Origin of the sequence: Leucobacter massiliensis, assembly GCF_002982315.1 — a bacterium.
GTDB lineage: Bacteria > Actinomycetota > Actinomycetes > Actinomycetales > Microbacteriaceae > Leucobacter > Leucobacter massiliensis.
Genome location: NZ_MWZD01000017.1, coordinates 623,702 through 680,660, shown reverse-complemented (window position 1 = coordinate 680,660; position 56,959 = coordinate 623,702). Strand labels below are relative to the sequence as shown.

The window sequence follows — 56,959 nt, the reverse complement described above, 5'->3', positions numbered from 1 at the left end:
CACCCTGGAGTCGGGCTGGATCCCCTCCCCGCTGCCGGCGATCTACTCGGGCGAGGCCGAACGCGCCTACCGGGAGTGGCTGCCGGCCACGAGCTACGAGGCGGTCAACGCGATCGCGGGCTCCTTCGTATCCGGCGACATCGAGGACTACTACCTCAACCCCTGGGAGCTCGGCTACGGCTCCTTCGTGCGCTTCGACCACGACTTCATCGGGCGCGAGGCGCTCGAGCGGATCGAGCCGGAGCGCCAGCGCCGCAAGGTCACGCTGGCGTGGAACGACGAGGATCTCGGCAGGATCCTCACCTCGGTCCTCGATCGCGACGGGGACGGGTACCAGTTCTTCGACCTGCCGAACGCGAACTACGGCTCCAGCAACTTCGACGCCGTGCTCGACGCGGACGGCCGGAACGTGGGGCTGTCGCTGTTCACGGGGGTTACCGCGAACGAGAAGCGCGGCCTGTCGCTCGCGACCGTCGACCCCGAGGTGCCGGAGGGCGCCGAGGTGCGCGTGGTGTGGGGCGAGCCGGACGGCGGTTCGGGCAAGACGACGGTGGAGCCGCACCGCCAGATCGAGGTGCGCGCGATCGTCAGCCCGGTGCCCTATTCGGCGGTCGCCCGGGAGAGCTACCAGAGCGGCTGGCGCTCGGGCGGCGCTCGCTGACGCGGGCCCCCGGCCCGGTGCGCACGGTGCGCACGGACCGGGCCGGGGCTCCCGCCGGGAACATTGACACCCCATAACTTTCTCTATAGTCTTCCGACGTAGATATTGGAGCGACGAGGCTCCGCACGGACGATCCCGTGGCTACACTGAATTTCCAACCGGACGCAATGACGCAGGAAGGTTCGAGGCGATGGCCGCACGACTCACGCTGCACGAGGTAGGCCTCCGCTTCGGCGGGGTCACGGTGCTGCACGAGGTCGGATTCGAGGTGGGCCCGGGCGAGATCCTCGGCCTCGTCGGCCCCAATGGCGCCGGCAAGACCTCGCTCTTCAACTGCATCAGCGGGCACTACCGCCCGAGCGCCGGCTCGATCCGCATCGACGGCGCCGAGGTGGCCGGCCTGCCGCCCTCGCGGCTCGCGGCTCACGGCCTCGCCCGCACCTTCCAGCATCCCGCCCTGCAGCTGCGCGCGACCGTGCTCGAGAACGTACTGCTCGGCGGGCACACCCGTCTCGGCGGCGGGCCGCTGACCTGGTCGCTGCGGCTGCCCCCCGTGGGGCGACGCGAACGCGAGCTCCGCGAGGAGGCGCTCGAGCTGCTCGACGCCCACGGGCTCGGCTGGGCCGCCCACCAGCCGGCGGACGAGCTCTCGCACGGCCTGCACAAGGGCATCGAGCTGTGCCGCGCGCTGATGATGCGCCCGAGCCTGCTGCTGCTCGACGAGCCGGCGGCCGGGCTCTCGCACGGCGAGGTGGAGCGCTTCATCGAGACCGTCCGCGATCTGCGGGCGCACGCCGACGTCACCATCGTGATCGTGGAGCACCACATGGGCCTCATCTCGGCGCTCACCGACCGCGTCGTGGTGCTCGATCACGGCAGCAAGCTCATGGAGGGCACGGCGGCCGAAGCACAGGCGGATCCGCGGGTCATCGAGGCCTACATCGGAAAGGAGGCCGCCGATGACGCTGCTTGAGCTCAGCGACGTCACCGCCTCATACGGCCCCGTGCAGGTGCTGGAGGGCGTCTCGCTCAGCGTGCCCGACGGCGGTGCGGTGGGGATCCTCGGCGCGAACGGCGCCGGCAAGACCACGACGCTGCGCGCGATCAGCGGCGTCGTGCGCACGGGCGGGCGCATCGTCTTCGATGGCCAGGACATTCGCGGCCTCCGCCCCGAGCAGGTCGCCGCGCGAGGCATCGCCCACGTTCCCGAGGGCAGGGGCACCCTGCCGAATCTCACCGTGCGCGAGAACCTCATGGTGGGCGCCTATCTCCGCAAGGACCGCCGTGCCCTCGCGGCCGACATCGACTACCTGCTCGATCTCTTCCCCAATCTGCGCGAGCGCATCTCCTCGAACGCCTCCGCGCTGTCGGGCGGAGAGCAGCAGATGCTCGCCGTGGGGCGCGCCTTCATGGCGAAGCCCCGGCTGCTGCTGCTCGACGAGCCATCGCTCGGCCTCGCCCCCAGCACGGCGAAGAGCGTCTACGATGCGATCCGCCGGCTCCGCCGCGAGTCGGGGATCGCGATGCTCGTCGTCGAGCAGAACGCCCCCCTCGCCTTCAGCATCGTCGACACCGCCACCGTGCTCGAGACCGGCCGCAGCGTCCTCACCGGCCCGTCGGCGGAGCTGCGGGGCCGAGACGAGATCCGACGCGCGTACCTGGGAGGCTGACGTGGGAACCTTCATCCAACTCGGCGTCGACGGCCTGGCGATGGGCTCGATCTACGCCGTGCTGGCGCTCGCCATCGTGCTCGTGAATCAGTCGACGGGCATGATCAACTTCGCGCAGGGCGGCATGGCCGTGCTGTCCGCGTACCTCTCCTACGCCCTCCTCGGCTGGGGGGTGCCGCTGATCCTCGCGATCCTCATCGCCGTCGCGATCTCCTTCGTGCTGGGCGCCGCGATCGAGCGCTTCCTGATGCGCCGCTTCGAGGGCGGCGACCCCGACACGGCGGTCGTGGTGACGGTCGGCCTGCTCACGCTCATCACCGGCGTGTGCGGCTGGATCTGGTCCTACAACAACCTGCAGTTCCCCTCGCTCTTCCCCGGGGATTCCTTCCCCGTGCTCGGCGCGGCCGTGAGCTGGCGCTCGCTCGGCACCTTCCTCACGATCGCCGCGATCATGGTGCTGCTGCAGCTGCTCTTCCAGAAGACGAAGATCGGCCTCGCGCTGCGGGCCGTCTCCGACAACGCCCGCTCGGCGTCGTTCTCGGGCCTGCCGGTGGGGCGCCTGCTCATGGTGGGCTGGGGCCTCGCCGCCGCGCTCGGCGCCGTCGGCGGCGCGCTCGTCGCCCCGCGCCTCTCGCTCACCCCGGGCATGCTCGACGGCGCCCTCGTCTACGCGCTCGCGGCGGTGATCCTGGGCGGCGCCACGAGCCCCATCGGCGTCGTGGTCGCCGCGTGGCTGATCGGGGTGGTCGAGAACCTCGCGGCCGTGTACATCCCCTTCATCGGCTACGACCTGAGGATCGCCGTGCCCTTCATCCTGCTCTTCGTCGTGCTGCTCGTCCGTCCGCAGGGCCTGTTCGGCCGCAAGACCGTGGTGCGCGTCTGATGGGAAGGATCGCCATGCTCTGGAGCAAGCGCTGGGTGCGGTTCGCCGTCATCGCGCTCGTCGTGCTCGTGCTCGTCTTCGCGCCGTGGAGCCTCGACGTGGCAACGAACCAGGCGCTCGCCCGCATCGGCGTGTTCGCCGTCGCGGTGCTCGGGCTCAACGTGATCATGGGCTACACCGGGCAGGTCTCGCTCGGCCAGATCTTCTTCGTCGGCCTCGGCGCCTACGTCACGGCCTACGGGGTCCAGGAGGGCTGGAACGTGGTGCTGGTGTTCGTGCTCGCGGTGCTGATCCCCGGGGTCGTCGGCTACATCGTGGCCCTCGCGGCGGCCCGCCTCGGCGGCCTCGCCATCGCCATGGTGACGATCGCCCTCCCGATCATCGGCGTCCCGCTCGCGAAGCGCCTGTCCGACTGGACGGGCGGCTCGCAGGGCATCTCGGCGCGCTTCACCTCCGCGCCGGACTGGTTCGGCTCACGGCTCGACGACATCTGGCAGTACTACATCGTGCTGACCATCACCGCGGCCGTGTTCCTGCTCGTGCGCAATCTGGTGCGCGGCAAGTTCGGCCGGGCCTTCGCGATCGTGAAGGAGAACGAGGCGGTCGCCTCCTCGATGGGCATCTCGCCCTACCGCACGAAGGTGATGGCCTTCACCATCGCGGCGCTCATCGGCGGCGTCAGCGGCTTCCTCTACATGGTCGTGGTGCAGTACACCTCACCCGAGACCCTCTCCTTCGGGCACTCGATCAGCCTGCTCGCGTCGATGGTGATCGGCGGGGCGGGCAGCATCGTGGGCTCGCTCATCGGCGGGGCCTACTACGTCCTCGTCCCCAACGTGACGAATGAGATCGACGCCACCCTGACCTCGCTGATCCAGGGCGTCATCCTGCTCGTCGCACTGTTCGTCCTCCCCGGCGGCCTCGCGAGCGCGCCCCGCGCGCTCAGGCGGCTGCTCCGCGGCCGTCGCGGGAAGGCGTCCAGCCCCCCACGCAATTCCCAGCGGTAACTCCAGGAAGCAGGTTCCCATGAACACTCGCAGCACGGCAGCACGAGCCATCAGCGTCCTCGCGATGGGCTCGATCGTCGCCCTCGCGCTCGCGGGCTGCGCCCGCGCCGACACGGGCGGAGGCGACGGCGACGGCGCCGCCGCCAGCCCCGGCATCACCGACGACAGCATCACCCTCGGCGTCACGACCCCGCTCAGCGGCACCACCGCCGGGCCGGGCAACTGCACGGTCGCGGGTCTCGTCGCCTACTTCGGCCAGGCCGGGCCGATCGAGTTCGGCGACGGCAAGACCCGCGAGGTGAAGGTCGAGGCCTTCGACGACGCCTACGATCCGCAGAAGGCGCTGTCGAACTTCCAGCAGAACCAGGACAAGGTGTTCGCCTTCACCTCGGGGCTCGGCACCCCGACGAACCGGGCGTACCGGGAGGCCGCGATCGAGGACGAGGTGCCGCAGGTGCTCGTCATGACGGGCGACCCGATCTTCAGCACCCCGTCCGAGAGCCCGTGGCAGCTCGGCTTCGTGCCGGTGTATGCGAGCGAGGGCTCCGCCTTCGGCGAGCTGCTCGCCGAGTCCTCGGGTGAGCACAAGGTCGCGATCCTGTCGCAGAACGACGACTTCGGCGAGGGCTACGTGGAGGGCTTCAAGGAGGCCATCGACGGCGCAGACAACATCGAGGTCGTCGCGGAGGCCACCTACGAGGCCACCGACACCTCCGTGGACGCGCAGATGACGGAGCTCGCGGCGAGCGGCGCCGATGTGCTCTTCAACGCGATGTCGGTCACCCCGCTGACGATCGCCGCGATCGAGAAGGCGCGCGAGCTGTCGTGGTCGCCGAGCTGGTTCCTGCCCTCGAACACCTCCAGCCCGGGCGGCATCCTCGCCCCGGCGGGCGCGAACGCGGACGACGGCATCTACTCGGTGTCGTTCTCGAAGGTGCCGCAGAGCCCGGCGTTCGCGGAGGATGAGGACGTGCAGGGCTTCCTCGCCGCGCTCAAGGAGTACTCGGGCGCCTACACGACGGAGCCCGAGTTCCCGCACTGCATGTGGAGCTACATGGTGGGCGCCACCCTCGAGCAGGCCTTCCAGAACATGGAGGAGCCGACTCGCGAGAACTTCATGGAGTCGATCCGGAACATCACCGACTTCAAGGCCCCGCTGATGCTCGACGGCACCTCGATCGACACGACCCAGGACGGGCAGGCCGCCGTCTCGACCGTGGTGGTGCAGCGCTACAACGGCCAGGGCTTCGAGAACGCCGAATCGTTCGAGTGATCCCGGCGCAGGGGGCGGGTCCGGCGCGCGGCCGGGCCCGCCCCCTGCGTCTGCGCCGCGACGGCGCACGGGACGGCCCCCGCACGGAACTGCCCCGCACGCAGCGGCCCCCGCGTTCCGAGCCGAGTGCTCGGGATCGCGGGGGCCGCTCTCGGGCTCGTCGCCTGACCCGGTGTTCTAGAAGTCCCAGTCCTCGTCTTCGGTGGCGACGGCCTTGCCGATGACGTAGCTGGAGCCGGAGCCCGAGAAGAAGTCGTGGTTCTCGTCGGCGTTGGGCGAGAGGGCGGAGAGGATGGCCGGATTGACGTCCGTCATCTCCTTCGGGAACATCGCCTCGTAGCCGAGGTTCATGAGCGCCTTGTTCGCGTTGTAGTGCAGGAACTTCTTGACGTCCTCGGTGAGGCCGACCGGATCGTAGAGATCGGCCGTGTACTTCGCCTCGTTCTCGTAGAGCTCGTAGAGCAGCGAGAAGGTGTAGTCCTTGAGCTCCTGGCGGCGCTCCTCGGACTCGTTCTCGAGCGCCTTCTGGAACTTGTAGCCGATGTAGTAGCCGTGCACGGCTTCGTCTCGGATGATGAGGCGGATGAGATCCGCCGTGTTCGTCAGCTTGGCGTGGCTCGACCAGTACATGGGCAGGTAGAAGCCCGAGTAGAACAGGAACGACTCGAGCAGCGTCGAGGCGACCTTGCGCTTCAGCGGGTCGTCGCCCTCGTAGTAGTCGACGATGATCTGCGCCTTCTTCTGGAGGTTCGGGTTCTCCACCGACCAGCGGAAGGCGTCGTCGATCTCCTGCGTGGAGCAGAGCGTGGAGAAGATCGAGGAGTAGCTCTTCGCGTGCACCGACTCCATGAAGGCGATGTTGGTGAGCACCGCCTCCTCATGCGGCGTGACCGCGTCGGGGATCAGCGACACGGCGCCCACCGTGCCCTGGATCGTGTCGAGCAGGGTGAGGCCCGTGAAGACGCGCATGGTGAGCAGCTTCTCCGCCTCGGTGAGCGTGCCCCACGACTGCACGTCGTTCGACAGCGGCACCTTCTCGGGGAGCCAGAAGTTGTTGACGAGGCGGTTCCAGACCTCCAGGTCCTTCTCGTCCTGGATCCGGTTCCAGTTGATCGCCTGCACCACGTGCCCGAGCTTGTAGTTCATCGTGTCTCTCTACCTCAGAAAAGTGCTCAATAGGATCTGATGCGCAGCTACAGCATGCAGCTCACGCACTCGGACATGTCGGTGCCCTCGAGTGCGAGCTGGCGCAGGCGGATGTAGTAGATCGTCTTGATCCCCTTGCGCCAGGCGTAGATCTGCGCCTTGTTGATGTCGCGGGTGGTGGCGGTGTCCTTGAAGAACAGCGTCAGCGAGAGGCCCTGATCGACGTGCTGCGTGGCGGCGGCGTAGGTGTCGATGATCTTCTCGGGCCCGATCTCATACGCGTCCTGGTAGTACTCCAGGTTCTCGTTCGTCATGAACGGCGCCGGGTAGTAGACGCGCCCGAGCTTGCCCTCCTTGCGGATCTCGATCTTCGAGGCGATCGGGTGGATCGAGCTCGTCGAGTTGTTGATGTAGGAGATCGAGCCGGTGGGCGGAACGGCCTGCAGGTTCTGGTTGTAGATGCCGTGCTCCATGACGCTGGCCTTCAGCTCCAGCCAGTCGGCCTGCGTGGGGATCGCGACGCCGGCGGCGGCGAACAGCTCGCGCACGCGCTCCGTCTCGGGCTCCCAGGCGCGCTCCGTGTACTTGTCGAAGAACTCGCCCGAGGCGTACTTCGAGTCCTCGAAGCCGCCGAAGACGCTGCCGCGCTCGATCGCGATCCGGTTCGAGGCCCGCAGCGCGTGGAACAGCACCGTGTAGAAGTAGATGTTCGTGAAGTCGATGCCCTCTTCGGAGCCGTAGTGCACGTGCTCGCGCGCCAGGTAGCCGTGCAGATTCATCTGGCCGAGGCCGATCGCGTGCGATTGGTCGTTGCCGTCCTCGATGGAGCGCACCGAGCTGATGTGGCTCTGGTCGCTGACCGAGGTGAGGGCGCGGATCGCGAGCTCGACCGTGCCGCCGAGGTCCCCGCCGTCCATCGCCGCGGCGATGTTCATCGAGCCCAGGTTGCAGGAGATGTCCTTGCCGATCTGGTCGTAGCTCAGGTCCTCGTTGTAGGTGGTGGGGGTGTTGACCTGCAGGATCTCCGAGCACAGGTTCGACATGTTGATGCGGCCCTTGATCGGGTTGGCCCGGTTCACCGTGTCCTCGAACACGATGTAGGGGTAGCCCGACTCGAACTGCAGCTCGGCGATGGTCTGGAAGAAGTGGCGCGCGCTGATCTTGGTCTTCTTGATCCGCGCGTCGTCGACCATCTCCTGGTACTTCTCGGTGACGGAGATGTCGCCGAAGGGGACTCCGTACACGCGCTCGACGTCGTAGGGCGAGAAGAGGTACATGTCCTCGTTCTTCTTCGCCAGCTCGAAGGTGATGTCGGGCACCACCACACCGAGCGAGAGGGTCTTGATGCGGATCTTCTCGTCGGCGTTCTCGCGCTTCGTGTCGAGGAACTTCATGATGTCGGGGTGGTGCGCGCTCAGGTACACGGCGCCCGCACCCTGACGCGCCCCGAGCTGGTTCGCGTAGCTGAAGCTGTCCTCGAGGAGCTTCATGACGGGGATGATGCCCGAGGACTGGTTCTCGATCTTCTTGATCGGCGCGCCCGCCTCGCGGATGTTCGACAGCAGCAGCGCGACGCCGCCGCCGCGCTTGGAGAGCTGCAGCGAGGAGTTGATGCCGCGCGAGATCGACTCCATGTTGTCCTCGATGCGCAGCAGGAAGCAGGAGACGAGTTCGCCGCGCTGCGCCTTGCCCAGGTTGAGGAAGGTGGGCGTGGCGGGCTGGAAGCGCCCCGAGACGATCTCGCGCACGAGACCGCGGGCGAGCTCCTGGTCGCCCTCGGCGAGGCCGAGCGCGACCATCACGACGCGATCCTCGAAGCGCTCGAGGTAGCGCTTGCCGTCGAAGGTCTTGAGCGCGTAGGAGGTGAAGAACTTGAAGGCCCCCAGGAAGGTGGGGAAGCGGAACTTCATCGCGTAGGCCTCGTTGGTGAGGCTCTCGATGAACTCGAGCGGGTACTGGTCGAGCAGCTCCTTCTCGTAGTACTCGTTGTCGATGAGGTAGCGCAGGCGCTCCTCGAAGTTATGGAAGAACACCGTGTTCTGGTTGACGTGCTGCAGGAAGTACTGCCGCGCCGCCTCGCGGTCCTTCTCGAACTGGATGCGGCCGTCCGCATCGTAGAGATTGAGCATCGCGTTCAGCGCGTGATAGTCCATGTCGCTGATCTTCGACGATGCGAGCCCGGGCTCCATCACTGCTGTTTCCAAAACTGTTCCAATCCTTCTTGGACGGCGGTGACGTCGTCCGGTGTTCCAAAGAGTTCGAATCGGTAGAGGCACGGCACCCCGCACTTGCGCGCGATGATGTCGCCCGCGATGCCGTAGGCCTCGCCGAAGTTCGTGTTGCCCGCCGCCATGACCCCGCGCAGCTGGCGGCGGTTGCGCTCGTCGTTGAGGAACCGGATCACCTGCTTGGGCACGGCCTTCGTCTCGGGCCCGCCTCCGTAGGTGGGAACGAGCAGCACGTACGGCTCATCGACCACGAGCGGCTCGTCGCGCGCGTGGAGGGGGATGCGCAGGGCGGGCCGGCCGAGCTTCTCGACGAAGCGGTGGGTGTTGCCCGAGACGCTCGAGAAATAGACCAGATCGACCACTTCCACCACCTCCGTGCTCCGTTCCCTCGGCATCACCGAATCCCCCGGACTCCTGAACGGCCCCCGGCGTACCGGAAGCGGACTTCCGATACGCCGCGGGCGTTCCGCGCACGCAGCGGCTACGCGAGCCGGCTCGCGAGCTCCGAGATCTTGTCGGGGCGGAAGCCCGACCAGTGCTCGTCGTCCGTGACCACCACGGGCGCCTGCAGGTAGCCGAGCTCCTTGACGGTCTCGAGCGCGCTCTCGTCCGCCGAGACGTCGAGCACGCTGTACTCGATGCCCTGCTTGTCGAGCTCGCGATACGTCATGTTGCACTGCACGCACGACGGCTTGGTGTACACCGTGATGGCCATTCCACGCCCCTTCTCGAAAACCTCGGTGCCCCGCCTGAGGCACTACATATAGTGAACCACACGAGCGGCGACCACAAGATGATGTAGTTACACGGATGTAGTTTTCCACCCGCTTTCCACCGCGCCCCCGCCCCCTCTGGGGAGAACTTTCGGCGGAGTTCCGCCCCTCGACGCCGGTTATCCACAGCGCCGCGGGGGCCGAAGAATTTTGCCTCACACCCCCGCTCCGGCGTGTCGCGTTTCCCCCCTCCGGGCCACCCCGGAAGCGCCTCCCCGCGCACGCTGCGAACGCCCCTCGCACCACCCGGTACAACGCCCCCGGGCGCCTCGGTGTTCCCGGCATCACAGCGCAATCGGCCACAGCAGCTCCGTCCCGTCCGGCTGGAACCAGCGCATCACCAGCATCGCGTCGGGCGCGTCCACCGGGGAGCCGCGCAGCACCACGCGGATCCGCTCGCCGGGCAGCACCGTGCGGGGCAGCGAGAGGCCCAGCAGCCCGCCACCGGCGAGCGCGAAACGCACGGAGAAGAGCGCGGTGGCCCCACGATGCTCCACCTCGATCGCCCCGGAGAGAGAGCGCCGCACCACCCGCCACGGTACCGCCACCGCCTCGGCCGGACCCCTCCCGCCCGGCTCCGCAGGCGGAGCGGCGGCGGACCCCCGCGACGACCCCGAGCGCGCAGAGCGCGCGGGCGCCTGCAGTCGCGTGGAGAGCCGGAAGGGAGTCATAGCCTCACGGTAGGAGGGACCACCGACATTTCCGGCGGCCGCCCCCGCTCCCCGCCGCCGCGCCCGGCACCCGGCCCGCCCTAGGCGTGATGGTATGGCCGCCCCGCCGCGATCTCCTGCGCACGGTACAGCTGCTCGGCGACGATCAACCGCACGAGCTGATGCGGGAAGACCAGCCGCGACAGGCTCCACACGAAGTCTGCGCGCTCGCGCACCCGGTCATCCACCCCGTAGGCGCCGCCGATCACCGCCGAGACCGCGCGGCCGGCATCGAAGGCCCGCTGCAGCGTACCCGACAGCGCGGGCGAATCGACGTCGCGCCCGCGCTCGTCGAGCAGCACCACGAACGCATCGCGCCCGAGCTTCGCGAGAATCCGATCCGACTCCTCCGCGCGAGCCGCGTCCCCCTCCCGCGCCGAGTGCGGCAGCAGCGTCCAGCTCGCATCGAAGGGCTTGCGCAACCGCCGCTCGTAGCGCTCGATGCCCTCCGCGACCCAGGATTCATGCTTCTTCCCGATTGCGAGGATCCTGACGCTCAACGGCTCCTCCCCTCCGAGGCCGAGACGGCCTCGGCGCGCGCCGCGGAACGGCGAGAAATCGCCGTTCCTCCGAGCGGCACGCGCATGCACTTCCCGACTGCGAGGATCCTGACGCTCATCAGTCGATCCGCACCGTGTCGAGATAGGCGGCAATGCGCCCGATCGCCTCCGCCAGCACCTCGGCGGCCGGCAGCGTGACGAAGCGCACGTGGTCCGGGGTCGTCAGATTGAAGCCGCGGCCGTTCGTGATCATCACGCGGGTCGCCCGCATGAGCTCGATCACGAAGTGCTGATCGTCGTGGATGTCGTAGCGCTCCGGGTCGAGCCGCGGGAAGAGGTACATCGCCCCGCCCGGCAGGACGCAGCTGAGCCCCGGGATCTCCGACAGCAGCCGATGGGCGACGTCCCGCTGCTCGCGCAGGCGCCCGCCCGGCCCGCACAGCGAGGCGATGCCCGACCAGTCGGACCGGGGCGAGAGCGCCACGGGGATCGCGTGCTGCGCCGGCACGTTCGCGCACATGCGCATATTGGCGAGCAGCTGCAGGCCCTCCAGGAAATCCACGGCGAGGGCGCGGTCCCCGGAAGCGACGACCCAGCCGGCCCGGTAGCCGGCCACCCGCTGGATCTTCGACAGCCCGCTGAAGGTGAGGCACAGCGTGTCGCGCGCGTGCAGGGCGGCGTGCTCGTGCCGCGCGCCGTCGTAGAGGATGTGGTCGTAGATCTCGTCGGCCATGAGGACCAGGCCGTGCCGCTCGGCGATCGCCGCGAAACCGCGCACCAGCTCGGCGGAGTAGACGGCGCCGGTGGGGTTGTTGGGATTGATGAGCACGATGCCCTTCGAACGCTCGGTGACGAGCTCCTCGATGGCGGCGAGATCCGGCATCCAGCCGTTCTGCTCGTCGCAGGGATAGTGCACGGCCCGGCCCCCGGCGAGCGTGACCTGCGCGGTCCACAGCGGGTAGTCGGGGGCGGGGATCAGGATCTCGTCCCCCGGGCTCACCAGCGCCTGCAGCACGAGCGAGATCAGCTCGCTGACGCCGTTGCCGATGAGCACCTCCTCGGGGCCGACGCCCGCGACCCCGAGCCGCGTGTAGTGCTCGGCGACGGCCTCGCGCGCCGGGAGCACGCCGCGCGAGTCGCTGTATCCCTGCGCGTGCGGCAGCGCGGCGCGCATCGCGTCGAGGATCTCCGGCGGCGCCTCGAAGCCGAACACGGCGGGATTGCCGATGTTCAGGCGCAGGATCTCGTGCCCCTCGCGCTCCAGTCGCTCGGCCTCCTGCAGGATCGGGCCGCGCACGTCGTAGCGGACCCCGGCGAGTTTGCTGGACTGGGTGATCGGGCGCACCCCTCGATTATTCCACCCCGCGAGCCCCGGCCCGTCCGCAGGAAGTTCGCGGCGAAGGGCTCCCGCACGGTGCGGACCGCGGATGCTGCGGGAGATCGCCCGCGCGGGGCTCAGCTCTGCTGCGCGTAGAGCTCCGCGTAGGATCCGCCCAGCGCGAGGAGCTCGGCGTGCGTACCCTGCTCGAGGATGCGGCCCGCGCCCACCACGTAGATGCGATCCGCGTCGACGACCGTGGAGAGCCGGTGCGCGATCGCGATGGTGGTGCGGCCGCTGCGCGCGCCGTCGAGGGCCCGCTGCACGACGCGCTCGTTGACGGTGTCGAGGGCGCTGGTCGCCTCGTCGAGCACCAGCACGCGCGGGTTCTTCAGCAGCACGCGGGCGATCGCGATCCGCTGCTTCTCACCGCCCGAGAGCCGGTAGCCGCGCTCGCCCACGATCGTGTCGTAGCCCTCGGCGAAGCCCTCGATGGTGTCGTGGATGTTCGCGAGCTTCGCCGCGGCCTCCAGCTCGGCGGCGGTGGCGTCCGGCTTCGCGTAGCGCAGGTTCGCCGCGATCGAGGCGTGGAAGAGGTAGGGCTCCTGGGTGACGACGCCGATGCGGTCCATCAGCTCCTCCTGCCGCAGCTCGCGCACATCGTCTCCCGCGTAGCGCACGGTTCCCGAGTCGGCGTCGTAGAGCCGCGGGATGAGCGAGCCGATCGTGGTCTTGCCCGAGCCCGAGGCGCCGACGAAGGCGACGAACTCGCCCGGCTCGACGCGGAAGGACACCCGGTCCAGTGTCGGCCGGTCGCCGGGGCCGGCGTCGGGGTAGCGGAAGCTCACCTCCTCGAACTCCACTCGGCCCGCGCGCCCGGGCTCGTCCGAGGGCTCGCGGGCGTCCGCCGCGTCGACGATCGCGGGCCGCAGGTCGAGGTACTCGAAGATGCGGGCGAAGAGCGCCTGCGAGGTCTGCACGTCGAGGGTGATGCGCAGCAGTGCCATGAGCGGGAAGAGCAGCCGCGCCTGCACGGTGGTGAAGGCGACGATCGTGCCCGCCGTGATGCCGGGGTCGAAATCGGCTCCCTGCGCGCTCGCCATGATCCAGCCCGAGGCGAGGTAGACGATGGCCGGCACCGCCGAGAGGAACACCTGCACGAGCGCGAAGAACACCTGACCGCTCATCGTCTGCCGCACCTGCAGCTCGACCTGGGTGCGGTTCTCCGCCGCGTAGCGCTCGGTCTCGTCCCGCTGCCGCGAGTAGGTCTTCGCGAGCAGCACCCCCGACACGGAGAGCGCCTCCTGGGTGATCGCGGTCATCTCGGAGAGCGACTCCTGGGTGCGCCCCGCGATGCGCGCGCGGATCTGCCCCACCCGCCGCTGCGCGATCACGAGCACCGGCAGCAGCACTGCCGCGATGAGCGTGAGCTGCCAGCTCAGCAGCAGCATGGCGACGGCCGCGGCGATCACCGTGACCGTGTTGCCGATGATGTTGGAGATCGTGTTGGTGAGCACATTGGCGACACCGCCGACGTCGTTCTGCAACCGGGACTGGATCACGCCCGTCTTGGTGCGGGTGAAGAAGCCGAGCTCCATGGACTGCAGGTGGGAGAAGAGGCGCACGCGCAGATCGCCCATCACGCGATTGCCCACGCGCGCGGTGAAGAAGGTCTGCACGATGCCGAGCACGGAGCTGATGACGAAGACGGCGATCATGCCGCCCACCAGCCAGCCGAGCACGGGGAGGTCAGGGCCGCCGCCTGGCGGGAAGAGACCGTCGTCGAAGACGCGCTCGGTGAGCAGCGGCGGGATGATGCCGAGGCCGGCCGAGATGAGGACGAGGGCGATGATCGCCGCGAGCTGGCCACGGTACGGGCGGAAGAGCGCTGCGATGCGGCGGCCGAGGTGGGGGATGCGGGGCGCCTCGCGGTTGAGCTCGCGCTGCCGCGCCGCATCGCCCGACGACACGCGCGACCCGCGCGCGACAGGTCCACCGCCGATGCTCATGCCTCGGAGGATACTCCTGACGGGGGACGCTCACGCGCGCTGTTCGCTGCGGGCGCTCCGGGATCGGCGCGGCGGCTCGGCTGGCGAGAGGCGGGGAGGGGCATCGCCGCCGCGGCGCGCTCAGCCCTCGGCGGGGATGCGCACGCCACCGGTGCGCGGCGGGCGCGGACCGAAGCAGAGCGCGATCGCGGTGCCCGCGAGCACCACGCCGAGCGGCATCAGGATGGACTGCGCCATCGCCGCGGCGAAGCCATCGCGCAGCGGCTCCGGCAGCGCGGCGAGCCCCGAGCCGGCCTCCGCGCCGAAGCCTCCCGCGCCGCCGGCGGCCGCGCCGAGCTCGGCGCTCAGCCGGGACTCCATGAGCGCGGCCATCGCCGCCGAGCCCATGACCGCGCCCACCTGCCGGCTCGTGTTGTAGACCCCGGAGCCGGCACCCGCGAGCTCGGGGGCGAGGCTGAAGGTGGTGATGGAGGCGAGCGGCCCCCACATGAAGGCGTTGCCCGCCCCGAGGATCGCACTGGGGATCAGGAGCAGCCCGAGCGGCGCCTCCGGGGTGGCGAGGAGCACGTAGAGCACGAGCCCCAGGGCGACGAGCAGCATGCCGAGAATCGGCAGGCGCCGCGGGTCGCGCCGGTCGATGAGGACGCCCGCGGGCCGGGCGAGCGCGATGGAGATGACCGCCATCGGCACCATCATGAGGGCGGCCTGGGTCGGCGTGAGGCCGCGCACCAGCTGCAGGTAGAACATGAGGGGCAGGCTCATCCCCGTGATGGTGAAGCCGACCGTGACGATGACGGCCGTGCCCACCGAGAAGTTGCGGTCGCGGAAGATGCTCAGCGGGATGAGCGGCTCGCCGCGCTGCACGCGCTGCCACACGACGAACAGCACCAGCACCACCGCCCCGGCGGCGATGAGCCCCCACACGGAGATCGGCCCCCAGATGACGCCCCAGTCGTAGCTGGACCCCTCCTGGATCCCGAACACGAGCAGGAACATGCCGAGCGCGCTCAGCAGCACTCCGAGCCAGTCGAAGCGGTGTGCGCTGGTGGGGAGCCTCGGCACGAAGATCAGCGCGCAGACGAAGGCGACCACACCCACCGGCACATTGACGAAGAAGATCCACTCCCAGCCGGCAGCGTCGACGAGGAAGCCCCCGAGGATCGGGCCCACGAGCGTGGCGACGCCCGCCGTGACGCCCCACACCGCCATCGCGGCGCCGCGCTCGCGCGGGGCGAAGATGCGGGTGATGACGGCCATGGTCTGCGGCGTCATGAGCGAGGCCCCGAGGCCCTGCACCACGCGCGCGGCGATCAGCGCCTCGATGCTCTGCGCCAGTCCGCAGGCCAGCGAGGAGAGGGTGAAGAGGGTGAGCCCCACGAGGTAGACGCGGCGCGGGCCGAAGCGGTCGCCGAGCCTCCCGGTGATGAGCAGCGGCACCGCGTAGGCGAGCAGGTAGGCGCTCGTCGCCCACAGGGTCGCGATCATGGTCGTCTCGAGCCCCTGCATGATCGAGGGGTTCGCGACCGACACGATCGTGGTGTCGACGAGGATCATGAAGAAGCCCAGGATCAGCGACCGCAGCGCCGCCCAGGGGCGGATGCGGGGAGCCGGGGCGGCCTGCTCGGTGTTCACCCGGTCAGCCTACTCCCGGCCTGTGACTCCGGCCGCCGGGCCGGGCTCGGGGAAGCCGGGCGTCCGGGCAGCCGGGGCCGGACGCCCGGGGCCGGAGCCCGGACGTCCGGACCGGAGCCCGCAGGCCCACGGGCCTCAGCCCCTGATTGCCTCCGCGAGCTTGACGCGGCTGCCGGTGCGCAGGATCGAGTTGCTGTAGATGCGGGCGCCGATCCACAGCACGATCGCGATCGAGACGAGCAGCACGCCGAGCGAGAGCAGCGGCTCCCACCACTCCGCCGTGCCGAGGTACAGCCGCATCGGCATGCCGACGGGCGCCGAGAACGGGACGTAGCTCATGATCGCGAGCGCCTGCGGGTTGTCGTTGAAGAAGATGATCGCGACGTAGGGCAGCATCACGAGCCACATCACGGGGGAAACCGCCGAGGCGACGTCCTCCTGCCGTGAGACGAGCGTCGCGAGCGCCGCGTAGAGGGTCGCCAGCAGCACGAAGCCGAAGGCGAAGAGCACGCCGAACCAGATCAGCGAGGTGCCGAGCTCCCCGAGCAGGAGATCCTGCCCGGTCGCCAGCATCCCGGCCGTGGCGATGGCGACGATCGCAACCACCTGCGCGAACGCGAGGATGCTGTTGCCGAGGATCTTGCCGGCGAGCAGCGTGCGCGCCGAGACGGTGGCGAGCAGGATCTCGACGATGCGGGTCTGCTTCTCCTCGACGACGCTCTGCGCGATGGTGGTGCCGAAGGTGACGGCGCTGAGCATGTAGAGCACGCCGAAGGCGACCGCGATGATGTAGGCGAGAGCGGGGTTCTCGGTGGTCGGTGCGAGCAGCTCGAGCGTCGGCACCGCCGACAGGGCCTGCATCACCTCGGCGGGGGCGCTGTCCTTCGCGATCACGGTGAGCCCGACCGGGGTGTCGCCGCCCTCGACGACGGCCGCCTCGACCTCGCCGTCGAGCACCGCCCGCTCGGCTGCGGCGCGGTCGGCGAGCTCACTCACCTCGAAGCCCTGCGCCGCGAGGCCCGGCGCCGCGGCGCCGACGGTGGCGACGCGCGTCGGCCCGCCGAAGCCGCCCGACTGCGCCATGAAGCCGCTGAACAGCACGCCCGCGAGCACGAACAGCAGCAGCACGAGGCTCGATACGACGAAGGCCTTGCTGCGGAGCTTCGTGGTGATCTCGCGCTCGGCGACGAGCCAGGCGCCCTGCGCGCCGCTCATCGGCTTGGCGCTCTCACCGGCGCGCCCACCGGGCTGCGTTGCGGACGGGGTGCTCATGCGACGACCTCCTTGAAGATCTCTGCCAGGGTGGGGGTGACGGGGCCGAAGCGGCGCACGATCGCGCCGGACGCAGGATCCTGCGCGGACCGCACGGCCTGCGCGAGCACCGCCTGCGCCGCCTCCTCCGAGGCCTCGAAGCGCGCGAAGCCCCCGTCGAGATGCGTGACCTCGACGCCGGGCTGCTCCCGCACCCACCCCGCGTCGCCGGAGGCGCCGCCGAGCTCGATCTCATAGGCGCTGCCCGAGTGCTCGGCGCGCAGCTGCTCGCGCGAGCCGGAGGCGAGGATCCTGCCGCCTCCGATCACCACGACGTCATCGCAGAGGCGCTCGACGATGTCGAGCTGGTGGGAGGAGAAGAGCACCGGCGCTCCCTGGGCCGCGTAGTCGCGCAGCACGCCCAGCACCACCTCGACGGCGATCGGGTCGAGGCCCGAGAAGGGCTCGTCGAGCACCAGCGCGATCGGCTCGTGGACGAGCGCCGCCGCGATCTGGGCGCGCTGCTGGTTGCCGAGGGACAGGCTCTCGAGGGTGTCGTTCGCGCGCTCGGCGAGCCCGAGCCGCTCGACGAGGCCGCTCGCGGAGGCCTTCGCGGCCGTGGCGCTCATGCCGTGCAGCCGGCCGAGGTAGACGAGCTGCTCGAGCACCTTCATCTTCGGGTAGAGGCCGCGCTCCTCCGGCATGTAGCCGAAGCGGGCGCGGTCTGCCGCGGTGAGCGGGGAGCCGTCGAGCCGCACGCTGCCCCGGTCGGGTGCGAGCACCCCCAGGATGATGCGCATGGTGGTCGTCTTGCCCGCGCCGTTGCCGCCGACGAAGCCGGTCATGCGACCGTCCTCGACGCCGAAGCTCACCCCGTCGAGCACGAGTCGCCCGCCGAAGCTGCGCGACACCTCGGTGATGTCGATCATCTCGCTCCTCTCGTTGCTCCCAGCCTGCCGGGATCCGGCGGCGGCCGCCTCCCCCGCGCGGCGGATTCGGCGCTCTGCCGGGAGGCGGAGTGGCGCCCGGCCGGGGCGCGGCTCCGGGGTCCGGGCGGCGGAGGGCGCGGGGACGCGCGGCGCCGGCCGGCCCGGGGCTCCCCCGCACGGCGGAGGCGGGCGGGGGATCCGGCGCCTACGCTGGACGGTATGACGATGCCCTCGGAATGGAGCCGTCCCCGTCCGGGCGCCTCGGGCCTGCGCGGCGACGCGGCACTGGCGGCCGGTCTCGCCCTGGCGGCAACGCTCACCGCGCTGCTCTATGCGCGGACCGGGATATACACGGAGCTGCCGGCGCCGTGGGTGTGGGGCCTGGGCCTCGGACTCTGCACGCTGCCGCTCGCACTGCGACGGCTCGCGCCCGTGCCGGTCGCCGTGGCCGTCGCCGTCGGCTTCTTCGTGTGCGGCCAGTACGGCGTCCCCGAGATCCTGATCGTGAACATCTGCCTCTTCATCGCGCTGTACACGGTGGGGGCGTGGGAGCCGCGGCGCGCGCTCTCGGTGTGGGCGCGGCTCCTCATCGGCCTCGCGATGATCGCCTGGCTCGTCGTCTCGCTGATCATCTCGTCGAGCGACGCGGACGCCTACCCGGGGATGTCGCGATCCGGGATCTTCTCGGCCTACGCCACCTTCGCGGTGCTGCAGATCATCACGAATCTGCTCTACTTCGGCGGGGCGTTCTTCTTCGGCGAGCGCTCCTGGCGCGGGGCGCGTGCGCAGACGCTGCTGGAGGCGCAGGGCCGCGAACTCGAGCTCGAGCGCCACACCAGCGCCGCGCAGGCGGTCGCGCTCGACCGGCTCGGCATCGCCCGCGAGCTCCACGACGTGGTCGCCCATCACGTTTCGGTGATGGGGATCCAGGCGGCCGCCGCGCGGCGCAGCCTCACGACCGACCCGGATCGTGCCGCGGCTGCGCTCGGCATCGTCGAGCAGAGCGCTCACGCCGCCGTGGAGGAGCTGCGGCGCCTCGTGGTCACCCTCCGCACCCCGGAGGCCGAGGAGGGGGTGAGCACGGTGGGGATCGCGCAGCTGCCGCTGCTCGTCGAGGAGTCGCAGCGCGCCGGGGTGCCCACCACGCTGATCGTCGCCGGCGAGGCCCGGCCGCTGCCGCTGCTCGTCGACGTGGCCCTCTACCGGGTGGCGCAGGAGGCGCTGACGAATGTGCGCAAGCACGCCGGGCGCGGCGCGCACGCCGAGCTGCGGCTGCGCTTCGCACCGGACGCGGTCGAGGTCGAAGTGAGCGACGACGGCGTGCGGCAACGGCTCGGCGGGACGAGCGCCGCGGGCGCGGGGCTCGGCCTGCGCGGCATGCGCGAGCGCGTCGGCACGGTCGGCGGCGAAGTGCAGGCGGGCCGGCGCGAGCGCGGCGGCTTCCTGGTGCGGGCGCGGGTGCCGCTGCGCGAGCACGCGCGCACCGAGGTGGGGGTGGCCGCGTGATCCGGGTGGCGCTGGTCGACGATCAGGCCCTGGTGCGCTCCGGCTTCCGGATCATCCTCGAGTCGGAGCCGGACATCGTCGTCGTGGGCGAGGCGGCCAGCGGGGCCGAGGCCGTCGAGCTCGCGGCGCGCGAGCATCCCGGCGTGATCTGCATGGACGTGGAGATGCCCGGCGGTTTCGACGGTATCGAGGCGTCGCGGCGCATCCTCGCCTCGGTGGCCGATGCCGGTGCCGATGCCGATGCCGGTGCCGGTGCCGCGGGGTCCGCGGACGGCGCTGCGCCCGCGATCCTGATCCTCACCACCTTCGGCCACGAGAGCTACCTCTTCGAGGCGCTGGCGGCGGGCGTCAGCGGCTTCCTGCTCAAGACCTCGCGCGCCGAGCAGCTCATCGACGCGGTGCGCTCGCTCGCTGCGGGTGACGCACTGCTCGGTCCGGATGTCACCCGGGCCGTGATCGCGCGGGTCGCCGCCGACCGGGTCACGCCGCCGGGGGCCGCGGATCCCGGGCGGCCGGGCGGATCCGGGCCGGGGAGGGCGCGCGAGGAGGCGTTCGAGCGGGCCGGCCTCACCGAGCGCGAGCGCGGGGTGCTGGCCCTGCTCGCCGAGGGACGCTCGAACGCGGAGATCGCCGCAGCGCTCTTCCTGGGCGAGGCGACGGTGAAGACGCACGTCTCGAATGTGCTGCAGAAGCTCGGCGTGCGCGATCGCATCCAGGCCGTGGTCTGGGCCCACACCCGCGGCGCGGCGTAGGGCGCTGCGCCGGCACGGAGGCGCGCTGCTGGGATAATCGTGACGATGAAGGCACATGAGGTCGTGATGGCGTGGGTGACCGAGCAGCTGCGCAGCGGGCGGCTGCACATCGGCGACCACCTCCCCGGTGAACGGGCGCTCGCCGAGACCCTGCAGGTCTCGCGCAGCTCGCTCCGGGAGGCGCTGCGCGTGCTCGAGGCACTGGGTACGATCCGCACCGCGACGGGCTCCGGTCCGCGCTCGGGCACCGTGATCACCGCAGCGCCGGAGCAGGCGCTCGCGCTCGCGCTCAATCTGCAGCTGGCCACGAGCCAGCTCGAGCATCACCACGTCTTCGAGATGCGGCTGCTGCTGGAGCGCTGGGCGGCCGAGCACTCCGATCCGGACCATCCCGAGCTCGCGCAGGCGGGCCGCCTGCTCGACCGCATGGAGGAGCCGGCGCTCCCCGTGGAGGAGTTCCTGCCGCTGGACGCGGAGTTCCACGTCCTGCTCGCGCGCGCGGCGGGGAACCCGCTCATCAGCACGCTCATGGATGCGATGCGCACCGCGATCGCCGACCACACCCTCGACCGGGCGCGCGCGCTGCCGGACTGGGAAGCCACCTCGCGACGGCTGCGCGCGGAGCACCGCGGGATCCTCGCCGCCCTGCAGGCGGGCGATCGCGAGGCGGCGGTCGAGCGGATGCTCGCGCACATCCGCGGCTACTACCTCGAGACCGCGCGCTGAGCTCCCGGGCGCGCTGGGTCTCGCGCATGTCGACCGCCCGGGGCCACGGCCGATCCGGGCCGCGTGTGCCGCGTGCGGCGGCGATTGACGGATGCCCTGGGCCGGGTTACGCTACATGTGGTCATACCACATGGTCCGGCCACATGGGTTTCGGCTGCGTGACGGCCCCGTCACGAGCTCACCACCGCCTCAGCACGTCGTCTCAAGGGAGAGCACACATGTCAGCAGACACCGACCGGCCCGCCGAAGGGCTCAACTACCGCGTCCTCCTCGGCAGCCTGAGCGGCAGCGTCATCGAGTGGTTCGACTTCCTCGTGTATGGCACGGTCGCCGCGCTCGTCTTCAACAAGCTGTACTTCCCCAGCGACAACGAGTTCGTGTCGACCATGCTCGCCTTCGTCTCCTTCTCGCTGACCTTCTTCTTCCGGCCGCTCGGCGGGATCCTCTTCTCCCACATCGGCGACCGCATCGGCCGCAAGAAGACCCTCTTCGTCACGCTCACCCTCATGGGCGGCGGCACGGTCGCGATCGGCCTCCTCCCCGACTACGCCGCAATCGGCATCGCGGCGCCGATCCTCCTCATCTGCTTCCGCATCCTGCAGGGCCTCGGGATCGGCGGCGAGTGGGGCGGGGCCCTGCTGCTCGCCTACGAGTACGCCCCGAAGCATCGCCGGGGACTCTACGGCGCGGTCCCGCAGATGGGCATCAGCCTCGGCATGCTGCTCGCCGCGGGGGTCGTGGCCCTGCTGACCCGGCTCCCCGACGGGCAGTTCCTCACCTGGGGCTGGCGCGTGCCGTTCATCGCCAGCATCGTGCTCGTCTTCGTCGGCCTCTGGATCCGCAACGGCCTCGACGAGACCCCCGAGTTCCGTCGCGTGCGCGAGACCGGCGCCCGGCTCAAGCTCCCCATCAAGGAGGTCGTGACGAAGCACTGGGGGGCCGTGCTCGTGTCCATCGGCGCCAAGGCCGCCGAGACCGGCCCCTTCTACATCTTCGGCACCTACGTGGTGGCCTACGCCACCGACATCCTCGGCGCACGCGACAACACCGTGCTGCTCGCGGTGGCCGCGGCCGCGCTCGTGGCCACCATCTGGATGCCGGTCTTCGGCAGCATCTCGGACCGGGTGTCGCGCGCTCTGCTCTACCGCTGGTCCGCGGCCGCCACGATCGCCCTCGTGATCCCCTACTACCTGATCCTCAACACCGGCGAGACCTGGGCGCTGTTCGTCGCCACCATCCTCGGCTTCGGCTTCCTGTGGGGCAGCGTGAACGCGATCCTCGGCACCCTCATCGCCGAGAACTTCGCACCCGAGGTGCGCTACACCGGCGCCTCGCTCGGCTACCAGCTGGGGGCCGCGGTCTTCGGCGGCACCGCGCCGCTGATCGGCGCGTGGCTGCTCGAGATCAGCGGCGGCCAGTGGTGGCCGATCGCCGTCTACGTCGCCGTCTGCGCCGGCATCTCGATCATCGCCTCCTGCTTCATCCGGCGCGTCGCTCACGTCGAGGACGGCGGCGAGCGCGACGCCCCCGAGGTGCCGAGCGAAGCCGCCGCCGCGGCCGCATGAGCTCGCGCGCCCGCCGCGCAGACGAGGGGACGCCCTCCTCGCCCACACCCCGCAGAGACAGGAGCACCGCATGAAGCGGCAGTTGCCCAAGCCGTCCGAGCTGTTCGAGCTGATGCAGTTCAAGAAGCCCGATCTCAACGGCAAGCGCCGGCGTCTCGACGGCGCGCTCACCATCCAGGACCTGGCGCGCATCGCGAAGCGCCGCACGCCGAAGGCCGCCTTCGACTACACCGATGGCGCCGCCGAGGGCGAGCTGTCGCTGCACCGCGCGCGCCAGGCCTTCGAGGACGTCGAGTTCCACCCGGACATCCTCAAGCCGGCCGAGCACGTCGACACCGGGACGGAGATCCTCGGCGGCCGATCCGCGATGCCGTTCGGCATCGCGCCCACCGGCTTCACCCGGCTGATGCAGACCGAGGGCGAGATCGCGGGGGCGGGCGCGGCCGGGGCGGCCGGGATCCCGTTCACCCTCTCCACCCTCGGCACCACCTCCATCGAGGACGTCAAGGCCGCGAACCCGGCGGGGCGCAACTGGTTCCAGCTCTACGTGATGCGGGAGCGGGAGATCTCCTACGGCCTGGTGGAGCGGGCCGCCGCCGCGGGATTCGACACGCTCATGTTCACCGTCGACACCCCGATCGCTGGCGCCCGCCTGCGGGACAAGCGCAACGGCTTCTCGATCCCGCCGCAGCTGTCGCTGGGCACCGTGCTCAACGCAATCCCGCGGCCCTGGTGGTGGATCGACTTCCTCACCACCCCCAAGCTGGAGTTCGCCTCCCTCTCGACCACCGGGGGCACGGTCGGCGACCTCCTCAATGCCGCCATGGATCCCACGATCTCCACCGAAGACCTGGCGGTGATCCGCGAGATGTGGCCGGGCAAGCTCGTCGTCAAGGGCGTGCAGAACGTGCCCGACGCGGCCCGTCTCGTGGATCTGGGTGTCGACGGCATCGTGCTCTCCAACCACGGCGGGCGCCAGCTCGACCGCGCTCCCGTGCCGTTCCACCTGCTGCCGCAGGTGGTCCGCGAGGTGGGGCGGGATGCGACCGTGATGATCGACACCGGGATCATGAACGGCGCCGACATCGTCGCCTCCGTCGCGCTCGGGGCGAAGTTCACCCTCGTCGGGCGCGCCTACCTGTACGGGCTCATGGCCGGAGGCCGGGCCGGCGTGGACCGCATGATCGCGATCCTGCGCAGCGAGATCGAGCGCACCATGACCCTGCTCGGCGTCGCCTCGCTCGCGGAGCTGGAGCCCCGTCACGTCACGCAGCTGCGCCGGCTCACGCCGGTCGCCGACGGCTCCGGCGCCGCGCGCGCGGCCCTGGCCGCCGGCGAGGCCTGACCGCGCGCACTGGCTCCCCGCGCCCAGGACCGCCAGAATGGGGAGATGAGCGACACCGAGGCCATCGAGTGCACCGAGTTCAGCTACGTCGACGCGCACGGCGTCGAGATCTTCTGCTACGCCTGGGAGGCGGCGGAGCCCGCGGGCGTCGTGCAGATCGCGCACGGGATCGGCGAGCACGCGAAGCGATACGACGCGTTCGCCCGCAGGCTCGCCGCCGCCGGGCTCACCGTCTACGCCGACGACCACCGCGGCCACGGCGAGACGGGCCGGGCGCAGCACGGCGGCGATCTGAGCCGGCTGGGACGGCTCGGCCCGGGCGGCCTCCAGGCGACGGAGGCGGCGATCCTGCAGCTCACCGCGATCGCACGCGAGCGCCACCCGGGACTCCCCGTCATCATGTTCGCCCACTCCTGGGGCTCGCTCATGGCGCAGCGCATTCTCAACGCGCACCCCCGCGCCTGGGATGCCCTGGTGCTCTCGGGTTCGGCGTTCCGCACCCCGCGGCACATGGAGAGCGGCGACCTCAACGCCCGCTGGGCGGGCGAGGCGGCCAACGGCTTCGAGTGGCTGAGCCGCGACCCGGCCGTCGCCGAGACCTTCCTCGCCGACCCGCTGTGCTTCTCCGCGAACATCCTCAAGCTCTTCGGGGTGGCCGACGGGCTGCGCCTCTTCGGCAAGCCCGGTCCCAGCCTGGCGCCGGAGGTGCCGATCCTCATCGTCTCGGGGGAGGACGACCCGCTGAACCGCGGCGACGGGCTGCGGCTGCTCGCCGAGGCGTACCGCAAGCGGGGCGTCCGCGACGTGACCGTGAAGCGCTACCCCGGCGCCCGGCACGAAGCGCTCAACGAGACCAATCGCGAGGAGGTCTTCGCGGACCTCACCACCTGGATGCTGGAACGCGTCGCCGGCTGAGGCGCCCGGCCGCCGCGGCGCCCGCAGGACCGCGCGGCCGCTCGCCCGGCAGCGGGCTGGGGCGTACCCTGAGTCCATGAGCATGCACGGCGAGTACAAGGTTCCTGGCGGCAAGCTGGTCGTCGTCGACTTCGAGGTGGCCGACGGGGCGATCCGCGACTTCCGGCTCTCCGGGGACTTCTTCCTCGAACCCGACGACGCGCTCGGCTGCATCGACGACGCCGTGAACGGCCTCGACCCGAATGGCACCATCGACGAGATCGGCGGGGCGATCCGCAAGGCGCTGCCCAGCGAGGTGCACCTGCTCGGCTTCACGCCCGAGTCGGTCGGCGTGGCGATCCGCCGCGCCGTCACCGGCGCCGCGCACTGGCGGGACTACGACTGGCAGATCCTGCACGAGCCCCCGGTCTCGCCCGTGCTCAACGCCGCACTGGACGAGGTGCTCACCGCCGCGGTCGGCGAGGGGCTGCGCGGGCCGACGCTGCGCATCTGGGAGTGGAACGCGCCCGCCGTCTTCATCGGCAGCTTCCAGTCCGTGAAGAACGAGGTCGACGAGGCGCAGGCCGAAGCCCGCGGGGCGCAGATCGTGCGCCGCATCTCCGGCGGCGGCGCCATGTACATGGAGCCCGAGGCGTGCATCACCTACGCCCTGTACGTGCCAGGAGAGCTGGTGCGGGGAATGAGCTTCGCCGATTCCTACGCGTACCTCGACGAGTGGGTGCTCGAAGCGCTCCAGTCGCTCGGGATCGACGCCCACTACAAGCCGCTCAACGACATCACGAGCCCGCACGGCAAGATCGGCGGCGCCGCGCAGAAGCGCCTCGGCTCGGGCGCGGTGCTGCACCACGTGACGATGGCCTACGACATGGACGCGGAGGCGATGACGCAGGTGCTGCGGATCGGACGCGAGAAGCTCTCCGACAAGGGCACCGCGAGCGCGCAGAAGCGGGTCGACCCGCTGCGCAGCCAGACGGGCCTGGAGCGCGCGGAGATCATCGAGCGGATGGTCGAGGTGTTCAAGCGCCGGCACGGCGGTACGGAGGGAGAGGTCACCGAGGGCGAGTGGGACGCCGCCGAGCGCCTGGTCGCCCAGAAGTTCACGACGGAGGCCTGGCTGCGGCGGGTGCCGTAGCGAGGCGTCGCGCCGCCCGCCCAGGGGCGACGGCGGCGCAGCGACGCTCAGGGCTCGAGCAGCACCTTGCCCGTGGTGGCGCGGGCTTCGAGGGCGCGGTGCGCCTCGGCGGCGTCGGCGAGCGGGAAGCGGGCGCCGATCCGGATGTCCAGCTCACCCGACGCGACGGCGGCGAAGATCTCCCCGAAGCGCCACGCGCGCTCCTCCGGGGTGCGGAGGAAATGCCCCAGGGAGGGCCGGGTGACCGAGAGGGATCCGCCGGCGTTGAGGCGCTGCAGATCGAAGGGCGGCACCGGACCGCTCGCCGCGCCGAAGAGCACGAGCTCGCCGCGGACGCGCAGCGCCGCCAGCGAGCCGTCGAAGGTGGTGCGGCCCACGCCGTCGTAGGCGACCGCGACACCCTCGCCGCCCGTCAGCTCCCGGACGCGATCGGCGAAGCCCTCGTAGCCGAGCACCTCCGCGGCCCCCGCCGCCCGGCTCAGCTCGCGCTTCTCCGGCGTCGACGCCGTGCTGATCACCCGCACGCCGCGCGCGACGAGCAGCTGGGTGAGGAGCAGGCCGACCCCGCCCGCGCCGGCGTGCAGCAGCACCGTCTCCCCCGGCTGGGGGGCGGCGGCCGAGGTGGCGAGGTAGTGCGCGGTGAGCCCCTGGAGCGGGATCGCCGCGGCCACGGCGGGGTCGACGCCCTCGGGCACCCGTGCGGCGCGATCCGCCTCGACCACGAACCGCTCCGCATAGCACGCACGTGCCTGCGCACTGGCGACGAGCTCTCCGACGGCGAAGCCGGTGACGCCCTCGCCCACCGCGATCACCCGCCCGGCGCCCTCGGAGCCGGGGGTGAAGGGGAACGGCACCTCGTAGAGTCCCGAGCGCTGATACGTCTCGATGAAGTTGACACCTGCGGCGGCCGTCTCCACGAGCAGCTCGCCCGGCCCCGGTTCGGGGTCCGGCAGCCGCGCCTCCCGCAGCACCTCGGGTCCGCCGCTCCGCTCCGCCACAATCGCCCGCATCGTCATGCTTCGAGCCTACGCCCGCGCCGTCCGCCGCGCCGTCAGGCGCCGCGGCGGCGTGCGCGGGCGACGGCGAGCGCGGTGAGGACAAGGCCGGCGAGCCCCCACAGCGCCAGCGCGACCGCGGCCGGCCCCGCGCCGCCGGCGCCCGTCGCAATGGCCTGGAAGCCGCCGAGCGCCGCTCCGAGGGGGCTCGCGTCGCCGACGGCCGCAAGCGGCTCTGGCACTGTCGAGACGATCCCGGCCGCGAAGGCGATCACCAGCAGCACGAAGGCGATGAAGCGACCGAGGCCGCCCAGCAGCGCCGAGAGTCCCTGCACGAGCAGCGCGAAGGCGACGCCGGCCAGCAGCGCCAGGCCGAAGAAGGCGAAACCGGTGCCGAGTGAGTAGCCGAGGGCGATGGGCAGCACGGCTCCCGCGATCGCACCCTGCGCGGCGCCGAGCGCGAGCGCCGGCACCGCGCTGCGCAGCGCGATCCAGCCGACCCCGCGCGCGGCGTCGCGCGCGCGACGCCAGAGCGGCGCCAGCACGAGGAAGCTCGCGAGCGCCCCCGCCCACAGTGCGATGCCGGCGAAGAGCGGCACGCCGGAGGCGTTGAACAGCTCATCGCTCGCGCCGCGCGCCTCGACCGGGGCGACCGCGGTCTCCGCGACCTTCTCGCGCTCGGCCTCGCTGTAGTCGGGGATCCCGCTCACGGCCTCGCCCAGCCCCTTCGCAAGGCCAGCCGTTCCCTCCGCGGACTGCTCGGCGCCGTCCGCGAGCTGCGAAGCGCCCTCCGCGAGCTCCGGGGTGCCCGCGGCGAGCTCGGAGGTGCCGCTCGCGAGCTGCGAAGCACCCGTGGCCAGCCCCGAGGTGCCGTTCGCGAGCTGCGAGACCCCGCCCGCGAACTGCGAAGCACCCGCAGAGACCGCTGCGCCCTGTGCCGCGAACTCGTTCAGGCCCGTGCCGAAGGCCCCGAGCCCGGCGATGAGCTGGTCGAGCTGCGCGACCGGGTCGGTGCCCGGCTCGCTCGGTGCGCCCGGATCGGCGATCGCCGCCTGGAACTTCTCCTGCGCGGCGCCGAGCCCGGCCGCCCCGGCGCCGGCCTCCTGCACGCCGGCGGCCACGGTCTGCGCGAAGCCGCCGGTCTCGGCGCTCATCCTGTCGCAGAACTCCTGGGTGGCGCCGGACACGAGGCACTCGCCGTAGAGCTGTCCGAGCGTCCCCGGGTTCTGCGGCGTGCCGTCCCCGGTGAACTCCGGAATCGCGGCCCCCGCCGCGGCCAGCCCGCCCGAGAGCTGCTGCTGCGGTCCGGCGGAGTCCGCGGCGAGCTGCCCGAGCGCCGCGATCATCGTCTTGAGCTGGTTGACCGCAGCCGTCGCCCCCGTCGAGAGCGGCGCATAGGACTCCGCGAGCGTGGTCGCGCCGCCCGCGTAGGCGGACACGCCCTCCGAGAGGGCTCCCGCGCCGGTCGACAGCTCCGTCGCTCCGCCCACCAGCTGCGAGGCGCCGCTCGACAGCTCGCCCGCCCCGGCCGAGAGCTGCTGGGTTCCCTCGGAGAGCTGCTGCGTGCCGTCCGCGAGCTGGCTCGCGCCGTCCGCGAGCTGCGCGCCGCCGTCGGCGAGCTGGCTCGCCCCGTCCGCTGCCTCGCCGATGCCGCTGTGCAGCTGGCTCATGCCGACGAACACATTGCCGACGAACTGGGCTCCGAGCTGCTGGTTGAGCACATTGGTCGCGGTCTGGGTGACGATTCCCGAGAGAGCGGTGTCGACGAGCCTTCCCCGGTCGCTCTCGGCGATTTCGACGGTGGCCTTCCGCGCGCCGTCCGGCCCGTCGGAGAGCGAGGTCGCTGCCGCCGAGAAGTTCTCGGGGATCGTGACGACGGTGGTGTAGCGGCCGTCGTCGAGCCCCGCCTTCGCGTCCGCCTCGTCGGTCAGCACCCAGGTGAAGTTCGTGTCACCGGGGCCCGAGCCGTCCGCGTCGTCCCCGGAGTCCTTCGGTGAGCCGATGAGCTCGCCCGCGAGCACGCGTCCGAGCGGCACGGTCTGCCCGTCCACCTCGACCGGCTCGTCGTTGTTGACGACGGCGGCGGTGACGGTGTCGAGGCGCTCGCTCGGGTTCCAGAGCCCCCAGAGGAGCACGCCGGCGACGGTGAGCGGCACGAGCATGAGGCCGAGGATGGTGGTCCAGTGCACGGGCTTCGCGCCGGTGCGCGCGGTGAGCGGCAGGCTCATCGGAGGCCTCCTTCCTGGGCGGAGTCGGTGGTGAGGGTGCCTGCGGCGATGCCGGTGGCGGTGGCGGGGCCGCCGGTCGCGGCGCTCGCGAAGGGATTTCCGGCGGGACCGGGATCGGGGTCGGGCAGCGGCGACCCGGCGTGCGCGGCGGCGGCATCGGCCGCCGTGATCCCGGCGAAACGGGCGCCCTCTGGCAGCAGCAGCTCGGCGAGCTCCCGCGAGCCGAGCGCGACGACGGTGAGCGCGGGCGCCGATCCGCGGTTCGCCTCGACCCCCGCAGCGGCCAGCGCCGAGCGCGCGCTGTCGATCGCCGCGAGGCCCAGTGGCCGCTCGGCGGCGGCGCGCAGATCGAGCAGCAGCAGGGCGGGCCGGTCCCGCAGCGCCTCGCGCAGGCCGTCCGTGTCGGCCCAGGCGGCGCGCGCGCGGAGGGAGGAGGCACGCTCGGGCAGGAGGAGCCCCAGCACCTTGACGGTGCCAGCGATCACCGGCCCCCGGCCGGTCAGCGCCTCGGCGAGCGGCAGTGAAGCGGGATCGCGCGGGTCGAGCAGCAGCGTCTCCCCCGGCGCGAGCCGCAGCCTCGGCACCGAGACCCGGTTCGGCAGCAGCAGCTTGTCGGCGGCGATCACCGCATCGGGCTGCTCGGCCGGCCACTCGGCGTGCGCGATCTCGCGCGCGAGGCCCTCGCCCTCCACGTCGAAGGAGGGCAGTGCGCGGGAGAGCCAGCGCGGCATCCACCAGGCCCGGTCTCCGAGCAGCGCGAGCACGGCCGGCACCAGCGTCATGCGCACGATGAAGGCGTCGACGAACACGCCGACTGCGAGGCCGAGCGCGATGACCTTGATGGAGGGGTCGCCCTCGGGCACGAAGGCCGCGAAGACGGCGAACATGATGAGCGCGGCCGCCGTGACCACCTTCGCGCTGCCGACGAAGCCGTGCCGGATCGCATCGTGCGCCGTCGCGCCGTGCACGTACTCCTCGCGGACGCGCGAGACGAGGAACACCTCGTAATCCATGGCGAGGCCGAACAGCACGCCCATGAGGATGATCGGCATGAAGCTGAGCACGGGCCCGGTGGAGTTCACGTGCAGGAGCTCGTCGAGCCAGCCCCACTGGAAGACGGCCACGACCGCGCCGAAGGCGGCGCCGACCGAGAGCAGGTAGCCGAGGGTCGCCTTGATGGGCACCCACACCGAGCGGAACACCATCGCGAGGAGGATCAGCGAGAGGCCGACGACGAGGATCCCGAAGGGCAGCAGCGCCTCGCCTAGCAGGTGCGACACGTCGATGCCGACGGCGGTGAAGCCGGTCACCGCGAGGCTGACGCCGTACTCCTGCTGCCATTCGTCGTGGTGCGCGCGCAGTTCGGCGACGAGCTTCTCGGTGCTCTCCGACTGCGGGCCGTCCTCGGGCACGACCTGGATGATGCCGGTGTCGGCTCCCTGGTTCGGGGTGGCGAGCGGCACCTCTGCGACGCCGGGGAGCTTGCGCACCTCATCGGCGAGGTCCTCCATGAGCCCGAGCGGGTCGGTGCTCGTGATGATGGAGCCGGTGAGGATGAGCGGCCCGTTGGCACCCTCGCCGAAATGCTCCCCGGTGAGCTCGTAGGTGATCCTGGCCGGATTCGACTTCTCGAGGGTCTCGGCCCCGGGCAGGGCGAGGCGGAGGTCGAGGGCGGGCACCGCCGCGGCGCCGAGGCCGACGAGCACCACGAGGATCGTGACGATCGGCTTCGCGGTGACGGCGCGCACCCAGCCTCCGAAGAAACGGTCGGCGCGGGAGGGGGCGTGGGCGGGCTGCCCGGCGGCGCCGGCCTGCCCGTCCGTCCCGGACTGCGACCCGGGATCGCCCGGCTGGGTTCCGGGATCGGCGCCGGCGGCGTCCTGACCCTCCGACGCGGCTGCGGCCGCGATCCGGCGCCGCTGCTTCCGCGGCAGGATCCGCAGCCCGGCCATCGCGAGCACCGCGGGGGTGAGGGTCACGCCGATGAGCACCGCGACCGCGACGCCGGCGGCCGCCGCGACGCCGAGTGCCGTGAGGAAGGGGATGCCCGCGACGGCGAGGCCGAGCAGCGCGATGATCACGGTCAGGCCGGCGAAGACGACGGCCGAGCCGCTCGTGGCGGTCGCGCGGGCGATCGACTCGGTCATCGGCACCCCGGCGCGCAGCTGCTCCTGGTGGCGGCTGACGATGAACAGCGTGTAGTCGATGCCGACGGCGAGGCCGAGCATCAGCGCGAGCATGGGCGTGGTCGAGGTCATGTCGGCGAAGGCGGTCGTGAGGAAGAGCCCCGCGATGGTGACGCCCACGCCGAGCACGGCGATGAGGAGGGGCATGCCGGCCGCGACGAGCGATCCGAGCGTGAAGAGCAGCACGATGAAGGCGACGACGACGCCCAGCGCCTCGGCGACGCTGAAGCCGGGCACCTGAACGCTGAAGGCGTCACCGCCGTGCGAGACCTCGCTGCCCTCGGGCAGTCCGGCCCGCAGCTGCTCGGCGATCTTCGCGATGCCGTCGAGGGTGGCCTGGGGCACATCGCTCTGCGCGGCGTCGATCTGGACGGTGATGAGCGCGGCGCGGCCGTCGTCGCTGAGGCCGTTCGGAGCCTGCTCCGCGAAGGGGAAGGAGACGGCGACGACCTCGTCGAGGTCTTCGAGTTCGTCGGCGGCGTCGGTGATCTCCTGGCGGGATGCGGCCCCGTCGATGCGCTCGCCCTCGGGCGCGACGGCGATGATCGTGGCGCTCGTGCCGCTGACCTCGGGGAAGTTGCGGCCGAGGGTGTCGATGCCCTCCTGCGACTCGGTCCCCGGGATGGTGATGGGCGCGTTGGCGCCCTGCGAGAACAGCGCTGCACCGACGCCGAGCAGCGCGAGGACGGCGATCCAGAGGATGAGCACGAGCTTGCGCGCACGGATCGCCCACCGGCCGAGGGCGTAGAGGAACGTGGACATGCGGGCCTTCCGGTCGCAGGGGCGGGCGGGATCGGCGCGCCCGTGCACCGATTTCGATACACGAGTGTATCCGCGCAGGCTTCAAGGTGGCTGAGCGTGCGAGGATAGGGTCATGCCCGACCCGAGCCCGCGCCGCCAGGAGACCCGCTCCCGGCTGCTCGACGCGGCGATCGAGGTCTTCGCCGAGGAGGGCCTGCAGGGTGCTTCCGTGGAGTCCATCTGCGCCCGCGCGGGCTTCTCGCGCGGCGCCTTCTACTCGAACTTCTCCAGCAAGGAGGAGCTGTTCCTCGCGCTGCTCCAGCGCGAGTTCGAGCAGCGTGCGACCCACCTGGAGCAGCGGGCCCGCGAGCTCGAACCGGTGCTGCGCGAGCAGCCGGGCTGCCTCTCACCGGCGGAAGCCGCCCGCTATGTGGGGGAGTTCTTCTCACCGGCCCACGACGAGACCACCTGGTTCATCCTGCAGACCGAGTTCGAGCTGCTGGCGATGCGCGACCCCGCTCTCGCCCCCGGCTACCACGAGTTCGCCGACAGCTTCTACGCGAGCATCTCGGATGTGGTGGAGCAGGTCGTCGCCGCCGCGGGCCGCCGCTTCCTGCTGCCCGTCGAGTACGCGATCCCGCTGCTGCAGAGCGTCTACGACCGGGCGCTGCGCGCCGCGGCGCTCGGGGCGCACGACGCACCGGGCCGCTTCGACGCCCTCGGCGACCGGATCGCCGAGCTCCTCTTCGCCATCACCGAGGAGTCCGAGCCGCCGAGCTAGGCACCCAGGCCGGGGAGGCGCCTGGCCGCATCGAGCCCGGGACCCCCGCGCGGGCCCCGGTCCGTTCCCGGCAGCGGGCCGGCAGACGGACCCGCCCCCGGCGAACTAGAATCGATCCCGTGCTGCTCTCAGATCACGACATCAACGCCGAGCTCGAGTCCGGGCGCATCGGGCTCGCTCCGACCGAGCGGGAGATGGTGCAGCCGTCGAGTGTCGACGTGCGGCTCGACCGCTACTTCCGGCTCTTCGACAACCACAAGTACGCGGTGATCGATCCGGCCGCGGAGCAGCCCGAGCTGACCCGGCTGATCGAGGTCGATCCCGCCGAGGGCTTCATCCTGCACCCCGGCGAGTTCGTGCTCGGCTCCACCTTCGAGAAGGTCTCGCTGCCCGACGACATCGCCGCCCGCCTCGAGGGCAAGAGCTCGCTCGGGCGCCTCGGGCTGCTCACCCACTCCACCGCGGGGTTCATCGATCCGGGCTTCGAGGGGCACGTCACGCTCGAGCTCTCGAACGTGGCGACCCTGCCGATCCGCCTGTGGCCCGGCATGAAGATCGGCCAGCTGTGCTTCTTCCGGCTGTCCTCACCGGCCGAGCGGCCCTACGGCGCCGGCGCCACCTTCTCGCGCTACCTCGGGCAGCGCGGACCCACCGCCTCGCGCTCGCACCTCAACTTCCACCGCGCCGACGTCACCGTCACCGCCGAGGGCGCCCCCGGCACCTGAGCGGCGGAGGTGGGAAGCACCGGCGGCCCGGCAGCCGACGGGTGCTCGCGGGCACCCCGGCCCCGCCGTCGCGCGCTGCGCAGTCAGACGCTGCGGGAGTTCTGCCCGGCCGCCTTCCGGTCGCGCTGGGCCGTCTGCGCCAGCATCTCGTTGTAGGCGGCGAGCTCGGCGTCGCCCGAGCGATCCGCGGCACGGTCCTTGCGCTTCTGCTCCTTCGCGTCGCTGCGGGACCACTGCACCGCGACGATCAGGGCGAGCGCCAGCGTCGGCAGCTCGCCGATCCCCCACGCGATCCCTCCGCCGGTGCGCTGGTCCTCGAGCGGGGTGGCGCCCCAGCTGCGCCCCATGGCCCCGTACCAGTCGGCGAGCATGAGCGAGTCGCCCGTCATCAGGGTGACGCCGAAGAAGGCGTGGGAGGCCATCGTCGCGAAGAGCGTCACCAGGCGCAGCGGATACGGGAACCGGTACGGGACCGGGTCGATGCCGATCATCGACAGGCAGAACAGATACCCCGAGATGAGGAAGTGGATGATCATCCACTGGTGCCCCAGATGCTCCTGAGCCGCCCAGCGCGCGATCGGCGTGAAGTAGAACAGCCACAGCGAGCCCGAGAACACGACCGCGGCGACCGCCGGGTGCGTGATGATCTTCGAGTAGGGGGTCTGCACCGCCCACAGGATCCACTCGCGCCCGCCCCACGAGCCGTCAGAGCGCTTCTCGGTGGCGCGCAGCGCGAGGGTGATCGGCGCACCGAGCACCAGCACGAGCGGGATCAGCATCGTCAGCATCATGTGCGCCAGCATGTGCGTGCTGAAGAGGTACTGCTCGTAGGCGTTGAGCGCGCCATTCGTCGTGTAGAACAGCAGGAGCATGCCGAGGCTCCACGCGATCGTGCGGCCCACCGGCCAGCGATCCCCGCGGCGTGCGAGGCGCACGACGCCGGCGATGTACAGGGCGAGGCCGAAGACGCACACGAGCGTCCAGGCGAGGTCGAACTTCCAGCTCGTGAGATAGCTCACGGGCGTGAGCTCGGGCGGGAGCGGATCGCCGGTGAGCCACTCGGCGGGGCTGATGCGGTCGCCCTGGTCCCGAGCCGGCTCCAGCGCCACCGGCGTCGCCGTGCGCCCGAGCGCCCCCGCGATGCCGCTCGCGACCCCCATCACCGCGAGCTCGGCCAGCACGAACCAGGCGAAGGCGCGGTCCCCGCCGCGGGCCTCCGCGATGCGCGGGATCAGCCGCGTGCGCTGGAACGCGCCGAAAACCCCCAGCACCACGAGCGCGGCGGTCTTGAGCAGCACGAGCCGCCCATAGCCGGTGCCGAAGAGCGCGTCGAGCGTGCCCACGCGCAGCCAGGCGCTCACCACCCCCGAGGCGGCGACGCCGACGAAGGCGAGGAGCGCGAGCGTGGAGTAGCGCGAGGTCAGCACCGAGAGCCGGCGCCGGTCGACCGTGCGGGACAGGAACACGAGGGTGAGCAAGCCGCCGAGCCAGACCGCGGCACCGATCAGGTGCACGAGCAGCGAGTTCACCGCCTGCCCGTGCCCGGAGGCTCCGGCCGCATGCCCCTGCTGGGCGAGCGGCAGCGCCGAGGCGAGAGCCGCGAGGAGCACGAGCAGCGTGAGCCGGCGGTCCCGGATCGCGAAGGCCAGCACCGTGGTGACCGCCGCGAGCAGCAGCTCCCACAGCCACAGCTGACCAAGCTCGACCTCCGTGACGAACTGGGCGAGCGCGGCGCCGAAGGTGGCGTCGGGCGAGAAGGCCAGACCGGAGACGTCGACGAAGGTGAGCAGCAGGGTGACCGCGCTCGCCACGGTGAGCACGGCCGCGGATCCGGCGGCGACATCCATCGCGACACGGGCCTCGCGGCGCTCGCTCGCGAGCGCCCACACGGTCATCACGACCGATCCGATGAGGCCGGCCATCGCGAGGTTCACGAGCGTGCGGGCGAGCGGCATGCCGAAGCGGACGAGGGCGCCCGGATCTGCGAGGGCCCGCTCCGCCGCGGCTCCGCCGATGCCGAGACCCGCGAACAGCGCGGCGAACGCCGTCGCGATCAGGAGGGCGGGGGCGAGAACGCGCAGGGAACGTGGCACCCTCCCAGCCTACGCCGCTTCGCGTGGGAGGCCGCTTCGCGCGACGGCCCGGGGCGGGGGGCCGCGCACCCGGTCGGGGCCGCGCCGGAGGGGACCCCGCGCGGAGGACCCGGGCGAGGCCGGGAATGCGAAAGCCCCCGCGCGGCGCGATGCCGGGCGGGGGTCTCCGAGGACTCGTGTTACTTCACGGCAGCCTTGAGCTTCGAGCCGACCGACACCTTCACGCGCTTGCCGGCGGGGATGTCGATGGTCTCGCCGGTGCGCGGGTTGCGGCCGGTGCGAGCGGCGGTGGTCGCGGTCTCGAACGAGATCCAGCCGGGGATCGAGACCTTGTCGCCACCGGCGACGGTCTCGGAAACGGCGGCGAAGAGGCCGTCGATCACGCTCGAAACAGCGGCCTGGCTCTGGCCGGTCTCAGCGGCGATCTTCGCGACAAGCTCGGTCTTGTTGAGTGCCATGTTGTGTCCTTCCAGGGCGAAGAGGCGGTGCTCCCAGGCCCCTGATCGTGTTCAGAGATCCCTCCCGAGTGGGAGAGTCCGATCGGTTGATCGCTACGAATCTACATCAACTCGCCGAAAATCCGCGGAATTCTGCGGAATGTTGTCTCGCGGCGTGTCACTGGCGCAGCCCTGCGGCGGCCGCGGAGACGCCGAACGGGCGCGGGCCCCGAGGGGTCCGCGCCCGTTCGGCGAGGCGTGGCTGCGGCGGAGTCGCCGCAGCGGCTCACCAGGACGACTTGGTGATGCCCGGCAGCTCGCCGCGGTGCGCCATGTCGCGGAAACGCACACGCGAGACGCCGTACTTCGACAGCACGCCGCGGGGGCGGCCGTCGATGACGTCGCGGCTGCGCACGCGCACCGGCGAGGCGTTGCGGGGCAGCTTCTGCAGGCCCACGCGCGCCGCCTCGCGGCTCTCATCGGTGCCGTTCGGGTCCACGAGGGCCTTCTTCAGCTCGAGGCGCTTCTCGGCGTAGCGGGCGACGATCGCCTGACGCTGCTTGTTCTTCGCAATCATGCTCTTCTTCGCCATGATTAGCGCTCCTCTCGGAACTCGACGTGCTTGCGGATGACCGGGTCGTACTTCTTGAGCACGAGGCGGTCGGGGGTGTTGCGGCGGTTCTTCTTCGTCACGTAGGTGAACCCGGTGCCCGCGGTCGAGCGCAGCTTGATGATCGGACGTACGTCCTTGTCCTTCGCCATTAGAACTTCACCCCACGCTTCTGCAGATCAGCGACGACGGCGTCGATGCCGCGGGCATCGATCACCTTGATGCCCTTGGCCGACAGGGTGAGGGTCACCTTGCGGCCGAGCGACGGCACGTAGTAGGTCTTCTTCTGGATGTTCGGATCGAACCGGCGCTTGGTGCGACGGTGCGAGTGCGAGATGTTGTGACCGAAGCCGGGAACGGCGCCGGTCACCTGGCACACTGCTGCCATGGTGTTTCCTCTCATACCGTGAGGCCGGACGGCCCCACCCAAGATTTCTTGTCTGCAGGAACCCCGTCACGACGGATCGAGTCGGTTTCGAACGAAGCGGCTCCCGCGGTCTGCGTGCTGGGACGGCACACAGCCAAAGGTCAAGCTTAGATCAGGATCCGCCTCCGCGCAAGCCGGGCGTGTCGCCGGCGTCCGAGGACCTCGGGCGAGGTGCCCCGCGGGCCGCCATGATGGGCACCGGGGGCGCGAACTCGTAGGGTGGGGGTGTGGCAGAGCAGGCAGCGCGCATCAGATACGTGGCGATCGGCGACAGCTTCACGGAGGGCGTCGGCGACGAACGCCCCGACGGCTCGGTGCGGGGCTGGGCGGATCTCGTGGCTCAGGGCCTCGCCGACGCCAGCGGGGAAGCGGTGCAGTACGCCAATCTCGCGATCCGGGGCCGGCTGCTGGCCCGCATCATCGGCGAGCAGCTGGATCCGGCCCTGGCGCTCGGCCCCACCCTCGTCAGCTTCAACGGCGGCGGCAACGACATGCTGCGACCCGGCACCGACATCGCCTGGATCATGCGCGAGAGCGAGCGCGCACTGCGCTGCATCCAGGAGGCCGGCGCTGAGCCGCTGCTGCTCGCCGGCGCCAACCCGACCGCGGGCCTGCCCGGAGGCGCCCGGGTGCGCGCCAAGGGCGACGCACTCGTGCGGGCCGCAGAGGGCGTCGTGCAGAGGCTCGGCATCCGCTTCACCGACAACTGGCGCGACGCCGAGCTCGCCCGCCCCCAGTACTGGTCGCCCGACCGCCTGCACCTCGCCCCCGTCGGCCACCACCGGGTGGCGGCGAACGTGCTCCGCACCCTCGGACAGCCGGTGCCGTCGGACTGGACGACCGAGGCGGACGCGATCCCGCGGCCCACGCGCCGCCAGCAGCTCGCCTACACGCGGGAGCATGTGGTGCCGTGGGTGAAGCGGCGCCTCACCGGCCGCTCCAGCGGGGACGGCCGCTCAGCCAAGTACGCGGAGTGGACCACGGTCCTGCCGCGGTCGGGCGGCACGGCCGGCGCCTGAGCCGCGGTCCCAGGGGTTTCCCGGGTCATCCCTCGGGATGACCCGAAATGGTACCCGGGGCCGATGCGACCAGGCCCGAGCCGGGCCACACTCGGAGAGAGGCCGCGTCGCAGACGATCGCGTCCTCGCCGGCGAGGGCGTCGCGGCGTGCCCCGGGGCCGGCGCGAGTCCCCGCCACCGTCCCCTCCGACCGCGGATCCGCCGCGGCCCGTTCGAAAGACCGCATGTCCTTTCTCACGCGCACCAGCCTCAGAAACCGCCTGATCGTCGGCCTCGCGACGCTCGCCGTCGCCGCCTTCGGCCTCGTCTCGATGGGAGCCCTCAAACAGGAGCTCATGCCGTCGATGCAGGTGCCGATGGCCTTCGTCTCCGCCCAGACGCCGGGCCTCGCCCCCGAGGAGATGGCCGACACGGTGACGGAACCGCTGGAGCAGGCGCTGACCGGGGTGCCCGGCGTCACGCGAGTGACCTCCACCACCACGAACGGCTCCGCCGACGTGACCGTCGAGTGGCCCTTCGAGAAGGGTGAGGAGGAGACGCTGCGGACGATCCGCGCCGCCGCCGATGGCGTGCGGGCCGCGCTCCCCGCAGGGACGGAACTGAACGTCTTCTCGGGCGGCACCGACGGCATGCCGGCGATGATCGTGAGCGCGGGATCCTCGGGCGACGCCTCGCCGGAGGAGTTCGGCACCGCGCTCGCGCAGACGGTGGTGCCGGCCCTGCAGGGGCTCGACGGCGTCCAGCGCGTCGAGCTGGCGGGCCGTGAGGAGGAGCGCGTCGCGATCGACCTCCGCCCCGCGGACGTCGAACGGCTGCGGGTCGATCCCGCGCAGATCGCGGCCGTCATCGAGTCGCACGGCGGCGCCGTGCCCGCCGGTGAGGCGGAGAGCGCCGAAGGCCGCATCTCGGTCACGGTCGGCGGAGCGCTCACCTCGACGGACGCGATCGCCGCGCTGCCCATCGACACCGGTGACGGCGTGGTCCGCATCTCCGACTTCGCCGACGTGCGCCTCGACACGGTGCCGGCGAGCTCGATCTCGCGCGTCAACGGCAAGGCCGCGATGACCCTGCAGATCATCCCGGCGCAGGGCGCGAACGTCGTCGACATCTCGCACGCCGTCACGGCGGAGCTCGACCGCCTGGCCCCCGGTCTCCACGCCGAGTTCGTGACGCTCTTCGACCAGGCCCCGTACATCGAGCAGTCGATCCACGACCTCTCCGTCGAGGGCGGCCTCGGGCTGTTCTTCGCCGTCCTCGTGATCCTCGCCTTCCTCGGATCGTGGCGCTCCACGATCATCGCCGCGATCTCGATCCCGCTCTCCCTGCTCATCACCCTCATCGGCCTGTGGTGGAGCGAGAACACGCTCAACATCCTCACGCTCGGCGCGCTCACGATCGCGATCGGCCGCGTCGTCGACGACTCGATCGTGGTGATCGAGAACATCAGCCGGCGGCGCGGTGACGGGCCGCTGACGATCGACGGGGTCGTCGCCTCCGTGCGCCAGGTCGCCGGGGCGATCACCGCCTCCACGCTCACGACCGTCGCCGTCTTCCTGCCCATCGCCTTCGTCTCGGGCATCGCGGGACAGCTCTTCCGCCCCTTCGCGGTCACCGTCTCGATCGCGCTGCTCGCCTCGCTGCTCGTGGCACTCACCATCGTGCCCGTGCTCGCCTTCTGGTTCATGCGCGGCGGGCGGGGGGCTCGTGCCGCGGCGGCGCCGATGGCTGCGACGCCCGAGCCGGCGACGGAGCCGGGGCACTCGGACCTCGACGAGCTGCGCACCGCGCCCGACCGGCTGCAGCGGGCGCTCATGCCGGCGCTGCGCGCCACGCGACGCCACCCGGTCATCACGCTGCTCGCCTCGGGGGCGATCCTCATCGGCACCCTCGCGATGAGCAGCATGATCCCGACCGACTTCCTCGGCTCCTCCGGCGCGGAAAGCCTGCAGCTGACGCAGGTGCCGCCGCGCACCCCTGCCGCGGAGCAGGGCGACGGGGACGAGGCCACCGCCGCAGCCGATCCGGTCACGGCCGCCGAGCCCGTGGAGCGCGCGCTCGGCGAGGTCTCCGGCGTGCGGGACGTGATCACCACGATCTCGCTCGGGACCGCAGGCGGCGACACCGAGATCTCCTACGAGGTGCTGCTCGACGAGGGCGCCGACGTCGCGGCGACGAGCGCCGCCGTGGAGCGCGCACTCGACGGCCTCGACGAGGCGGGGGAGGTGCGGCTGCGCACGCAGGACGCGTTCTCCGCAGGCGGGTCCGGCATCGCACTGCAGATCCGCGGCAACGACCCGGCTGCGCTGCGCGAGGCGAGCGATCTGCTCGAGGAGCGGCTGCGCAGCGCCGAGGGCGTGCAGTCGGTGGAGAGCGACATCACGGGCGAGCAGCCCGTCGTCCGCGTGCACCTCGACGACGCCAAGGCCGCCCGTCAGGGCTTCGATCCGACCACCGTCGCCCGCGCCGTGCAGGCGGCACTGGAGGGCCAGACGGTGGGCAAGCTCATGCTGGAGGGCCGTGAGCGCGACATTGTCGTGCGCACCCCCGGCGCGGCGCGCACCGCCGAGCAGCTGGGCGAGCTCGTGCTGCCCGTCACCCCGCAGCAGACCGCTGCCGCGCAAAAGAGCGCAAGCGATGCCCTCACCGAGAAGGCCAAGGCCGAGGCCGAGCAGGAGCGGCTGAAGTCGAACGCCGAGCTCACGCAGCAGATCGACGAGGCCGCCGCGCAGCGCTCCGAGCTCACCGCCCAGCTGGGCGCGCTGACGCAGCAGCTCGCCGAGCTGGAAGCCGCCCCCGTCGTCCCCGAGGAGCCGCGCACGCCCGAGGAGGAGGCCGCCGTGCGCGCCGCCACCGAGCGCGCAGAGCAGATCGCCGCACTCCAGGGGGCGATCGCCGGCGCACAGGCGGGGATCGAGGGCGCCGACGAGCAGATCGCCGCACTCCGGAAGGCGCAGAGCGACGCGGCCAACGCGCTCGCCGAGCAGCAGGCGGCGGAGGCCGAGCAGCAGGAGGCGGCCGAGGTGCGCGGCACCCCGATCAAGCTCGCGGACATCGCCACCGTCGAAGAGGAGCTGACCGCCCCGACCATCACCCGCGCCGACGGGGAGCGCCAGGTGGCACTCACGGTCACGCCGCGCAGCGGCCAGCTCGCGGCGGCGAGCGCCGCCATCGACGACGCCATCGCGACCGTCGAGCTGCCGGCGGGCGTGAGCTTCGAGCTGGGCGGGGTGAGCGCCGAGCAGGACGAGGCCTTCGCGCAGCTCGGCGCGGCGATGCTCGCCGCGATCGTGCTCGTGCTGCTCGTGATGGTGGCGACCTTCCGCAGCTTCCGCGGCCCGTTCGTGCTGCTCGTGTCGATCCCGTTCGCAGCGACGGGGGCGATCCTGGGCCTGCTCATCACGGGCACACCGCTCGGCCTGCCCGCACTCATCGGCCTGCTCATGCTCATCGGCATCGTGGTGACGAACGCGATCGTGCTCATGGACCTCATCAACCGGCTGCGCGACAGCGGCGCCGGCCTCGACGAGGCCGTCGAGCACGGCACCCGCCTGCGGCTGCGCCCGATCCTCATGACCGCTGCGGCGACGATCTTCGCGCTGATCCCGATGTCGCTGGGACTGACCGGCGGCGGCGTGTTCATCTCGAAGCCGCTCGCGATCGTGGTGATCGGCGGGCTCGTGTCCTCGACGCTGCTCACGCTGATCCTCGTGCCGATCCTCTACACCCTCGTGGAGCGCCGCCGAGAGAAGAAGCTCGCCAAGCGCGAGGCGCGACGGACCCGCCGCGCAGAGCGTCGCGCCGCCCGCATCGCCGACCGCGATGAGGCCCGGGCCGCCCAGCGCATGCTCGCCGCAGGCGAGTAGCCCCGGGGCACCGCATCGGCGGGCCCCGGCCCCCCCCCCCGGCGGGGGGGGCGCCCCGCCCGGCGGGGGGGGGGGGGGGGGGGGGGGGGGGGGGGGGGCGGGGGGCGCGGGCGCGGGGGGCCCCGTCAGCGATACGTTACGTGATGGGTTCGTGGCGAGGTATGTGGCCTAGGTAGTGTGGTCTCTGGGTATTTGAGGTCATCGTGTTTTAGAGTTGCATTTTTCTTTGTGGGAACAGACGACAGCACCCGAGACGTCGCCGTGGCAGGCGGCGGGGGGGGGGGAGGCGCGCACAGCACGGCGGGCCGCGACCCTCGAACCGGGGTCGCGGCCCGCCGTGCTGTGCGCGGGAAGGCGGCGCACGGCTGCGCAGGCGCCGCCGCGGCCCGGCGGCCGGGAGCCCCCGGCACGGGCCTACTCAGCGGCGGCGGTGCGGCAGCGCTCGCAGGTGCCGAAGAGGTCCACGACGTGCTCGATGTCCGAGAAGCCGTGCTCGGCGCCGACGCGCTGGGTCCACTCCTCGACGACGGCGGCCGAGAGCTCGCGGGTGTCGCCGCAGACACGGCAGATCAGGTGGTGGTGGTGCCCCGGCGTGGCGCAGCTGCGGAACAGGTTTTCGCCCTCGGGCGACTGCAGGGAGTCGGCCTCACCCGACTCGGCGAGGCCCGCGAGGGCGCGGTACACGGTCGCGAGGCCGATCGTCGAACCGCCCTCGCGCAGCGACTGGTGGAGCTGCTGGGCGCTCACGAAGCCGCGATGCTCGGCGAGCTGGGCGCGCACCGCCTCGCGCTGCCAGGTGTTCCGCTTCACCTGCATCAGGCACCTCCCACCGCTCGTGCGCCGCGCCGCGCGCGGGATCGCGCGCAACGACTCAGCATCTCCTCGTCGCCGGTACTCCCACCGTAGCGAACTTCGGGCGGAATGGTCGCCGGCTCCGCCGCAGGCCTGCCCGCAGCGCCAGCGCCAGCACGAAGGCCGCGGTGAGCACCAGTCCCACCGCGCCGCCCGCCGCCACCGCGAACTCCCGCGAGATCCACAGGCCGGCCAGTCCCCCGGCGACGCCGATCGCCGCCGAGAGCGGCGGGATCCACGCCAGGCCGGGCGCGAGCACCCGGGCCGCGGCCGCGGGCGCGATGAGCACGGCGACCCCCAGGATCGCCCCCACCGCGGGCATGGCCACGACCACGGCCGCCGCGATCACCCCGGTCACGAGCAGCTCGACCGGCCACACCCGGAAGCCGGCCGCGGCGTAGCCGACCGGGTCGAAGGTGTGGAACAGAATGCGCCGGCGCGCGAGCACCAGGACCACGAGGGAGACGAGCAGCACCGCGCCCGCGGCGGTCACATCACCGGCGGACACCCCCAGGGGCGAGCCGACGAGCAGGGCCTCCACCGGCACCCCGAGTCCCGGGTTCAGGCTCGCGAGCAGCGTGCCGAGCGCGAAGCCGAAGGAGAGCACCACGCCGCTCGTCACCTGCCGCCCCTGCCCGGGGACGCGGGCGAGGAGGGTCATGAGCAGCACCAGCAGCACCGCGAACAGCGCCTGGCCGAGCAGCAGGTTCCAGCCCACGACCGCGAATACGACGCCTCCCGGGAAGGTGGCGTGGCTGAGCGCCACCGCGAAGAAGGAGCGGCGGCGGAGCACGATGAGGGTGCCGGCGAGCCCGGAGAGCAGGCCGAGCAGGATCAGTTCGAGTGCGGCGAGCGCGAAGTAGCTCATGCGGGAGCCCCCCGGCCGGCGCCCGTCTCCGCCGGAGCCGCGAGGCCCGCAGCACGGCGGCCGCCGTGGGCTCGCCGCGCGAAGCGGAGCCCCGCGGGCACCCGTCCGAGCGCCGCGAGCAGGTACCCGGCGATCAGCAGCAGCACGACGACCGCTCCGGGCGAGACCGTCGCCCCGGCCTCCACCGACCACGCGAACGACAGCCACAGGCCGAGCACGCCTGCGAGCAGCGGCAGCACGACCGCAATCGGGATCAGCAGGGCGAAGCGGCGCGTGACCAGGCGGGCCGCCGCCATCGGCACCGTGAGCAGCGCGATGACCATGAGCACGCCGAGCGCCTGCACCCCCGCGACCACCAGCATCGCCACGGCGGCCCCGAGCGCGAGATCGGTGACGAGCGGCCGGATCCCCGCCGCCTCGGCGCCGGCCGCGTCGAAGGCCCGGAAGAGCTGCGCCCGGCGGGTGAGCCCGACGATGAGGATCGCCGCGGCGGCCACGACGACGATCTGCCACAGCTGCGCCTCGGTGACCGTCAGCAGCCTGCCGAAGAGCAGCTCCTGCAACTGTGACACATAGCCCTCCTGCCGGGATACGAGCACGACGCCGAGGCTGAACAGCCCCGTCAGCACGACGGCGATGGCGGCGTCGGCGGCGATCCCGCCCCGCAGCTCGATCACCGTGAACAGGGCAGCCGCGATGAGCGCCGCCGCCGCGGCACCGGGCAGCAGGGCCGCCGTGCCGCCGAGCGCGGCCCCGATGACGAGCCCGGGGAAGACCGCGTGCACCAGCCCGTCGCTGACGAACTCCAGCTCGCGGAAGCTGATGAACAGGCCGACGATCCCGGCCGCGAGCGCGAGCAGCGCGACCGTGAGCAGCGCCCGCGACATGAACGGCAGCGCGAAGGCGTCGATCAGCGGCACGGCCATGATCGCGCCGGGCACTACTCGGTCTCCCGGGTCGTCGTCACGGTGTGGTGATCGAGCTCGACGGTCGTGTCCTGGAAGGCGTGCTGCACGGCGTCGAGGGTGAGCGCCTCGTCGAGCGGACCGAAGGCGGCCGGGTGACCGGGCTCGCCGGGTGCGTGCCCGGTCGCGAGGAGCAGCACGTGGGTGCAGGCCGCCTGGGCGATCTCGAGGTCGTGCGTCGAGACGATCACGGTGCGGCCCTCGGCGCGCAGCTCGCGCACCAGGCGCAGCAGCGCCTCGCGGTTCTCACGGTCGAGTCCGTTGAAAGGCTCGTCGAGCAGCAGCAGCCGGGGATCGGAGACGAGCGCGCGGGCCAGGATGCCGCGCTGCTGCTGACCGCCGGAGAGCTCACCGAAGCGCCGCCCGGCGAAGGCCGCGAGCCCGACGCGCTCCAGCGCCCGCGTCACCGCTGCGCGGCCCTCACGGCCGATGGGCCGCAGCGCCCCCCGCGAGCGGTAGAGTCCCATCGTCACGACCTGCCGCAGCGTGACGGGCAGCGACGCGTCTCGGGTGTCGGCCTGCGGGAGGGATCCGATGTGCGAGCGGGCATGCTCCGGGCTCATCCCGAGCACGCGCGCCTCGCCGGCGGTGAGCTGCGCGAGGCCGAGGATCCCGCGCAGCAGCGTCGACTTCCCGGAACCGTTGGGGCCGATGAGCGCGAGCGCGGCGCCCTCGTCGAGGGTGAGCGTGAGACCCTCGACGCGGGTGATCCCGGCGTAGCCGAATGCGGCGCCGCTCAGGGTGAGCGCGCCGTCGGCGTGTGCGCGATTCGTCATTCCTGCAGCGTAGCGGGCGCGGGATCGGCCTTCACGCCCCATGCGTCGAGGATGACCCGGGTGTTGTGCACGGTGGCGCCGATGTAGCTGTCACCGTCGCTGCCGGGAGCCCCGAGCGAGTCGGCGTAGAGCGTGTCGGCGTCGACGACCTCGACGCCGGCCTCGCGGGCGATGGTCTGCGCGAGCTTGGGACTCATGGACGACTCGACGAAGATCGCCCGCACTCCGTGCTCCGTGATCGAGGCGACGAGCGCGTCGATGTCGGCGGCGCTCGGCTCGGCGTTGTCCTCGAAGCTGGGCAGGATCGCGCCGGCGAAGGCGATGCCGTAGTCGTGCAGGTAGTAGCGCAGCGAGTCGTGGCCGCTGACGAGCACGCGCTCGGCGGCGGGCACGCGGTCGAACTGGGCGGCGGCCCAGTCGTCGAGTGCGGCGAGGCGCGCGGTGTAGTCCTCGGCGCGCTGGGCGTAGTCCTCGGCGTGCGCGGTGTCGGCGCGCTCCAGCCCGGCCGCGATCTCGGCGACCATGCCCTCGGCCATGCGCGGCGAGGTCCAGATGTGGGGGTTGAGGTCGCCGTGGTCGTGGTCCTCGGCGCCGTGGTCGTGGTCGTGGTCCTCGGCGTGGTCGTGCTCCGCGTGGTCGTGCTCCGCGTCGTCGGCGTGGGCCTCCCCGCCCTCGGCGGTGATCGCCTTGGCCTCGGCGAGGTCGATGCCGTCGCTCGCGGTGATGATCTCGCCGTCGAAGCCGGAGGCCTCCACGGCCGAGTCGACGAAGGTCTCCAGCCCGGCTCCGTTGACGATGAGCACATCGGCCTCGCCGAGGGCGAGCAGGTCGGCGGGGCTCGGGTCGAAGTGGTGGGCGGAGCCGCCGGGCGCGAGCAGTCCGGTGAGCTCGATATCGTCGCCGCCGATCTCGCGGGCGAAGTCGGTGAGCTGCGTGGTGGTGGCCACGACCCGGAGCCGGCCGTCGGCCTCGTCGCCGCCGCTGGCGCCCGAGGACGCCGCGCCGCACCCGCTGAGCGCGAGCACCGCGGCGAGCGCGGCGCCGCCGAGGGCGGCGAAGCGGAGGGGGCGACGGGCGGGGGTCGACTGCGAGCTGCGTGGCATCGGGTTCCTTCTCAGTGATAATCGGTCTCACTATAGAATGTAATGAGAACCGTTCGCAACACGGCGCGCCCGCGGCCGAGCCTCCCGGCACGCGCGCGGAGCCGCCGCGCCAGCCGCTGACGGCGCCCCGGCACACGCGCGGCCGGTGCCGCCCCGGGATTCCGGGCGGGCGCGGAAGCCCCCGCTAGCCTGGGGACATGAGCGTGCCCGAGACCGCAACCGGCCTGCACGAAGCGCTGCGCGCCGGCGAGCTGACCGCGCGGGAGGCGACCGAGCACTTCCTCCGCCGGATCGACGACCGGCGCGAGCTCGGTGCCTTCATCACCGTCACCGCGGAGCAGGCCCTCGCCGAGGCCGGCCGAGCCGACGCCCGCCGCGCCGCGCTGACCCGCGACGAGCGCGCGCGCCCCGCCGCGCTGCCGCCCCTGCACGGCCTGCCCCTCGCCCACAAGGACCTCGTCGACGTCGCCGGGGCCCCCACCACCCTCGGCAGCGCCGCACTCCCGCACCCCGTGGCGAGCGGGGACCACCCCGGCGTCGCCGCGCTCCGCGCGGCCGGATCCATCTCGCTCGGCAAGACCCAGGTGCCCGAACTCGGCCTGAACGCCTACTCCGAGAACCTCATCGCGCCCCCGGCGCGCAATCCGCGCGACCCCGGGCGCACCCCGGGCGGCTCCTCGGGCGGCAGTGCGGCGGCGGTCGCCGCGGGCCTGCTGCCCGTCGCGCCCGGCAGCGACGGCGGCGGTTCGATCCGGATCCCGAGCCTCGCCTGCGGCCTCATCGGCCTGAAAACGGGCCTCGGGGCCGTGCCCACCGACCTTGACCGCGGCCCCGTCGACGAGTTCGGCGCACCGCGCCTCACGGTCTCGGGTCCCATCGCGCGCACCGCCGAGGACGCCGCGCTGCTCTTCGACGCCATGGCGGGCAGCACGGTGCGCGGGGAGCCCGCGCCGGGGACGGGCCGCGCGCTCCGGGCGGTGCGCGCAGCGGAGCGGCTGACGGGGCTGCGGATCGGGATCAGCACCGCCTCGCCGTTCGAGGCCGCGCACCCCGTGCCCCTCTCTGCGGAAGCGCGCCTCGCCTGGCAGACGGCGGCGGAGCGGCTCGCGGACCGCGGCCACCGGCTCGAGGAGGCCGCGCTGCGATACGATCCGCGCTACCCCGAGGCCTTCGGCATCGGCTGGATGGCGGGGCTGTCGCTGCTCGAACTCGAAGCCGGGGCCGAGGAGCGGCTGGTGCCCTTCACGCGGGAGTTCCGCGATCGGGCGCTGGCGCGAAGTCGAGAGACCCACCTGGCCGCGGGGGCGGCGCTGCAGGAGATCGCCGCCGATCTGCGACGGCAGTGGGGCGCCTACGACGCGGTGCTCACCCCCGGCCTCACCATGCTTCCGCCGGACATCGGCGCCTTCCTGGCGCTGCCACCCGAGGAGGACTACCGCCTGCAGTGCGAGTGGGCCGCCTACACCTCGATGGTCAACGTCTCGGGCCTGCCCGCCATCGCGATCCCGATCCTCGAAGTGCCGAACCCCTCGGCGCCCGGGACCCTGCCCATGGGCGCCCAGCTCATCGGCCGGCCCGGATCCGAGCCGCAGCTGCTGCAGCTCGCCGCTCAGCTCACCGCCTGAGCACCGTCCGCCGCCAGCCCGCGCACGGACGGCGCCCCGGCCGCGGCGGTCCTCCCGCTCCGGATCCGGGCAGCTCGCCGCTCAGCTCGCGGGGCGCACACTCTGCGTGCGCATGATCTCCCGCAGGGAGGCGAAGCCGGCGCCCGCCACCTCGGCGTAGTAGTGCGGGGCGAGGTGGGCGATCCTCGCGGGCACCGGCTCGCCGTCGCGGTAGCCGAGGAAGGTGCCGCCCGCGCGCCGCACGATCAGCGATGCGGCCGCGACGTCCCAGGGATGCGTCTCGAAGGAGACCGTCGCGTCGATCCATCCCGCCGCGACCCAGCAGAGTGCGATGCAGCTGCTGCCGAGGCCGCGCAGCTGGGCGAACTCGCGCGTCGCCTCCGCGAACTGGCGCAGGGCCAGCTCGGGGAAGTGCACGAGGTCGCGGGCGAGGGGGAAGTTCATCGCCACCGTCGCGCGCCCGGGCTCCGCGAAGCCGCGGCTGCGCAGCGGCTCCTCGCCGAGGAAGGCGCCGCGCTCGTCCGCCCAGAAGAGGTGATCGGAGACCGGATCGTAGACCACGCCCGAGACGAGCTCCCCGTCGCGCTCGACGCCGATGCTCACCGCCCACATGGCGATGCCGCGCGCGAAGTTCGCGGTGCCGTCGATCGGGTCGACGTACCAGCTCAGCGGGCCCGATCCGCCGCCCTCGCCCTCCTCCTCGCCCACGATCCGCGAGCCGGGAAAGGCCGCGAGGATCACCTCGCGGATGCGCCGCTCGCAGGCGCCGTCGAAGGCGGTGACCGGGTCGTGGATCCCGCTCTTCAGCTCGACGCGCAGCTCGGGCGCGCGGAAGCCGCGCAGCGCGATCGCTCCCGCCTCGCGGGCGGCACGGATCGCGACCTCGGTGATCGCCGCGTCGTCGGCGCGCTCTGCACTGCTCACGAAGTCCTCGCTCTCGTTCCGGGCCGAACGACTCGGCGCCACCAGACATAGGTTACAAAGCCCGGAAGATGTAAGGTCGAAGGCGGATCGTTCACAGCGGAAGGGCCCCCGCGGGGGCCGAGCACCGAAGGAAGTACGTGCAATGGGAGTCAAGGTCGCCCTCGCGGGTGTCGGAAACTGCGTGAGCTCGCTCGTGCAGGGGGTCGAATACTACCGGGAGGCCGCGGACGACGCGCAGGTGCCCGGTCTCATGCACGTGCGGCTCGGCGGCTATCACGTCTCGGATCTCGAGTTCGTGGCGGCCTTCGAGGTCGACGCCGACAAGGTGGGCAAGGACCTCGGCGAGGCCATCTGGGCCGGTCGCAACAACACGATCAAGTTCTCCGAGGTGCCGGCGCTGGGCGTCACCGTGCAGCGCGGGCCCACGCTCGACGGCCTGGGCGAGTACTACCGCGACGAGGTCGAGGAGTCGGCGGCCGAGCCCGTCGACGTGGCGCAGGCGCTGCGCGACTCGGGCGCCGAGGTGCTCGCCTGCTATCTGCCCGTCGGCAGCGAGCAGGCCGTGAAGCACTACGCACAGGCCGCGCTCGACGCGGGCGTCGCCTTCGTCAACGCCGTGCCGGTGTTCGTGGCGAGTGACCCCGAGTGGGCGGCGAAGTTCGAGGCGGCCGGCCTGCCCATCGTGGGCGACGACATCAAGAGCCAGGTGGGCGCCACCATCACGCACCGCGTGCTCGCGCGCCTCATGGAGAGCCGCGGGGTCGCCCTCGACCACACCTACCAGCTGAACGTCGGCGGCAACATGGACTTCAAGAACATGCTGGAGCGCAGCCGCCTGAAGTCGAAGAAGATCTCGAAGACGCAGGCCGTCACCTCGAACATCGACGTCGATCTGCCCGCCGACGACGTGCACATCGGGCCGAGCGACCACGTGCCGTGGCTCACCGACCGCAAGTTCGCCTTCGTGCGGCTGGAGGGCCGCGGCTTCGGCGACGTGCCGATGAGCCTGGAGTACAAGCTCGAGGTGTGGGACTCGCCCAACTCGGCCGGCACCATGATCGACGCGATCCGCTGCGCGAAGCTCGCGAAGGACCGCGGCCAGGCCGGCCCCGTGGAGGCCGCATCGGCGTACTTCATGAAGTCGCCCCCCGTGCAGAAGCCCGACCACGCCGCGCGCGAGGAGCTGGAGGCGTTCCTGGCGGAGGCCTAGGGCCGGCTCGCCGGCGGCGCGGCCGCGCTCAGACGCCGCGCAGGGCTGCCGTGGTGCCGCTCACCGGGGCGCACGCCTGCCAGCTGCGCGCCTCGGCGGAGCGCTCGGCCGCGCTCGTGACCTGTGCGGCGGAGAGCGCGTCGTTGATGTTCGAGGGCCGCGCCGCACGACCGAGCACCGCCCGCACGAACTTCTGCGCCTCGATGACCTTCAGGTCGTCGTAGCCCATCGAGGTGCCGGCGCCGGGCTGGAAGCGGGCGAAGTCGCCCATGCCGGCGTGGGCCATGACGCGCGCGTACCCCTGGTGCTCCGCGCCGAGCCCTCCGGAGAGCTGCAGCTCGTTCAGCCGCTCGAAGTCCCAGAGGGCGGATCCCTCGGTGCCATAGACCTCGATCCCGTAGCTCGCCCGCGGCCCGACGGCCACCCGCGAGGCCTCGAGCGTGCCGACGGCGCCGGCGGCCACGGCGTCGCCGCCGAGGCGCACCAGCATCGCCGCGTAGTCCTCGTTCTCCACCGGTTCCATCCGGCCGCCCTCGACGAGCGCGAAGTGGGAGCCGGCGCCCGCCTGCGCCTCCGGGCGCTCGGCGTACACGGTCGAGGTGAGCGCCGTGACCTCGGCGATGGGCCCGAGCGTGTAGTGCACGAGGTCGACGAGGTGACCCATGAGGTCGCCGAGCACGCCGTTGCCCGCGTGCTCGCGCACGAAGCGCCAGGAGCGCGCCCCGCGCGGGTCCGCGGAGTAGTCGGCGAACATGCGCCCGCGCACATTCGTGATGCGACCGAGCGCACCGGTGGCGACGAGTTCGCGCAGCTGCTCGACGGCGGGGGCGTGGCGGTAGTTGAACCCGATCGAGGTGACCACTCCGGCCTCCGCCGCGGCCTCGGCGACCGCCCGGGTCTCCTCCTCGCCGCGCCCCGCGGGCTTCTCGATCCAGAAGTGCTTCCCGGCGCGGGCCGCGGCGATGCCGATCTCGGCGTGCAGGAAGTTGGGGGAGCAGATGGAGACCACATCGACCTCGGGGTCGGCGAGCACCTCTCGGTAGTCCGCCGAGGCCCGCTCGTAGCCGAGCACCTCGACGGCCTCCTGCGCGCGAGCGGCGACGGGATCGGCGGCGTGCACCAGGCGGGGCCGGAGCCGCAGCTCGGGGTAGGCGTAGCGCAGATTGGCGTAGGCCCGGCTGTGGAGCTGCCCCATCCATCCCACGCTGATCAGGCCGACCCCGATCGTCGTCGTGCCGTCGTCGTTCGTCCGCATGCTGCTGCTGTTCTCCCTCGTGATTCAGCGGTCCGCGCCCCGGCGGAGCGCTCCGGCGGCGCGACTGCCGCGCCGCTGCCGTTCTGGACCGGTCGGATTGTATGTACCAAGCCCGGCTGAGCGCGAGCCCGGGCGCCGCGGGCCGGCGGAGGCGCGGGTGCGGGGCCGCCGGGACCGGCCCCGCACCGGGACGCTATCCGCGCTCGCCCTCCGGCAGATCGCGGATGTTCACCGTCTCGGTCACCGCCACCCGGCCGACGCCGGCCGCGGTGTCCTCCTCGATCTCGTCGCGGATCGTGCGCACCGTGTCGGTGCTCGCGCCGGCGTCGCGCAGCTCGTGCACGAGCGCCTCCAGCTCGGCGCCGCCCGCCATCAGGCCGGTCAGCTCCTCGAGGGAGATCTCGCCCTTCTCGTAGTACCCGATGTTCTGGCCGCGGCGCAGCAGCAGGAAGCGGTTGCCGACCGGATAGGCGTGGTGGGGGTTGTGGGTGATGAAGATCACGCCGAGGCCGCGATCCCGGGCCTGGACGATGTACTTCAGCACCACGCCGGACTGCTTCACGCCCAGCGCCGCCGTCGGCTCGTCGAGGATCAGGACCTTCGCGCCGAAGTAGACCGCGCGCGCGATCGCCACGCACTGCCGCTCGCCGCCCGACAGGGTGCCGATGGGCTGATCCACATCGCGCAGATCGATGCCCATGTCGAGCAGCTCCTGCTTGGTGGTGCGCCGCATGAAGTCGACGTCGAGCTGCTTGAACGGTCCCCAGCCCTTCGTCACCTCGGATCCGAGGAAGAAGTTGCGCCACACCGGCATCAGCGGCGCGACGGCAAGATCCTGGTACACGGTCGCGATGCCCCGCGTCAGCGCTTCCCGCGGTGAGGAGAGCTTGACGGGCTCGCCCTCGATCTCGAACACCCCCTCATCGTGCTGGTGCAGGCCCGCGATGATCTTGATCAGCGTCGACTTGCCGGCGCCGTTGTCGCCGAGCACGCACATCACCTCGCCCGCGCCCACCTTCAGGCTGACGTCGCGCAGGGCGATGATGTTGCCGTAGCGCTTGCCGGCCCCGCGCAGCTCGATCAGCGGCACGGCCGCCGCCGGCTCCGCGCTCGCCGTCTCCGCACTCGCGTTCATTTCTTTCCTCCCTTGGCGGCGCGGCGCTGCAGCCAGAAGTTGAGCACCGTCGCACCCAGCAGCATCGCGCCCAGGAAGAAGCGCAGCCAGTCCGGGTTCCACTCCGCGTAGACGACGCCCTTCAGCGCCATGCCGTAGATCAGGGCGCCGATCGCACCGCCGATCGCCGAACCGTAACCGCCGGTGAGCAGGCACCCGCCCACCACCGCGGCGATGATGTAGAGGAACTCGTTGCCGATGCCCTCGCCGGACTGCACCGTCTTGAACGCGAAGAGGTTGTGCATGCCGAGCAGCCAGGCGCAGAAGCCGACGCCCATGTACAGGCCGATCTTCGTGCGCGCGACGGGCACCCCGACCGCCCTGGCGGCCTCGGGCGCGCCGCCCGAGGCGTAGATCCAGTTGCCCACCCTCGTGCGGCGCAGGATCCAGGTCGCGACGATCACGAGCAGGATCCAGTAGACGACCGTGATCTTGATCCGGACGCCGAACACCGGGATGTCGGAGGCGAAGACCGCCGCAGCCGAGTCGAAGCCCGGCCACTGCGCGATCGAGGGGCTGGCGACGCCGCCCGTGATCATCCGGGTCACGCCGAGATTCAAGCCGGTGAGCATGAAGAAGGTGGCGAGGGTCACGATGAAGCTCGCGAGCTTGGTCTTGATCAGCAGCCAGCCGTTGATGAAGCCGACGGCCAGCGAGAACACGAGGCCGACGAGCACGCCGACCCACACGTTCGTCCCGAACCAGTAGACGAAGAGCGAGGCGGTGAGCGCGCTCGAGATCACGCCGACGCCGGTGGAGAGGTCGAACTCCCCGCCGATCATCAGCAGCGAGACGCCCAGCGCCATGATCCCGACCGTCGACGCGCCGTAGAGCGTCGTCGCCAGGGAGCTCGGCTGGGTGAACTGCGGTGCGACGACCGCGAACAGGACGAAGAGGACGAGTGCGGCGGCCGTGGCCCCGGCTTCTGGTTTGGTGAAGAACTTCGTGAACCAGTTGCCGGAGGCCAGGCGCTCGTCAGCCTTCACGGCTGGTGGTGCAGACATGGGGGGTGCTTTCTGTCGTGGCGCGGGCTACTCGCCGGAGTCGTCGCTCTCGAACTGGACGGCGACGCTCGCCAGGTTGTCGGCGTTGACGACCGCGGGACCGGTCAGCACGGCCTTGCCACCGCCGAGCACATAGCCGCCGTCGTGGTAGAGCCGCACGGCCTCCACGCTGGAGAAGCCCTGCAGGTACGGCTGCTGGTCGATGCCGAAGAGCATGGTGCCGTCCTTGATCGCCTGATAGACGTCGGCGTTCAGGTCGGTGGTGGCGAGCGTCGCGCTGCTGCCCGCGTCGGCGATCGAGTCCTTCGCGGTCATTGCGAAGGGGGCGCCGAGGGTGAGCACGCCGTCGATGCCGGGGTCGGTCTGCAGCTTCGAGGTGATGGTCGATGCCACGTTGGTCATGTCGGTGCCCTGCACGTAGAGCACCTCGGATTCGCCCTCGAAGGTGTCGGCAAGCCCCTCGCAGCGCGATTCGAGGCCGACGTGGCCCTGCTCGTGGATGACGCAGACGACGTTGCTCAGACCGGCTTCGGTGAACTGCTCGCCCGCGGCCTGGCCGGCGATGAACTCGTTCTGGCCGAAGTGCGCGAGCACGCCGAGATCCGCGTACTCCTCCTCGCCGGCGTTGATGCTGAAGACCGGGATCCCCGCGTCGACCGCGCTCGACACCGCGCCCGACATGGCGTCGGCCTTCGCGAGCGTCACGACGATGCCGTCCACCCCCTGGTCGACGGCCTGCTCGACGAGCTGCGCCTGGCGCCCGCCGTCCGGGTCGGAGGTGTAGAGCAGCTCGATGTTGTTCCGTTCGGCGGCGTCCTCGGCGCCCGTGCGGATGGTGTCCCAGAAGGTGTCGCCCGGTGCGGCGTGGGTGACGAGCGCCACCTTCAACGGCTCGAGCTCTGCGGTTCCCTCGGCGGAACCGGCGGCGCCGCCGGCACCCGCGGGCGAGCCGCACGCGGCGAGCACCAGCGCGCCCGCGGCCGCGACCCCGGCAAGCCCGAGCTTGCCCCAACGACTCATGCGTGTTCTCAACATCGTTTCACTCCATCGTGTAATTGAACTAATGTCGTTACAAAGCTTGCGCCTCGTGTTTACAGTACCGTAACTCCCCGCCGCCCGCGAGCCTCCCCGTAAAGGTTCCATAACGACTCCCGCAGCCCCCGGGCGAGGCGCTCCCGGAAGCTGCTGCGGCCCCGGCAGGGCGCGCAGGGCGTCACGCACCGGAGGAGCGCCGCACGATGAGCCGCGGGGGGAGCAGGGCGGCCGGCGCGGGGGCGGCGCGGCCGGGCGCGGCATCCCGGCCCAGCTCCGCCGGGACCGGCTCGCGTGCCCCGCCGGACGCCCCGGCAGGCACCGGGCCCGCTGCATCGGCGAGAAGCTCCCGGAGCGCCCGGCCGGCCACCTCGCCGAGCTCGCGCGGGTCGCCGCTGACCGAGGTCAGCGAGAGGGTCTCGTACGCGGCGATCGGGGAATCATCGTAGCCGACGACCGCGAGCCCGCACGGCACCTCGATGCCTCTCGCCCGTGCCGCGCCGATCACGCCCACGGCCATCGGGTCGTTCACCGCGAAGACGGCAGAGGGCGCCGGCGGCGCGGCGCCGCCCCTCGCAGCCTCGAACAGCCCCGCGGCAGCTGCGAACGCGGCGGACTCGGTGGTGCGAGCCGCCCGCAGCACCCGCGGCGCGAGCCCGCGCTCGCCCATCTCCTCGCGATACCCGGCCTCGCGCGCTGCCGAACTCGCACCCGTGGCGCTGAGGCACACGATGTCCCGGTGCCCCAGTTCGGCCAGGTGCGCCGTGGCGAGCCGTCCGCCCGCGCGTTCGTCGCTCGCGACCAGCGGAGCACCGGGCAGCAGCATCGAGCGGGTGCCGAGCACCACGGCGGGGATGCCGAGGCGCTGCACCGCGGCCTCGGGCACCTCGCCCGCGAGCACCAGTCCGTCCACGCGGAGCGATCGGAAGGCCTCGACCGGATCGAGGCCGAGATGCGCATTGAGCGCGGCGTCCGCGACGCTGAGGCTGTAGCCGCCCAGCGAGGCCCGCAGGCCCGCGAGGACCGGCGCGAACCAGAGGTTCTCGAACTCGTCGATCACGACGCCAACGCTGCGCGTGCGGCTGCCGGCGAGCCCGGCCGCGAGGCGGCTCGGCGTGTAGTCGAGCTCGGCCACGGCGGTGAGCACCGCTGCGCGCTTCTCGTCGCTCACCCGCGAGGATCCCCGCAGCACGAGCGAGACGAGCGATTTGGAGACCCCCGCGCGCCGTGCGACGTCGTAGATGGTCGGCGCTTTGGCCACCCGCAGCTCCTCTCTCGGCCTCGGAGGCTCCGGCTCGGCGCCGGGACCCGGATCCCGCATTGACAGCGCGACGCATCAAGGTTAGCGTGTTCCCCATTGGAGCGCTCCACCTTTCTTTTGGAGCGCTCCAATGCCTGCCTTCCCCAGCCGGCGGAACCGCTCCCCGTCGGCTCCCCCGCCCCGCCCGCCACACGCTCCGGAGCACCGCCCGGAGCCCACCGAAAGGAACACGATGCAGCAGTCACTCGGCGTCGCCGTCATCGGCGCAGGCATGGCCGGCAAGGCCCACGCCGCCGCCTACCGCGCCGCCTCCACCGTCTACCGGCCGGTGCTCCCGCCGATCCGCCTCGTCTCCGTCGCCGACGTCAACACCGCGCTCGGCCAGGAGACCGCGGCCCGCTACGGATTCGAACGGCACGACGCCGACTGGCGCAGCATCGTCGAGGACGACGCCATCCAGGTGGTCAGCGTCGTGGTCGCCAACTTCCTCCACCGCGAGATCGTCGAGGCACTGCTCGCCGCGGGCAAGCACGTGCTCTGCGAGAAGCCGCTGAGCGACACCATCGAGGACGCACGCGCCATGGCCGTCGCGGCCCGCGCCGCAGCGGCATCCGGCGTCGTCGCCCGCATCGGCTACAGCTACCTGCGCGCGCCCGGGATCGCCTTCATCGAGCGGCTCATCGCGGACGGCCGCCTCGGCGAGCTGCAGCACTTCTCCGGCCGCTACTGGACCGACTACGGCTGCCGGCCCGATGCGCCGATGAGCTGGCGCTACCGCGGCCCGGCCGGCTCCGGTGCGCTGGGCGATGTGGGCAGCCACCTCGCCTACATCGCGGAAGCGCTCTGCGGCACCGCCACCGAGGTGTCGGGCGGC

49 protein-coding genes and 1 pseudogene (2 of these 50 cut by a window edge) are annotated in these 56,959 nt (G+C 71.8%); 20 read left to right on the top strand and 30 right to left on the bottom strand.

Going from position 1 to position 56,959, the window contains the following annotated elements; all coding sequences use genetic code 11:
* From ligM to B4915_RS09945, 6 genes are all read left to right on the top strand, one after another.
* Positions 1-661: the 3' end of a vanillate/3-O-methylgallate O-demethylase gene (gene ligM / locus B4915_RS09970; protein WP_105805618.1), read on the top strand. Its footprint begins 746 nt before the window's first position; 661 of the gene's 1,407 nt are visible here — the last part of the coding sequence; the start codon falls outside the window, past its left edge; it ends in the stop codon at positions 659-661.
* Between the two features lie 190 nt (positions 662-851).
* Positions 852-1,634, top strand: a complete 783-nt coding sequence (locus B4915_RS09965; RefSeq protein WP_105805617.1) for an ABC transporter ATP-binding protein — start codon at positions 852-854, stop codon at positions 1,632-1,634.
* Complete coding sequence (locus B4915_RS09960) at positions 1,621-2,331, top strand: ABC transporter ATP-binding protein (RefSeq protein WP_105805616.1); 711 nt, start codon at positions 1,621-1,623, stop codon at positions 2,329-2,331. Before B4915_RS09965 ends, B4915_RS09960 begins: the two co-directional genes overlap by 14 nt.
* 1 nt (position 2,332) lies before the next feature.
* Complete coding sequence (locus B4915_RS09955) at positions 2,333-3,214, top strand: branched-chain amino acid ABC transporter permease (protein WP_105805615.1); 882 nt, start codon at positions 2,333-2,335, stop codon at positions 3,212-3,214.
* Between the two features lie 14 nt (positions 3,215-3,228).
* The gene (locus B4915_RS09950) at positions 3,229-4,221 is read left to right on the top strand and encodes a branched-chain amino acid ABC transporter permease (protein WP_181158533.1); all 993 of its coding nucleotides are present in this window, start codon (positions 3,229-3,231) and stop codon (positions 4,219-4,221) included.
* 19 nt (positions 4,222-4,240) lie between these two features.
* Entirely contained in the window at positions 4,241-5,494 is a 1,254-nt protein-coding gene (locus B4915_RS09945) for an ABC transporter substrate-binding protein (RefSeq protein ID WP_105805613.1), read from the top strand.
* A 177-nt stretch (positions 5,495-5,671) separates the two neighbouring features.
* On the opposite strand, the gene nrdF is transcribed toward B4915_RS09945, so the two are convergent.
* From nrdF to B4915_RS09890, 11 genes are all read right to left on the bottom strand, one after another.
* Positions 5,672-6,640, bottom strand: a complete 969-nt coding sequence (nrdF, locus tag B4915_RS09940; protein ID WP_105805612.1) for a class 1b ribonucleoside-diphosphate reductase subunit beta — start codon at positions 6,638-6,640, stop codon at positions 5,672-5,674.
* A 47-nt stretch (positions 6,641-6,687) separates the two neighbouring features.
* Positions 6,688-8,829 carry a class 1b ribonucleoside-diphosphate reductase subunit alpha gene (nrdE, locus tag B4915_RS09935; RefSeq protein ID WP_105805611.1) on the bottom strand — a complete coding sequence of 714 codons (2,142 nt, stop codon included), beginning with the start codon at positions 8,827-8,829 and terminating at the stop codon, positions 6,688-6,690.
* Positions 8,829-9,263, bottom strand: a complete 435-nt coding sequence (gene nrdI / locus B4915_RS09930) for a class Ib ribonucleoside-diphosphate reductase assembly flavoprotein NrdI (RefSeq protein ID WP_219845101.1) — start codon at positions 9,261-9,263, stop codon at positions 8,829-8,831. Before nrdI ends, nrdE begins: the two co-directional genes overlap by 1 nt.
* An 86-nt stretch (positions 9,264-9,349) precedes the next feature.
* Complete coding sequence (gene nrdH / locus B4915_RS09925; RefSeq protein WP_105805610.1) at positions 9,350-9,583, bottom strand: glutaredoxin-like protein NrdH; 234 nt, start codon at positions 9,581-9,583, stop codon at positions 9,350-9,352.
* Positions 9,584-9,925: 342 nt separating this feature from the next.
* Positions 9,926-10,312 carry a hypothetical protein gene (locus B4915_RS14500; RefSeq protein ID WP_146120072.1) on the bottom strand — a complete coding sequence of 129 codons (387 nt, stop codon included), beginning with the start codon at positions 10,310-10,312 and terminating at the stop codon, positions 9,926-9,928.
* Between the two features lie 80 nt (positions 10,313-10,392).
* Positions 10,393-10,851 (bottom strand): 23S rRNA (pseudouridine(1915)-N(3))-methyltransferase RlmH, encoded by a 459-nt coding sequence (locus B4915_RS09915; protein ID WP_181158532.1) that lies wholly within the window; start codon positions 10,849-10,851, stop codon positions 10,393-10,395.
* Positions 10,852-10,969: 118 nt separating this feature from the next.
* On the bottom strand, positions 10,970-12,196 hold the full coding sequence (locus tag B4915_RS09910; RefSeq protein ID WP_105805608.1) for a pyridoxal phosphate-dependent aminotransferase: 1,227 nt from the start codon (positions 12,194-12,196) through the stop codon (positions 10,970-10,972).
* Positions 12,197-12,306: 110 nt separating this feature from the next.
* A complete protein-coding gene (locus B4915_RS09905; RefSeq protein ID WP_105805607.1) occupies positions 12,307-14,178 on the bottom strand; it encodes an ABC transporter ATP-binding protein in 1,872 nt (623 codons plus the stop codon).
* Between the two features lie 120 nt (positions 14,179-14,298).
* Positions 14,299-15,810: a DHA2 family efflux MFS transporter permease subunit gene (locus B4915_RS09900; RefSeq protein WP_105805606.1), complete on the bottom strand. Its 1,512-nt coding sequence runs from the start codon at positions 15,808-15,810 to the stop codon at positions 14,299-14,301.
* A 135-nt stretch (positions 15,811-15,945) separates the two neighbouring features.
* Positions 15,946-17,082, bottom strand: a complete 1,137-nt coding sequence (locus B4915_RS09895; protein ID WP_181158531.1) for an ABC transporter permease — start codon at positions 17,080-17,082, stop codon at positions 15,946-15,948.
* Positions 17,079-17,990 (bottom strand): ABC transporter ATP-binding protein, encoded by a 912-nt coding sequence (locus B4915_RS09890; protein ID WP_105805605.1) that lies wholly within the window; start codon positions 17,988-17,990, stop codon positions 17,079-17,081. The genes B4915_RS09895 and B4915_RS09890 overlap by 4 nt, the downstream gene beginning before the upstream one ends.
* A 219-nt stretch (positions 17,991-18,209) precedes the next feature.
* Between B4915_RS09890 and B4915_RS14790 the strand changes: the two genes are divergently transcribed.
* The 7 genes and pseudogenes from B4915_RS14790 (at position 18,210) to lplAB (ending at position 25,931) form a co-directional block, all read left to right on the top strand.
* Positions 18,210-19,496 (top strand): sensor histidine kinase, encoded by a 1,287-nt coding sequence (locus B4915_RS14790; protein WP_105805604.1) that lies wholly within the window; start codon positions 18,210-18,212, stop codon positions 19,494-19,496.
* Positions 19,493-20,248, top strand: a complete 756-nt coding sequence (locus B4915_RS14785; protein ID WP_105805603.1) for a LuxR C-terminal-related transcriptional regulator — start codon at positions 19,493-19,495, stop codon at positions 20,246-20,248. Before B4915_RS14790 ends, B4915_RS14785 begins: the two co-directional genes overlap by 4 nt.
* 45 nt (positions 20,249-20,293) lie before the next feature.
* A complete protein-coding gene (locus B4915_RS09875; RefSeq protein ID WP_105805602.1) occupies positions 20,294-20,974 on the top strand; it encodes a FadR/GntR family transcriptional regulator in 681 nt (226 codons plus the stop codon).
* Positions 20,975-21,192: 218 nt separating this feature from the next.
* Positions 21,193-22,539 carry an MFS transporter gene (locus B4915_RS09870; protein ID WP_105805601.1) on the top strand — a complete coding sequence of 449 codons (1,347 nt, stop codon included), beginning with the start codon at positions 21,193-21,195 and terminating at the stop codon, positions 22,537-22,539.
* A 70-nt stretch (positions 22,540-22,609) separates the two neighbouring features.
* Positions 22,610-23,884 (top strand): alpha-hydroxy acid oxidase, encoded by a 1,275-nt coding sequence (locus tag B4915_RS09865; RefSeq protein WP_105805600.1) that lies wholly within the window; start codon positions 22,610-22,612, stop codon positions 23,882-23,884.
* A gap of 45 nt (positions 23,885-23,929) precedes the next feature.
* Positions 23,930-24,879, top strand: a pseudogene (locus B4915_RS09860) (alpha/beta fold hydrolase).
* 2 nt (positions 24,880-24,881) lie between these two features.
* The gene (lplAB, locus tag B4915_RS09855; RefSeq protein WP_105805598.1) at positions 24,882-25,931 is read left to right on the top strand and encodes a lipoate-protein ligase LplAB; all 1,050 of its coding nucleotides are present in this window, start codon (positions 24,882-24,884) and stop codon (positions 25,929-25,931) included.
* A 47-nt stretch (positions 25,932-25,978) separates the two neighbouring features.
* On the opposite strand, the gene B4915_RS09850 is transcribed toward lplAB, so the two are convergent.
* Genes B4915_RS09850 through B4915_RS09840 form a run of 3 tightly spaced genes read right to left on the bottom strand, consistent with a single transcriptional unit; the run spans position 25,979 to position 32,102 of the window.
* On the bottom strand, positions 25,979-26,941 hold the full coding sequence (locus B4915_RS09850) for a quinone oxidoreductase family protein (RefSeq protein ID WP_425436367.1): 963 nt from the start codon (positions 26,939-26,941) through the stop codon (positions 25,979-25,981).
* Positions 26,942-26,982: 41 nt separating this feature from the next.
* Entirely contained in the window at positions 26,983-29,154 is a 2,172-nt protein-coding gene (locus B4915_RS09845; protein ID WP_105805596.1) for a YhgE/Pip domain-containing protein, read from the bottom strand.
* Positions 29,151-32,102 (bottom strand): MMPL family transporter, encoded by a 2,952-nt coding sequence (locus B4915_RS09840; protein ID WP_105805595.1) that lies wholly within the window; start codon positions 32,100-32,102, stop codon positions 29,151-29,153. Before B4915_RS09840 ends, B4915_RS09845 begins: the two co-directional genes overlap by 4 nt.
* Before the next feature lie 112 nt (positions 32,103-32,214).
* Here B4915_RS09840 and B4915_RS09835 point away from each other — a divergent pair, with 112 nt between their 5' ends.
* Both B4915_RS09835 and dcd read left to right on the top strand, forming a co-directional pair.
* Positions 32,215-32,862, top strand: coding sequence for a TetR/AcrR family transcriptional regulator (locus tag B4915_RS09835; protein ID WP_105805594.1), 648 nt, complete (start codon positions 32,215-32,217; stop codon positions 32,860-32,862).
* A gap of 119 nt (positions 32,863-32,981) precedes the next feature.
* On the top strand, positions 32,982-33,587 hold the full coding sequence (gene dcd, locus B4915_RS09830) for a dCTP deaminase (RefSeq protein ID WP_105805593.1): 606 nt from the start codon (positions 32,982-32,984) through the stop codon (positions 33,585-33,587).
* Positions 33,588-33,670: 83 nt separating this feature from the next.
* Here dcd and B4915_RS09825 read toward each other — a convergent pair whose 3' ends face one another.
* The 5 genes from B4915_RS09825 to rpmB form a co-directional block, all read right to left on the bottom strand.
* Complete coding sequence (locus B4915_RS09825; RefSeq protein ID WP_105805592.1) at positions 33,671-35,680, bottom strand: bifunctional copper resistance protein CopD/cytochrome c oxidase assembly protein; 2,010 nt, start codon at positions 35,678-35,680, stop codon at positions 33,671-33,673.
* A 179-nt stretch (positions 35,681-35,859) separates the two neighbouring features.
* Entirely contained in the window at positions 35,860-36,138 is a 279-nt protein-coding gene (locus B4915_RS09820) for an HU family DNA-binding protein (RefSeq protein WP_105805591.1), read from the bottom strand.
* 265 nt (positions 36,139-36,403) lie between these two features.
* Entirely contained in the window at positions 36,404-36,709 is a 306-nt protein-coding gene (rpsN, locus tag B4915_RS09815; protein WP_053383194.1) for a 30S ribosomal protein S14, read from the bottom strand.
* Positions 36,710-36,711: 2 nt separating this feature from the next.
* Positions 36,712-36,879: a 50S ribosomal protein L33 gene (gene rpmG, locus B4915_RS09810; RefSeq protein ID WP_017884003.1), complete on the bottom strand. Its 168-nt coding sequence runs from the start codon at positions 36,877-36,879 to the stop codon at positions 36,712-36,714.
* Positions 36,879-37,115 (bottom strand): 50S ribosomal protein L28, encoded by a 237-nt coding sequence (gene rpmB, locus B4915_RS09805; RefSeq protein ID WP_105805590.1) that lies wholly within the window; start codon positions 37,113-37,115, stop codon positions 36,879-36,881. Before rpmB ends, rpmG begins: the two co-directional genes overlap by 1 nt.
* A gap of 266 nt (positions 37,116-37,381) precedes the next feature.
* Here rpmB and B4915_RS09800 point away from each other — a divergent pair, with 266 nt between their 5' ends.
* Both B4915_RS09800 and B4915_RS09795 read left to right on the top strand, forming a co-directional pair.
* On the top strand, positions 37,382-38,173 hold the full coding sequence (locus B4915_RS09800; protein ID WP_245907429.1) for an SGNH/GDSL hydrolase family protein: 792 nt from the start codon (positions 37,382-37,384) through the stop codon (positions 38,171-38,173).
* Positions 38,174-38,397: 224 nt separating this feature from the next.
* Positions 38,398-42,036 (top strand): efflux RND transporter permease subunit, encoded by a 3,639-nt coding sequence (locus tag B4915_RS09795; RefSeq protein ID WP_105805589.1) that lies wholly within the window; start codon positions 38,398-38,400, stop codon positions 42,034-42,036.
* A gap of 414 nt (positions 42,037-42,450) precedes the next feature.
* Here B4915_RS09795 and B4915_RS09790 read toward each other — a convergent pair whose 3' ends face one another.
* The 5 genes from B4915_RS09790 to B4915_RS09770 are packed head-to-tail and all read right to left on the bottom strand — an operon-like array spanning position 42,451 to position 46,600.
* On the bottom strand, positions 42,451-42,852 hold the full coding sequence (locus B4915_RS09790; protein ID WP_105805588.1) for a Fur family transcriptional regulator: 402 nt from the start codon (positions 42,850-42,852) through the stop codon (positions 42,451-42,453).
* A 55-nt stretch (positions 42,853-42,907) separates the two neighbouring features.
* Positions 42,908-43,756, bottom strand: coding sequence for a metal ABC transporter permease (locus tag B4915_RS09785; RefSeq protein WP_105805587.1), 849 nt, complete (start codon positions 43,754-43,756; stop codon positions 42,908-42,910).
* On the bottom strand, positions 43,753-44,697 hold the full coding sequence (locus tag B4915_RS09780) for a metal ABC transporter permease (RefSeq protein ID WP_245907428.1): 945 nt from the start codon (positions 44,695-44,697) through the stop codon (positions 43,753-43,755). The genes B4915_RS09785 and B4915_RS09780 overlap by 4 nt, the downstream gene beginning before the upstream one ends.
* A complete protein-coding gene (locus B4915_RS09775; RefSeq protein ID WP_105805586.1) occupies positions 44,697-45,497 on the bottom strand; it encodes a metal ABC transporter ATP-binding protein in 801 nt (266 codons plus the stop codon). The genes B4915_RS09780 and B4915_RS09775 overlap by 1 nt, the downstream gene beginning before the upstream one ends.
* Positions 45,494-46,600, bottom strand: a complete 1,107-nt coding sequence (locus tag B4915_RS09770) for a metal ABC transporter substrate-binding protein (RefSeq protein WP_105805585.1) — start codon at positions 46,598-46,600, stop codon at positions 45,494-45,496. The genes B4915_RS09775 and B4915_RS09770 overlap by 4 nt, the downstream gene beginning before the upstream one ends.
* Positions 46,601-46,797: 197 nt before the next feature.
* On the opposite strand from B4915_RS09770, the gene B4915_RS09765 reads away from it, so the two are divergent.
* Positions 46,798-48,225, top strand: coding sequence for an amidase (locus B4915_RS09765; protein WP_105805584.1), 1,428 nt, complete (start codon positions 46,798-46,800; stop codon positions 48,223-48,225).
* Positions 48,226-48,306: 81 nt separating this feature from the next.
* Here the strand turns inward: B4915_RS09765 and B4915_RS09760 are convergent, their stop codons facing one another.
* A complete protein-coding gene (locus tag B4915_RS09760) occupies positions 48,307-49,149 on the bottom strand; it encodes an inositol monophosphatase family protein (RefSeq protein WP_181158530.1) in 843 nt (280 codons plus the stop codon).
* Between the two features lie 142 nt (positions 49,150-49,291).
* Here B4915_RS09760 and B4915_RS09755 point away from each other — a divergent pair, with 142 nt between their 5' ends.
* A complete protein-coding gene (locus tag B4915_RS09755; RefSeq protein ID WP_105805582.1) occupies positions 49,292-50,359 on the top strand; it encodes an inositol-3-phosphate synthase in 1,068 nt (355 codons plus the stop codon).
* Between the two features lie 28 nt (positions 50,360-50,387).
* Here the strand turns inward: B4915_RS09755 and B4915_RS09750 are convergent, their stop codons facing one another.
* From B4915_RS09750 to B4915_RS09730, 5 genes are all read right to left on the bottom strand, one after another.
* The gene (locus B4915_RS09750) at positions 50,388-51,614 is read right to left on the bottom strand and encodes a Gfo/Idh/MocA family protein (RefSeq protein WP_105805581.1); all 1,227 of its coding nucleotides are present in this window, start codon (positions 51,612-51,614) and stop codon (positions 50,388-50,390) included.
* Positions 51,615-51,807: 193 nt separating this feature from the next.
* Complete coding sequence (locus tag B4915_RS09745) at positions 51,808-52,749, bottom strand: ATP-binding cassette domain-containing protein (protein ID WP_105805580.1); 942 nt, start codon at positions 52,747-52,749, stop codon at positions 51,808-51,810.
* Complete coding sequence (locus B4915_RS09740) at positions 52,746-53,792, bottom strand: ABC transporter permease (protein WP_105805579.1); 1,047 nt, start codon at positions 53,790-53,792, stop codon at positions 52,746-52,748. Before B4915_RS09740 ends, B4915_RS09745 begins: the two co-directional genes overlap by 4 nt.
* Before the next feature lie 27 nt (positions 53,793-53,819).
* Positions 53,820-54,812: a substrate-binding domain-containing protein gene (locus B4915_RS09735; protein ID WP_105805578.1), complete on the bottom strand. Its 993-nt coding sequence runs from the start codon at positions 54,810-54,812 to the stop codon at positions 53,820-53,822.
* Positions 54,813-55,005: 193 nt separating this feature from the next.
* Complete coding sequence (locus tag B4915_RS09730) at positions 55,006-56,085, bottom strand: LacI family DNA-binding transcriptional regulator (RefSeq protein WP_245907427.1); 1,080 nt, start codon at positions 56,083-56,085, stop codon at positions 55,006-55,008.
* Positions 56,086-56,317: 232 nt separating this feature from the next.
* On the opposite strand from B4915_RS09730, the gene B4915_RS09725 reads away from it, so the two are divergent.
* On the top strand, positions 56,318-56,959 hold the 5' portion of the coding sequence (locus B4915_RS09725; protein ID WP_105805576.1) for a Gfo/Idh/MocA family protein. It continues 555 nt past the right edge of the window; 642 of the gene's 1,197 nt are visible here — the first part of the coding sequence; its start codon is at positions 56,318-56,320; the stop codon falls past the right edge of the window.

Excerpts from the sequence above, each read along its gene's own strand:
- B4915_RS09965 (WP_105805617.1), top strand. The coding sequence starts at position 852 with ATGGCCGCACGACTCACGCTGCACGAGGTAGGCCTCCGCTTCGGCGGG.
- B4915_RS09960 (WP_105805616.1), top strand. The coding sequence starts at position 1,621 with ATGACGCTGCTTGAGCTCAGCGACGTCACCGCCTCATACGGCCCCGTG.
- B4915_RS09950 (WP_181158533.1), top strand. The coding sequence starts at position 3,229 with ATGCTCTGGAGCAAGCGCTGGGTGCGGTTCGCCGTCATCGCGCTCGTC.
- B4915_RS09945 (WP_105805613.1), top strand. The coding sequence starts at position 4,241 with ATGAACACTCGCAGCACGGCAGCACGAGCCATCAGCGTCCTCGCGATG.
- nrdF (WP_105805612.1), bottom strand. The coding sequence starts at position 6,640 with ATGAACTACAAGCTCGGGCACGTGGTGCAGGCGATCAACTGGAACCGG.
- nrdE (WP_105805611.1), bottom strand. The coding sequence starts at position 8,829 with ATGGAGCCCGGGCTCGCATCGTCGAAGATCAGCGACATGGACTATCAC.
- nrdI (WP_219845101.1), bottom strand. The coding sequence starts at position 9,263 with ATGCCGAGGGAACGGAGCACGGAGGTGGTGGAAGTGGTCGATCTGGTC.
- nrdH (WP_105805610.1), bottom strand. The coding sequence starts at position 9,583 with ATGGCCATCACGGTGTACACCAAGCCGTCGTGCGTGCAGTGCAACATG.
- B4915_RS14500 (WP_146120072.1), bottom strand. The coding sequence starts at position 10,312 with ATGACTCCCTTCCGGCTCTCCACGCGACTGCAGGCGCCCGCGCGCTCT.
- B4915_RS09905 (WP_105805607.1), bottom strand. The coding sequence starts at position 14,178 with ATGAGCATCGGCGGTGGACCTGTCGCGCGCGGGTCGCGCGTGTCGTCG.
- B4915_RS09895 (WP_181158531.1), bottom strand. The coding sequence starts at position 17,082 with ATGAGCACCCCGTCCGCAACGCAGCCCGGTGGGCGCGCCGGTGAGAGC.
- B4915_RS09890 (WP_105805605.1), bottom strand. The coding sequence starts at position 17,990 with ATGATCGACATCACCGAGGTGTCGCGCAGCTTCGGCGGGCGACTCGTG.
- B4915_RS14790 (WP_105805604.1), top strand. The coding sequence starts at position 18,210 with ATGACGATGCCCTCGGAATGGAGCCGTCCCCGTCCGGGCGCCTCGGGC.
- B4915_RS09875 (WP_105805602.1), top strand. The coding sequence starts at position 20,294 with ATGAAGGCACATGAGGTCGTGATGGCGTGGGTGACCGAGCAGCTGCGC.
- B4915_RS09870 (WP_105805601.1), top strand. The coding sequence starts at position 21,193 with ATGTCAGCAGACACCGACCGGCCCGCCGAAGGGCTCAACTACCGCGTC.
- B4915_RS09865 (WP_105805600.1), top strand. The coding sequence starts at position 22,610 with ATGAAGCGGCAGTTGCCCAAGCCGTCCGAGCTGTTCGAGCTGATGCAG.
- lplAB (WP_105805598.1), top strand. The coding sequence starts at position 24,882 with ATGCACGGCGAGTACAAGGTTCCTGGCGGCAAGCTGGTCGTCGTCGAC.
- B4915_RS09850 (WP_425436367.1), bottom strand. The coding sequence starts at position 26,941 with ATGCGGGCGATTGTGGCGGAGCGGAGCGGCGGACCCGAGGTGCTGCGG.
- B4915_RS09845 (WP_105805596.1), bottom strand. The coding sequence starts at position 29,154 with ATGAGCCTGCCGCTCACCGCGCGCACCGGCGCGAAGCCCGTGCACTGG.
- B4915_RS09840 (WP_105805595.1), bottom strand. The coding sequence starts at position 32,102 with ATGTCCACGTTCCTCTACGCCCTCGGCCGGTGGGCGATCCGTGCGCGC.
- B4915_RS09835 (WP_105805594.1), top strand. The coding sequence starts at position 32,215 with ATGCCCGACCCGAGCCCGCGCCGCCAGGAGACCCGCTCCCGGCTGCTC.
- B4915_RS09820 (WP_105805591.1), bottom strand. The coding sequence starts at position 36,138 with ATGGCACTCAACAAGACCGAGCTTGTCGCGAAGATCGCCGCTGAGACC.
- rpsN (WP_053383194.1), bottom strand. The coding sequence starts at position 36,709 with ATGGCGAAGAAGAGCATGATTGCGAAGAACAAGCAGCGTCAGGCGATC.
- rpmG (WP_017884003.1), bottom strand. The coding sequence starts at position 36,879 with ATGGCGAAGGACAAGGACGTACGTCCGATCATCAAGCTGCGCTCGACC.
- rpmB (WP_105805590.1), bottom strand. The coding sequence starts at position 37,115 with ATGGCAGCAGTGTGCCAGGTGACCGGCGCCGTTCCCGGCTTCGGTCAC.
- B4915_RS09795 (WP_105805589.1), top strand. The coding sequence starts at position 38,398 with ATGTCCTTTCTCACGCGCACCAGCCTCAGAAACCGCCTGATCGTCGGC.
- B4915_RS09790 (WP_105805588.1), bottom strand. The coding sequence starts at position 42,852 with ATGCAGGTGAAGCGGAACACCTGGCAGCGCGAGGCGGTGCGCGCCCAG.
- B4915_RS09785 (WP_105805587.1), bottom strand. The coding sequence starts at position 43,756 with ATGAGCTACTTCGCGCTCGCCGCACTCGAACTGATCCTGCTCGGCCTG.
- B4915_RS09775 (WP_105805586.1), bottom strand. The coding sequence starts at position 45,497 with ATGACGAATCGCGCACACGCCGACGGCGCGCTCACCCTGAGCGGCGCC.
- B4915_RS09770 (WP_105805585.1), bottom strand. The coding sequence starts at position 46,600 with ATGCCACGCAGCTCGCAGTCGACCCCCGCCCGTCGCCCCCTCCGCTTC.
- B4915_RS09765 (WP_105805584.1), top strand. The coding sequence starts at position 46,798 with ATGAGCGTGCCCGAGACCGCAACCGGCCTGCACGAAGCGCTGCGCGCC.
- B4915_RS09755 (WP_105805582.1), top strand. The coding sequence starts at position 49,292 with ATGGGAGTCAAGGTCGCCCTCGCGGGTGTCGGAAACTGCGTGAGCTCG.
- B4915_RS09750 (WP_105805581.1), bottom strand. The coding sequence starts at position 51,614 with ATGCGGACGAACGACGACGGCACGACGACGATCGGGGTCGGCCTGATC.
- B4915_RS09745 (WP_105805580.1), bottom strand. The coding sequence starts at position 52,749 with ATGAACGCGAGTGCGGAGACGGCGAGCGCGGAGCCGGCGGCGGCCGTG.
- B4915_RS09740 (WP_105805579.1), bottom strand. The coding sequence starts at position 53,792 with ATGTCTGCACCACCAGCCGTGAAGGCTGACGAGCGCCTGGCCTCCGGC.
- B4915_RS09735 (WP_105805578.1), bottom strand. The coding sequence starts at position 54,812 with ATGAGTCGTTGGGGCAAGCTCGGGCTTGCCGGGGTCGCGGCCGCGGGC.